Origin of the sequence: Halocola ammonii (assembly GCF_049334165.1) — a bacterium.
Lineage (GTDB): Bacteria > Bacteroidota > Bacteroidia > Flavobacteriales_D > Sanyastnellaceae > JBEGHD01.
Genome location: NZ_JBEGHD010000002.1, coordinates 287,923 through 344,595 on the forward strand (window position 1 = coordinate 287,923; position 56,673 = coordinate 344,595).

Annotated in this window: 57 protein-coding genes (1 of these 57 only partly in view); 27 read left to right on the top strand and 30 right to left on the bottom strand. The window is 45.5% G+C overall.

From position 1 onward, the window contains the following. Positions 1–45: 45 nt before the first annotated feature. The 4 genes from porK to topA form a co-directional block, all read right to left on the bottom strand. Positions 46–1,422 carry a T9SS ring complex lipoprotein PorK/GldK gene (gene porK / locus ABHV44_RS03485; protein WP_459073260.1) on the bottom strand — a complete coding sequence of 459 codons (1,377 nt, stop codon included), beginning with the start codon at positions 1,420–1,422 and terminating at the stop codon, positions 46–48. Positions 1,423–1,522: 100 nt separating this feature from the next. Further along, on the bottom strand, positions 1,523–2,494 hold the full coding sequence (locus ABHV44_RS03490) for a PorP/SprF family type IX secretion system membrane protein (RefSeq protein ID WP_459073261.1): 972 nt from the start codon (positions 2,492–2,494) through the stop codon (positions 1,523–1,525). Positions 2,495–2,689: 195 nt separating this feature from the next. After that, complete coding sequence (locus tag ABHV44_RS03495) at positions 2,690–3,862, bottom strand: formimidoylglutamase (protein WP_459073262.1); 1,173 nt, start codon at positions 3,860–3,862, stop codon at positions 2,690–2,692. A gap of 10 nt (positions 3,863–3,872) precedes the next feature. Beyond that, the gene (gene topA / locus ABHV44_RS03500) at positions 3,873–6,248 is read right to left on the bottom strand and encodes a type I DNA topoisomerase (protein WP_459073263.1); all 2,376 of its coding nucleotides are present in this window, start codon (positions 6,246–6,248) and stop codon (positions 3,873–3,875) included. 313 nt (positions 6,249–6,561) lie between these two features. Here topA and miaB point away from each other — a divergent pair, with 313 nt between their 5' ends. The 9 genes from miaB to ABHV44_RS03545 all read left to right on the top strand — a co-directional run bounded on the left by miaB (position 6,562) and on the right by ABHV44_RS03545 (position 14,217). Continuing rightward, complete coding sequence (gene miaB, locus ABHV44_RS03505) at positions 6,562–7,989, top strand: tRNA (N6-isopentenyl adenosine(37)-C2)-methylthiotransferase MiaB (RefSeq protein ID WP_459073264.1); 1,428 nt, start codon at positions 6,562–6,564, stop codon at positions 7,987–7,989. A 25-nt stretch (positions 7,990–8,014) separates the two neighbouring features. Then, the gene (locus tag ABHV44_RS03510) at positions 8,015–9,256 is read left to right on the top strand and encodes a sigma-54 interaction domain-containing protein (RefSeq protein ID WP_459073265.1); all 1,242 of its coding nucleotides are present in this window, start codon (positions 8,015–8,017) and stop codon (positions 9,254–9,256) included. An 11-nt stretch (positions 9,257–9,267) separates the two neighbouring features. Further along, the gene (locus ABHV44_RS03515; protein ID WP_459073266.1) at positions 9,268–9,765 is read left to right on the top strand and encodes an LptE family protein; all 498 of its coding nucleotides are present in this window, start codon (positions 9,268–9,270) and stop codon (positions 9,763–9,765) included. Between the two features lies 1 nt (position 9,766). Then, complete coding sequence (locus ABHV44_RS03520) at positions 9,767–10,906, top strand: hypothetical protein (protein ID WP_459073267.1); 1,140 nt, start codon at positions 9,767–9,769, stop codon at positions 10,904–10,906. A 17-nt stretch (positions 10,907–10,923) separates the two neighbouring features. After that, on the top strand, positions 10,924–11,307 hold the full coding sequence (secG, locus tag ABHV44_RS03525) for a preprotein translocase subunit SecG (protein ID WP_459073268.1): 384 nt from the start codon (positions 10,924–10,926) through the stop codon (positions 11,305–11,307). A 184-nt stretch (positions 11,308–11,491) separates the two neighbouring features. After that, positions 11,492–11,767 (top strand): co-chaperone GroES, encoded by a 276-nt coding sequence (locus ABHV44_RS03530; protein WP_459073269.1) that lies wholly within the window; start codon positions 11,492–11,494, stop codon positions 11,765–11,767. Between the two features lie 43 nt (positions 11,768–11,810). Then, positions 11,811–13,454: a chaperonin GroEL gene (gene groL / locus ABHV44_RS03535; RefSeq protein WP_459073270.1), complete on the top strand. Its 1,644-nt coding sequence runs from the start codon at positions 11,811–11,813 to the stop codon at positions 13,452–13,454. Positions 13,455–13,561: 107 nt separating this feature from the next. Then, a complete protein-coding gene (locus ABHV44_RS03540; protein WP_459073271.1) occupies positions 13,562–13,759 on the top strand; it encodes a hypothetical protein in 198 nt (65 codons plus the stop codon). A gap of 5 nt (positions 13,760–13,764) precedes the next feature. Further along, on the top strand, positions 13,765–14,217 hold the full coding sequence (locus tag ABHV44_RS03545) for a PIN domain-containing protein (protein ID WP_459073272.1): 453 nt from the start codon (positions 13,765–13,767) through the stop codon (positions 14,215–14,217). A gap of 11 nt (positions 14,218–14,228) precedes the next feature. Here ABHV44_RS03545 and gldA read toward each other — a convergent pair whose 3' ends face one another. Beyond that, positions 14,229–15,137 carry a gliding motility-associated ABC transporter ATP-binding subunit GldA gene (gene gldA, locus ABHV44_RS03550; RefSeq protein WP_459073273.1) on the bottom strand — a complete coding sequence of 303 codons (909 nt, stop codon included), beginning with the start codon at positions 15,135–15,137 and terminating at the stop codon, positions 14,229–14,231. A gap of 78 nt (positions 15,138–15,215) precedes the next feature. After that, entirely contained in the window at positions 15,216–15,815 is a 600-nt protein-coding gene (gene ribA, locus ABHV44_RS03555) for a GTP cyclohydrolase II (protein WP_459073274.1), read from the bottom strand. A gap of 96 nt (positions 15,816–15,911) precedes the next feature. Here ribA and rsgA point away from each other — a divergent pair, with 96 nt between their 5' ends. After that, positions 15,912–16,838 (top strand): ribosome small subunit-dependent GTPase A, encoded by a 927-nt coding sequence (gene rsgA / locus ABHV44_RS03560; protein WP_459073275.1) that lies wholly within the window; start codon positions 15,912–15,914, stop codon positions 16,836–16,838. Here rsgA and cysQ read toward each other — a convergent pair whose 3' ends face one another. After that, the gene (gene cysQ, locus ABHV44_RS03565; protein ID WP_459073276.1) at positions 16,839–17,600 is read right to left on the bottom strand and encodes a 3'(2'),5'-bisphosphate nucleotidase CysQ; all 762 of its coding nucleotides are present in this window, start codon (positions 17,598–17,600) and stop codon (positions 16,839–16,841) included. A 227-nt stretch (positions 17,601–17,827) separates the two neighbouring features. Here cysQ and ABHV44_RS03570 point away from each other — a divergent pair, with 227 nt between their 5' ends. Then, positions 17,828–20,434 carry a TonB-dependent receptor gene (locus ABHV44_RS03570; protein ID WP_459073277.1) on the top strand — a complete coding sequence of 869 codons (2,607 nt, stop codon included), beginning with the start codon at positions 17,828–17,830 and terminating at the stop codon, positions 20,432–20,434. Between the two features lie 61 nt (positions 20,435–20,495). On the opposite strand, the gene ABHV44_RS03575 is transcribed toward ABHV44_RS03570, so the two are convergent. From ABHV44_RS03575 to ABHV44_RS03600, 6 genes are read right to left on the bottom strand one after another with little or no spacing between them, the layout of a single operon-like run. Next, on the bottom strand, positions 20,496–21,077 hold the full coding sequence (locus ABHV44_RS03575; protein ID WP_459073278.1) for a hypothetical protein: 582 nt from the start codon (positions 21,075–21,077) through the stop codon (positions 20,496–20,498). 16 nt (positions 21,078–21,093) lie between these two features. Then, positions 21,094–21,612, bottom strand: a complete 519-nt coding sequence (locus ABHV44_RS03580) for a hypothetical protein (RefSeq protein WP_459073279.1) — start codon at positions 21,610–21,612, stop codon at positions 21,094–21,096. A gap of 54 nt (positions 21,613–21,666) precedes the next feature. Beyond that, positions 21,667–22,401 (bottom strand): phosphoglycerol geranylgeranyltransferase, encoded by a 735-nt coding sequence (locus tag ABHV44_RS03585; RefSeq protein WP_459073280.1) that lies wholly within the window; start codon positions 22,399–22,401, stop codon positions 21,667–21,669. A 43-nt stretch (positions 22,402–22,444) separates the two neighbouring features. After that, entirely contained in the window at positions 22,445–23,278 is an 834-nt protein-coding gene (locus ABHV44_RS03590; protein ID WP_459073281.1) for an alpha/beta fold hydrolase, read from the bottom strand. A 10-nt stretch (positions 23,279–23,288) separates the two neighbouring features. Further along, positions 23,289–23,999: a TetR/AcrR family transcriptional regulator gene (locus ABHV44_RS03595; RefSeq protein ID WP_459073282.1), complete on the bottom strand. Its 711-nt coding sequence runs from the start codon at positions 23,997–23,999 to the stop codon at positions 23,289–23,291. Beyond that, entirely contained in the window at positions 23,992–25,608 is a 1,617-nt protein-coding gene (locus ABHV44_RS03600; RefSeq protein WP_459073283.1) for a SulP family inorganic anion transporter, read from the bottom strand. Before ABHV44_RS03600 ends, ABHV44_RS03595 begins: the two co-directional genes overlap by 8 nt. A gap of 272 nt (positions 25,609–25,880) precedes the next feature. On the opposite strand from ABHV44_RS03600, the gene carB reads away from it, so the two are divergent. Beyond that, positions 25,881–28,697, top strand: a complete 2,817-nt coding sequence (gene carB / locus ABHV44_RS03605; RefSeq protein ID WP_459073284.1) for a carbamoyl-phosphate synthase large subunit — start codon at positions 25,881–25,883, stop codon at positions 28,695–28,697. Between the two features lie 119 nt (positions 28,698–28,816). Here the strand turns inward: carB and ABHV44_RS03610 are convergent, their stop codons facing one another. Together ABHV44_RS03610 and ABHV44_RS03615 are read right to left on the bottom strand one after the other, a co-directional pair. Further along, positions 28,817–29,518, bottom strand: a complete 702-nt coding sequence (locus tag ABHV44_RS03610; protein WP_459073285.1) for a T9SS type A sorting domain-containing protein — start codon at positions 29,516–29,518, stop codon at positions 28,817–28,819. A gap of 110 nt (positions 29,519–29,628) precedes the next feature. Next, positions 29,629–30,012: a nuclear transport factor 2 family protein gene (locus ABHV44_RS03615; protein ID WP_459073286.1), complete on the bottom strand. Its 384-nt coding sequence runs from the start codon at positions 30,010–30,012 to the stop codon at positions 29,629–29,631. A gap of 168 nt (positions 30,013–30,180) precedes the next feature. On the opposite strand from ABHV44_RS03615, the gene ABHV44_RS03620 reads away from it, so the two are divergent. Then, positions 30,181–30,660 (top strand): four helix bundle protein, encoded by a 480-nt coding sequence (locus ABHV44_RS03620; protein WP_459073287.1) that lies wholly within the window; start codon positions 30,181–30,183, stop codon positions 30,658–30,660. Between the two features lie 5 nt (positions 30,661–30,665). On the opposite strand, the gene ABHV44_RS03625 is transcribed toward ABHV44_RS03620, so the two are convergent. The 4 genes from ABHV44_RS03625 to ABHV44_RS03640 form a co-directional block, all read right to left on the bottom strand. Next, positions 30,666–32,612 carry an aconitate hydratase gene (locus ABHV44_RS03625; RefSeq protein ID WP_459073288.1) on the bottom strand — a complete coding sequence of 649 codons (1,947 nt, stop codon included), beginning with the start codon at positions 32,610–32,612 and terminating at the stop codon, positions 30,666–30,668. Between the two features lie 149 nt (positions 32,613–32,761). After that, positions 32,762–33,166, bottom strand: a complete 405-nt coding sequence (locus ABHV44_RS03630) for a DUF5684 domain-containing protein (protein WP_459073289.1) — start codon at positions 33,164–33,166, stop codon at positions 32,762–32,764. Between the two features lie 192 nt (positions 33,167–33,358). Beyond that, the gene (locus ABHV44_RS03635; protein ID WP_459073290.1) at positions 33,359–34,006 is read right to left on the bottom strand and encodes an HD domain-containing protein; all 648 of its coding nucleotides are present in this window, start codon (positions 34,004–34,006) and stop codon (positions 33,359–33,361) included. An 86-nt stretch (positions 34,007–34,092) separates the two neighbouring features. After that, positions 34,093–34,326, bottom strand: coding sequence for a Kazal-type serine protease inhibitor domain-containing protein (locus tag ABHV44_RS03640; RefSeq protein ID WP_459073291.1), 234 nt, complete (start codon positions 34,324–34,326; stop codon positions 34,093–34,095). A 206-nt stretch (positions 34,327–34,532) separates the two neighbouring features. Between ABHV44_RS03640 and ABHV44_RS03645 the strand changes: the two genes are divergently transcribed. The 4 genes from ABHV44_RS03645 to ABHV44_RS03660 all read left to right on the top strand — a co-directional run bounded on the left by ABHV44_RS03645 (position 34,533) and on the right by ABHV44_RS03660 (position 39,294). Beyond that, the gene (locus ABHV44_RS03645; protein WP_459073292.1) at positions 34,533–35,690 is read left to right on the top strand and encodes an MDR family MFS transporter; all 1,158 of its coding nucleotides are present in this window, start codon (positions 34,533–34,535) and stop codon (positions 35,688–35,690) included. A gap of 92 nt (positions 35,691–35,782) precedes the next feature. After that, on the top strand, positions 35,783–36,064 hold the full coding sequence (locus tag ABHV44_RS03650) for a DUF4834 family protein (protein WP_459073293.1): 282 nt from the start codon (positions 35,783–35,785) through the stop codon (positions 36,062–36,064). A 110-nt stretch (positions 36,065–36,174) separates the two neighbouring features. Further along, positions 36,175–38,853 carry a YfhO family protein gene (locus tag ABHV44_RS03655; RefSeq protein WP_459073294.1) on the top strand — a complete coding sequence of 893 codons (2,679 nt, stop codon included), beginning with the start codon at positions 36,175–36,177 and terminating at the stop codon, positions 38,851–38,853. 18 nt (positions 38,854–38,871) lie between these two features. Further along, positions 38,872–39,294, top strand: coding sequence for a hypothetical protein (locus ABHV44_RS03660; RefSeq protein WP_459073295.1), 423 nt, complete (start codon positions 38,872–38,874; stop codon positions 39,292–39,294). Between the two features lie 7 nt (positions 39,295–39,301). On the opposite strand, the gene ABHV44_RS03665 is transcribed toward ABHV44_RS03660, so the two are convergent. Genes ABHV44_RS03665 through ABHV44_RS03675 form a run of 3 tightly spaced genes read right to left on the bottom strand, consistent with a single transcriptional unit; the run spans position 39,302 to position 40,431 of the window. Further along, entirely contained in the window at positions 39,302–39,712 is a 411-nt protein-coding gene (locus tag ABHV44_RS03665) for a thiol-disulfide oxidoreductase DCC family protein (RefSeq protein ID WP_459073296.1), read from the bottom strand. Between the two features lie 47 nt (positions 39,713–39,759). Further along, entirely contained in the window at positions 39,760–40,086 is a 327-nt protein-coding gene (locus ABHV44_RS03670; protein WP_459073297.1) for a helix-turn-helix domain-containing protein, read from the bottom strand. Between the two features lie 18 nt (positions 40,087–40,104). Further along, a complete protein-coding gene (locus tag ABHV44_RS03675; RefSeq protein ID WP_459073298.1) occupies positions 40,105–40,431 on the bottom strand; it encodes a type II toxin-antitoxin system RelE/ParE family toxin in 327 nt (108 codons plus the stop codon). Positions 40,432–40,591: 160 nt separating this feature from the next. Between ABHV44_RS03675 and ABHV44_RS03680 the strand changes: the two genes are divergently transcribed. The 5 genes from ABHV44_RS03680 to ABHV44_RS03700 all read left to right on the top strand — a co-directional run bounded on the left by ABHV44_RS03680 (position 40,592) and on the right by ABHV44_RS03700 (position 44,503). Then, positions 40,592–41,851 carry a GNAT family N-acetyltransferase gene (locus ABHV44_RS03680; protein ID WP_459073299.1) on the top strand — a complete coding sequence of 420 codons (1,260 nt, stop codon included), beginning with the start codon at positions 40,592–40,594 and terminating at the stop codon, positions 41,849–41,851. Next, entirely contained in the window at positions 41,848–42,285 is a 438-nt protein-coding gene (locus tag ABHV44_RS03685; protein WP_459073300.1) for a (4Fe-4S)-binding protein, read from the top strand. Before ABHV44_RS03680 ends, ABHV44_RS03685 begins: the two co-directional genes overlap by 4 nt. Before the next feature lie 118 nt (positions 42,286–42,403). Further along, positions 42,404–42,700, top strand: coding sequence for a 2TM domain-containing protein (locus tag ABHV44_RS03690; protein WP_459073301.1), 297 nt, complete (start codon positions 42,404–42,406; stop codon positions 42,698–42,700). Further along, positions 42,693–43,742: a sensor histidine kinase gene (locus tag ABHV44_RS03695; protein ID WP_459073302.1), complete on the top strand. Its 1,050-nt coding sequence runs from the start codon at positions 42,693–42,695 to the stop codon at positions 43,740–43,742. The genes ABHV44_RS03690 and ABHV44_RS03695 overlap by 8 nt, the downstream gene beginning before the upstream one ends. Continuing rightward, positions 43,742–44,503, top strand: coding sequence for a LytR/AlgR family response regulator transcription factor (locus tag ABHV44_RS03700; RefSeq protein ID WP_459073303.1), 762 nt, complete (start codon positions 43,742–43,744; stop codon positions 44,501–44,503). Before ABHV44_RS03695 ends, ABHV44_RS03700 begins: the two co-directional genes overlap by 1 nt. Positions 44,504–44,750: 247 nt before the next feature. Here the strand turns inward: ABHV44_RS03700 and ABHV44_RS03705 are convergent, their stop codons facing one another. From ABHV44_RS03705 to ABHV44_RS03725, 5 genes are all read right to left on the bottom strand, one after another. Next, complete coding sequence (locus tag ABHV44_RS03705; RefSeq protein WP_459073304.1) at positions 44,751–45,755, bottom strand: DUF368 domain-containing protein; 1,005 nt, start codon at positions 45,753–45,755, stop codon at positions 44,751–44,753. A gap of 74 nt (positions 45,756–45,829) precedes the next feature. Continuing rightward, positions 45,830–46,339, bottom strand: a complete 510-nt coding sequence (locus ABHV44_RS03710; RefSeq protein ID WP_459073305.1) for a hypothetical protein — start codon at positions 46,337–46,339, stop codon at positions 45,830–45,832. Between the two features lie 2 nt (positions 46,340–46,341). Then, complete coding sequence (locus tag ABHV44_RS03715) at positions 46,342–46,659, bottom strand: rhodanese-like domain-containing protein (protein ID WP_459073306.1); 318 nt, start codon at positions 46,657–46,659, stop codon at positions 46,342–46,344. Between the two features lie 20 nt (positions 46,660–46,679). Beyond that, on the bottom strand, positions 46,680–47,477 hold the full coding sequence (locus ABHV44_RS03720) for a phosphosulfolactate synthase (RefSeq protein WP_459073307.1): 798 nt from the start codon (positions 47,475–47,477) through the stop codon (positions 46,680–46,682). After that, positions 47,474–48,895 carry a tetratricopeptide repeat protein gene (locus ABHV44_RS03725; protein ID WP_459073308.1) on the bottom strand — a complete coding sequence of 474 codons (1,422 nt, stop codon included), beginning with the start codon at positions 48,893–48,895 and terminating at the stop codon, positions 47,474–47,476. Before ABHV44_RS03725 ends, ABHV44_RS03720 begins: the two co-directional genes overlap by 4 nt. Positions 48,896–49,192: 297 nt before the next feature. Between ABHV44_RS03725 and glmM the strand changes: the two genes are divergently transcribed. Next, positions 49,193–50,584: a phosphoglucosamine mutase gene (gene glmM / locus ABHV44_RS03730; protein WP_459073309.1), complete on the top strand. Its 1,392-nt coding sequence runs from the start codon at positions 49,193–49,195 to the stop codon at positions 50,582–50,584. An 11-nt stretch (positions 50,585–50,595) separates the two neighbouring features. Then, entirely contained in the window at positions 50,596–51,744 is a 1,149-nt protein-coding gene (locus ABHV44_RS03735; RefSeq protein ID WP_459073310.1) for a cysteine desulfurase family protein, read from the top strand. Between the two features lie 215 nt (positions 51,745–51,959). On the opposite strand, the gene ABHV44_RS03740 is transcribed toward ABHV44_RS03735, so the two are convergent. Then, positions 51,960–53,594, bottom strand: a complete 1,635-nt coding sequence (locus tag ABHV44_RS03740; RefSeq protein WP_459073311.1) for a tetratricopeptide repeat protein — start codon at positions 53,592–53,594, stop codon at positions 51,960–51,962. A 167-nt stretch (positions 53,595–53,761) separates the two neighbouring features. On the opposite strand from ABHV44_RS03740, the gene murQ reads away from it, so the two are divergent. Beyond that, entirely contained in the window at positions 53,762–54,589 is an 828-nt protein-coding gene (murQ, locus tag ABHV44_RS03745; RefSeq protein ID WP_459073312.1) for an N-acetylmuramic acid 6-phosphate etherase, read from the top strand. Positions 54,590–54,591: 2 nt separating this feature from the next. Beyond that, positions 54,592–55,173, top strand: a complete 582-nt coding sequence (locus ABHV44_RS03750) for a hypothetical protein (protein ID WP_459073313.1) — start codon at positions 54,592–54,594, stop codon at positions 55,171–55,173. On the opposite strand, the gene ABHV44_RS03755 is transcribed toward ABHV44_RS03750, so the two are convergent. Together ABHV44_RS03755 and mnmD are read right to left on the bottom strand one after the other, a co-directional pair. Further along, a complete protein-coding gene (locus tag ABHV44_RS03755) occupies positions 55,170–55,643 on the bottom strand; it encodes an NUDIX domain-containing protein (protein ID WP_459073314.1) in 474 nt (157 codons plus the stop codon). The two genes, ABHV44_RS03750 and ABHV44_RS03755, sit on opposite strands and share 4 nt — an antisense overlap. Beyond that, positions 55,631–56,311, bottom strand: coding sequence for a tRNA (5-methylaminomethyl-2-thiouridine)(34)-methyltransferase MnmD (gene mnmD / locus ABHV44_RS03760; RefSeq protein ID WP_459073315.1), 681 nt, complete (start codon positions 56,309–56,311; stop codon positions 55,631–55,633). Before mnmD ends, ABHV44_RS03755 begins: the two co-directional genes overlap by 13 nt. A gap of 187 nt (positions 56,312–56,498) precedes the next feature. Here mnmD and ABHV44_RS03765 point away from each other — a divergent pair, with 187 nt between their 5' ends. Then, positions 56,499–56,673, top strand: the start of a protein-coding gene (locus tag ABHV44_RS03765; RefSeq protein ID WP_459073316.1) for a VPS10 domain-containing protein. It continues 3,149 nt past the right edge of the window; 175 of the gene's 3,324 nt are visible here — the first part of the coding sequence; the start codon lies at positions 56,499–56,501; the stop codon falls past the right edge of the window.

Below are 56,673 nucleotides of genomic sequence, written 5' to 3' on the forward strand. Positions count from 1 at the left end.
TTGCTTTAATGGTTTAAAAAATAATTGATTAGACTAAAAAACAGGTTAGTTATTTACGTTGAATTCCGCAGGGTCTCCGGATTTACCGCGACCGAGGTATGACATTACACAACGGAATCCGATGTAAGATTTTGCAGTGTCTTGATATTCGTAAGAACGCGTACCGGTTTGAATGTAATAACCGATATCTTTCCACGATCCACCGCGAATGACTTTACGCTTCATGCTTGGTGGTTCGTTTTCTTTCGCGTGATATTCGTACTCCGGACTCATGTCGTGAGAGAACTGATACACTGATTCGTCATACGCTGTGTTGGTCCATTCAGCCACGTTTCCAGACATGTTGTAAAGACCGTAGTCGTTTGGTGAGTAAGATTCAATCGGAACTGTGTAGCAACCGTTGTCTTCCACGTAGTCACCGCGCATCGGTTTAAAGTTAGCCAGTGGGCAACCCTGAATATTTCTTACGTAAGGTCCGCCCCATGGGTATGGAGCCAGGTCGAGTCCACCTCGAGCAGCGTATTCCCACTCAGCCTCACTTGGCAGACGGAATCGCTGAACGAATGTTTCTCCGTTTTGCTGTTTCCACTCATTGAGAATTTGAGTTCTCCAGTAGGTGAAGGCTTTCGCCTGTCCCCAGGTGACACCAACTACAGGATAGTCATCGTAAGCCGGGTGCCAGAAATAATTTTCTGTAAGCGGCTCGTTGAAACCATAGGTGAAGTCGTGCACCCAAACTAGTGTGTCCGGGTAAACAGGAATGTTTTCTTCGATTACGAATTGAGCGCGATCGCTGTGTCCTCTGACAGAGTGAAGCTGATCGATGGAGTTCGGCATACCGTACTCTTCATCTTTACCAGACTTGTCTGCAGCACTTTTTAAGTCAATCCACCAGTAGCGGTATCTCAGCTTACGAGTGTCGAGTTGTTTACGATCGTAGAATTTGTCTGCTCCCTGCAGATAGAATTCGTTGTAGAGGATGTCGAAAATCTCTTCATCTTCCCAGTTAATCTCCTCTTCCCAGTTGAGGACATAACCTTTGTTGATAAAACGAGATAATTCACGACCCATCTCATCTTCCATGAAGTAGTAAAACTCAAAATCGTTTTGAGCAAGTACATCTCTCATGAGTGAGTCACGAACGTAATATACGAACTGACGATACTCATTGTTTGAGATCTCGTGCTGATCCATGTAAAATGCAGGGACCGTTACTGTTTTGGAGGTAGCGCTGTGGGCACCTGGAACATCTTCATCGCTAGGTCCCATTGTGTAGGATCCGAAGTGGATGTAGTTCATTCCATATGGATTGTAATCTACCCAGTCTTCACGGGGATAAACTCCAACCAGTTCTCCACGATTACCGCCATAGCAACTGGCTAAGAGAACTGCCGCCAGCAGATAAAAAAATGACTTTTTCATGATTTCCTTTCCTTTAGTAAACTCTTACTATTCCCAAGTAGAGAAGCAGGTATAATAATGCTCAATAACGTGTTTTAAACTCGATTAGTTACAATTTATTTTACAAGAACCTCGGGTTACCGTATGGCTGTCTGATTGGAACTAAGTCAATATTAAAGCAGTAGGAGAGCATAATCTCGTGCGAGCCAGTACTGTAATTTTTCAATTCAGATGTGGTAGCATCGTACGAGTATCCAATTCTTAACGATTGTGAAAGAACGTTATTGCTGCCAGGAACTCTTCTGGTAGGCAATTGGTGGTTGTAACCTGCCATGGGCGCGATTGCATCTTGCAAACGATAGCTAAGCCCAGCATACAAAGTATTGTTCCAGTCAATAATTGCATTAAGATCGAATGTCATTGTAGAGAAGTCGCCTCTGAAGAGGGCGTTTGGTTTCAAAGTGAGATTACCACTCAATGGAAGCTGTCCACCTGCCATGAAGTAGTAGTGTTGTGCAAGCTCCATGTTGAGGTCTTCAAGATCCTGACCGGTAAGGTGAGTGAGCGAGGCACCTACGTAAAATTTTTGAGGCTTTTCGTAGTAAAGACCAAAGTTTAGGTCGAAGCTACCAGCAGTTTGACGGCTTGCGTTAATAGCCGGATCATCCTCTGGCAATGTTTGGGGTGGTCTCCAGTCATCACCGAGTTGGCGTCCGTAGTAGCCGAGAGCCAGACCTGCAGAAAGGACATCACCTGAGATGAACTTGTACTTATATGCGTAAGAAAGTCTGAAGATGTTGTTGATTTCCTGTCCAAGACGGTCGTTGTAGAAAGTAACACCAATACCACCTTTGATAGGTTCAACGTATTGGTGGTAGTTCAACATGACAGTCTTTGGATCTCTGTCGAGTTGATCCCACTGATCGCGGTAAAAGAAGTTAAAGCAGTTATTATCACCTGACCCGGCAAAAGCTGGGTTGAACGACAGCTTGTCAAACATCCATTGTGTGAACTGCGGATCTTGTTGGCCGTAGACCTGAAATGATGTAACAAAACAAACTACTAGAATTGAATAGGTAAAGATTTGCTTCATACTTTGACGAACTTGGTTAATAGCTCCGATTTTGGTTATCTAAATCACTACTGAAAGGGGCTAAAATAACCAAAATTCATTTCTGTCAAAAATTTTTTCAACATCGGAATTGGAAAGCTTCTTCACATTTTTCTTAAGGACCTTTGAATTGTCCGTTAAATTTTCCATAACAAATTGCTCTACTGTGAGTGTCCTCTAGGTGAGCTTTTGGTACGCTTTCCACCAACGGTCTGGTACCTCCTCATTGGTGGCTTGCTGATAGTCGGCATAGGTGCACGGCACCAGGTGATGTCTCTGGTAACGGTTTTTCTTTCCCGCAGGATACGGCACTTCCATCCACCAACGATTGCTAAGGTGGCTTTTGAAGAATGTGATTTGGTGGTTCTTATCGCTCAGGTTAACTATGAATTTTTGATACTCGCGATAGTCGCCAATAGGATAGTCTCTCTTGCGATTTATCACTCCATCTATCAAATACCAAATCATTTCTGCCAGAAGTGAAGCAGTGTTATTGTGAATGTCGGTTTCCGGGTTGAATTCGTAGAAGCCAACCGAACTAAGCTTGTCACTCATGCCAGCGTATCTACAGAGCTGGCAGGCTTGCTGCGCTGTGAAGCCATTTGGGCCGCTCTGTTTGCTGCCGGGTGCGTCACTTCTTTTGATAGCAGAAATATCGAAGCTAAGGAGGTCGGCATTTCTAACGACCGGCTCCACCGACTTAATGTCTTCGGCTACTTCGCCAAGACGGTAAGTGTCGAAAAACATCTTATCCATCAACTCATAGAGCTCTTTGTCAACGTAAGGGCGTTGATTGCCGATGTTGCTGTAATTAAAGAGGTAATTGGGTTGGTGCAGAATGATGTTGTTCAAAAATGTGTTTGAATCGATTGGCTTGTTGAAACTGCTAAAGCTCAAAAGTGGATCAACTGTGACCAGGTTTACCGTCTGCTCAAGTTTTTCGTAAGCAATGTAGTTAGCAAAGGTCAAATCCTGACTGCCACCAATGATCACCGGAATGATTTGGTCCTTGATTAGCTCCTGGCAAATGGTTTTGAGAGCCACGTAAGTGTCTTCCACCTTTTCGCCAGCTGCGATGTTCCCCAAATCAGCGATAGAAATATTTTGATCAAAGCCGAAGTGTTGAGCAAGTTGTTTGCGAACAAAGTTTGGCGCCTGAGCACAGCCCTTGTTGTTTTCTGAGTAGCGGTCTTCCTCCACACCAATTATTGCAATCTTAACATCCTCTCCTTCGGGGAAATGTCCTTCTGTGTGGTAGTCAATTTGTTTTCCGAGTTGGGATTTGCTCACAGGAATATCGGCAAACAAATCGGCCGGTATGGGTGTGAGAAAAACGGAAAGATCTTTCATTCTCTACTTTTTACTTGCTCTTTTTCGTGCTCTTTTTGCTTTTGGGTTTTGCTTTAGACTTGGCCTTCGGCTTTGCTTTGGCTTTTCGCCTTCCCTTTGGAGGATTCTTCTCGTGCTCCTCAATCAGTTCCTTCACCTCTTCGAAAGTAAGCTTCTCCGGCTCCTTGTCTTTCGGAATCTTCACGTTTTGTTTTCCCGCTTTAATATACGGGCCGTATCGTCCATTCAGCACCTGGATGGAATCGTCTTCTTCAAAAGTTTTGATTCTGTTTTTCTCATCTTGCTCGCGTTTGGCCTTGATGAGTTCAATTGCACGGTCGAGTTCGATGGTGTAGGGGTCGTCACCTTCTTTAGGTTTTAGGCTCACGAATTTTCCATCGTGACGAATGTAAGGACCAAATCTTCCTATGGCTGCAACAACTTTTTTGTCCTCAAACTGTCCGAGGTCGCGAGGAAGTTTGAATAGGTCCAGTGCCTCCTCAAGCGTGATGCTGTTGATGCTCTGGTCTGCACGAAGAGAGGCGAATTGCTTTTCTTCATCGTCTGGTGCGCCAATCTGAGCAAGAGGTCCGAAGCGACCAATTCTCACCAGCACAGTTTTGCCCGACTTGGGATCTTCTCCCAGGATTCTTTCGCCCGAGGCTTTTTCAGAATTCTCCAGCGTGTCTTCCACATTTTCGTGAAATGGAGAGTAGAAAGACTTTATCATCTTATTCCACTGAAGCATGCCCTGGGCGATGTCGTCAAATTCTTTCTCAACCTTTGCGGTGAAGTTGTAGTCGAGAATGCTTTCGAAATTTTCAACCAGGAAGTCGTTCACCACAATCCCGATGTCTGTTGGGAAGAGCTTGCCTTTTTCGGCTCCGGTAATCTCCGTTTTCTCCTCTTTCTTAATTGTATCTCCTGAAAGACTGAGCATCTGATATTTTCGCTCTTTTCCTTCGAGCTCTTTTTTCTCAACGTAGCCACGTTTCTGGATTGTAGAGATCGTTGGTGCGTAAGTAGACGGACGACCGATTCCGAGCTCCTCGAGCTTCTTCACGAGGCTTGCCTCGGTGTAGCGTGGTGGGTGGTGTGTGAAGCGTTCAGTAGCTGTGATAGATTCAGCGTTTACCGCCTCACCTTTAGTAAGGGGAGGTAGAATTCCTTTTGGACTGTCGTCTTCCTCATCGTCTGTTCCTTCCAGATAAACTTTAAGAAAGCCTTCGAACTTGATGATTTCTCCACGAGCGGTGAAAACTTCATCTACGTTCGGTGCAGAAATTTTTGCTGTGGTTTTCTCGAGCTGAGCCTCGGCCATTTGCGATGCAATGGTTCTTTTCCAGATCAGGTCGTAGAGACGTTCTTCGTTTCGATCTCCTGTTACGCTGTGTGCAGACATTTCTGTTGGGCGAATGGCTTCGTGAGCTTCTTGTGCGCCCTTAGATTTCGAAGAGTACTTTCTTCTCTTGGCGTATTCTTTACCGTAAGATTTTTCGATCTCTTTTTCAGCACCTTTTAGCGCAGTGTCCGATAGGTTCACAGAGTCGGTACGCATGTAAGTGATTTTACCGGACTCGTAAAGTTTCTGAGCTACCATCATTGTTTGCGCTACAGAGAAACTCAATTTTCTACTCGCCTCTTGCTGAAGGGTAGAAGTGGTGAATGGAGCGGCTGGGCTTTTCTTAGCTGGTTTTTTCTCCAACGACTCCACGCTGAAATCGGCCGCTTTGCATTTTTTCAAAAAGTCTTCAGCTTCTTTCTCAGTCTTAAATCGTTTACCGAGCTCTCCTTTGAATGTTTTTCCTTCGGCTTCGAATTCTGCCACCACACGGAAAGACGATTCCGGAGTAAACGCATCAATTTCTCTTTCGCGCTCTACAATTATTCGAACGGTAACAGATTGAACACGTCCGGCAGAAAGTGATGGTTTCACCTTTTTCCATAAAACAGGGGAAAGTTCAAACCCAACCAGCCTGTCGAGAATTCTGCGAGCCTGTTGCGCATCCACCAGGTTTTTGTCTACCTGACGTGGTGACTCTATTGCTTTTAAAATTGCGCTTTTGGTGATTTCGCTAAAAACAATGCGTTTTGTATTCTCGTCTTTAAGTCCGAGCGCCTCAGCAAGGTGCCACGAAATAGCTTCTCCTTCCCGGTCCTCATCAGTTGCGAGCCATACCGTTTCAGCAGCTTTGGCGAGTTTTTTCAACTCTTTTACCACGTCTTTTTTGTCGGCAGTGATTTCGTAAACGGGTTTGAAATCATTTTCAATGTCGATGGCAACATCCTTTTTTGGGAGGTCGCGAACGTGGCCGTAGCTGGATTTTACCGTGAAGTCTTTTCCGAGGTAACCTTCGATGGTTTTCGCTTTGGCTGGGGACTCAACGATGACGAGATTTTTGGACATATACGCTGGATTTAAACGAGTGTTAAAGGCACATTTTGTAACCTTACAAAGCAATTCTTACGGTTCGAAGTTCAAGTGACTATCACGGTTCTTTTAACCCAATTGCTCAAGATTTCGCTTTGCAAAGAAAGAACAAAGCAAATCTGAAATGCAAATTTAAAGCGATCAATCGTTCGCAGTCTGGCAGATAAACTGGTGCAAATTGTCACTTGCGAAAAGATGTGAATGCACGGGGAATCAAGCTGTCAAACTGCCAGTTTCCTAATTTTAATTAATAAATTTGCGCCTATTTTTCATTCTCAAAAGTCATCTTATGCACGAAGGAAGTAAAGTGATTGACGAAGCCAGACAAGGTGAGGCTACGATGTTGGAGACGACTCAAAAAAGTGACTCAAAAAAACTAATGCTCGAGAGCTACGGCTGCCAGATGAATTTTTCTGACAGCGAGATTGTAGCTTCAATTATGGCAGAAGAAGGCTACGGTACAACTCGCGATGCTGAAGCCGCAGACGTTGTTTTGATCAACACCTGCTCTATCCGGGACAATGCGGAACAGCGTGTGCGCAACAGGCTCAACTTTTTCAGAGGAATGAAAAAAAGAAAGCCAGAACTCGTTGTGGGTATTTTGGGCTGTATGGCCGAGCGACTGAAAAAACAACTACTCGAAGAAGAGAAACTCGTTGATCTGGTCGTTGGTCCCGATGCCTATCGCGAACTTCCGGGCCTGATCCAGGAAGTGGAAACCGGACAAAAAGCCGTGAATGTTCTGCTCTCAAGAGAAGAAACCTATGCTGACATCAGCCCCGTGAGGCTCGACAGTAATGGCGTTACAGCATTTATCTCCATCATGCGAGGGTGCGACAACATGTGCTCTTTCTGTGTAGTGCCTTTCACCAGAGGAAGGGAGCGAAGCCGCGATCCTGAGTCGATTGTTCGCGAAGCTCAGGAGCTTTTCGATCAGGGTTATCGCGAAGTGACTTTGCTCGGTCAAAATGTTGACTCCTACAAGTGGAACATGACGAGCAAAGGACAAATTAAAGATCCGGAAAAGCCGACAAAGAATTTTGCTCAATTGCTCGAAATGGTTGCCGAAGTGAATCCCGATCTGCGAGTGCGCTTTTCTACTTCGCACCCAAAGGACATGACGGATGACGTGCTGTACAGCATGAAGAAATACGAAAATATTTGCAATTACATTCACCTGCCTGTGCAGTCGGGTAACAGCGAAATGCTGAAACGAATGAACCGCGGTTACACCAGAGAGTGGTACAAAGATCGTATTGCAGCCATTCGCAGAATTATTCCCGAATGCGCAATTTCTACAGATATTATTACTGGGTTTTGCGGTGAGACGGAGGAAGAACATCAAGACACCTTGAGCCTGATGGAAGAGGTTCAGTACAACATGGCTTACATGTTTAAATACTCTGAGCGCCCGAGGACTCTGGCAGAACGAAAGTTTGAAGATGATGTGCCCGAAGAGGTGAAAGGTCGCAGACTCAAGGAAGTAATCGATTTGCAGATGAAAGCAAACGCCAGAAGAACTCGCGAGATGGTGGGCCAAACTCACCGGGTGCTGATTGAAGGTGTTTCTAAAAAGTCGGACGAAGAGCTCTGCGGAAGAAACTCACAAAACACGATGGTGGTTTTTCCAAAGGGAAATCACAAGATCGGTACCTATGTAAATGTGTATGCTGAGGAGTGCACTTCAGTGACTCTTCGAGGGAAAGTGGTAAACTAAAAGCCGATCAAAGAGAAAGTAACAAATGGAACTCCAGGCAATAAAACAGCGATTTGGAATTATAGGTAACTCGGCAGGGCTCAATAGAGCTCTGGATGTGGCCAGACAAGTTGCGCCAACAGATATTTCTGTTTTGATAAATGGTGAGAGCGGTGTTGGAAAGGAAGTGATGCCGCAGGTAATTCACCAACTGAGCTCTCGCAAACACGGGCCTTACATTGCCGTGAACTGTGGAGCCATTCCGGAAGGGACTATCGACTCAGAGCTTTTTGGTCACGAGAAAGGTGCTTTTACCGGTGCCACTGGTTCTCGAAAAGGCTACTTTGAAGAGGCCGATGGAGGAACCATCTTTTTGGATGAGGTTGCCGAGCTGCCTCTGCAAACACAGGTGCGTCTATTGCGTGTTCTCGAAACTGGAGAATTCATTCGTGTTGGTTCTTCGAAAGTGATAAAGTCTGACGTCCGTTTGGTTGCGGCTTCCAATGTCGATTTCAACGAAGCCATCAAGAAGGGAACTTTCCGGGAGGATCTTTACTACCGACTCAACACGGTGCCGATTTACGTGCCTCCTTTGAGAGAGAGAAAGGAAGATATTTATTTGCTATTCAGAAAGTTCACAACCGATTTTTCCGAAAAGTACAGAATGCCTGCATTGCAGTTGACCGATGACGCTGTGAAGGTGCTGGAAAATTACCGCTGGCCTGGGAATATTCGTCAGCTCAAAAATATCACCGAGCAGATTTCAGTGATCGAACAGGAGCGGGAAATTGATGCTGAGAAACTGATGGGTTACTTACCTTCGGATAGCCGCTCGAGCAGTTTGCCGATGGTGGTGAAAAAAGAGGAAAGTGCCAACGACTTTTCAGAAAGAGAAATTCTTTACAAGGTGCTTTTTGATATGAAAAGCGACCTTACCGACCTGAAAAAACTCGTGCTTCAGATGATCCGAAGCGATGGCCAGCTCGATGCCACTTCCACAAACTCCGAGCTGATGCGCAAAGTCTTTGACGATGACGACATGCACGTAGCCGAGAACGGTGATACAGCCTCTGGAATTTTTCACCTTCCAGGTCGATCTGATGAACAGGAAAAAGAACCAGAGACGTTAGAGGTAGAAGAAACTCTTTCCCTTCAGGATACAGAAAAAGAGTTGATAAAGAAAGCGCTCAAAAAGCACAACAATAAAAGAAAGTACGCTGCCAGCGAGTTAGGTATTTCGGAGCGAACGCTCTACAGAAAAATTAAGGAGTACGACCTTAATAATTAGTCTTTACGAAAATGAAGAAATTAGCTTGCTTACTTTTAATTCCTCTACTTCTCGTTGGTTGCTCCGTTGGAGTTACCATGAGCGGAACGGACACTTCGGGAGCAAGCACTTTTAGTGTCGATTATTTTAAACCGAATACTCCGCTGGCTACTCCGCTATTGGCCCAGCGTTTTACAGAATCTCTCAAGGATTTGATTCTTCAGCAATCGCCCTTGAACATCACAAAGCGAGATGGAGATCTTACCTACGAAGGTGCAATTATTGGCTACGACATTTCTCCATCGGCAGTGCAGGCCAACGAAACAGCCAGTCAAAACCGACTCACAATCACTGTGAAGGTGAAGTACACCAATACCATCGAAAAGGAGAAAAGTTTTGAGCGTACTTTTTCTAAATTCGCAGATTACCCGAGCAGTCAGGACCTTTTTGCAATAGAAGATCAGCTGATCGAGGACATAAACGATCAGCTAACTCAAGACATTTTCAACGCCAGCCTCGGTAATTGGTAACATGAACAAGGATCAGTTTTACAAACAGCTCGAGCAGCCTCAGTTGCTTTCCCGCGATGACATCGATTCGTTGCAGGAGCTTGTAGAACAATACCCTTATTTTGCATCAGCCAGAGTCCTACTGGCCAAAGCGCTCCACAGCGCCAACGACCATCGTTTTGACGAAGCACTGCAGCAAGCAGCCGTTTTTGCCGGAGACCGCAAGGTGCTTTACAATTTGGTGATGAAGGAAAACCTGAAGCAAAAAATCAGGGATGTAAACGAAGCGGTTTCGAAAGAAACTGAAGAGGTTGAAGAAGAAGTAGAAAAACAAACTGAACCAGAGAATTCCGAGGTCTCTGACCAGGAGGAGATTGAGGCACAGGGTGAAACTGTTGTCGAAGAACCTTCAGAAAAAGAAGAAGGCACGGAGGTCGAGGTCAAAGAATTTGAGTCGTCTACTGAACTCGAAGAAGAGAAAGACGAAGATGTAGAAAAAGTTGAAAAACCCGATTCTGAAATAGAGGAGGATGAAGAGGAAGGTGAAAGCGAGCAGACGTACGATGAGTACGAGCAGGAAATTCTCTACGAGGCCATCAACAGCACTATTTCCAGAGAAGTAAGTGAAGATGAGGAGGAAGAGGATAAAGACGAAGCTCAAACCGCATCAAAGCCTGAAGGTTCTGTATCGGAGGTAGCCCCGGATAAAGAGACAGACGAGGTAAAAGAATCTGCCTCACCAACAAGTTATTCTGAATGGCTTAAGAAAAGAGCCAGAGAAATTCACTACCACGAAGATTCCGTGGAAGAGAAGGCATCTCAACAGAGCAAGAGCACCGTAGACCAGGCAGTAAACGCTGAACAAAAAGTTGCTGAAGAGGAGGGAAGTAATTCTCCAAGCCAAGACGAATTAATAGAGCGTTTTATTGAAAAAGAGCCGAAGATTACTCCCAAAAAGGCCGACATGTTTTCTTCGGAAAACCTTGCGAAGATGAGTGTCGTAGAGGACGAAAGTTTTGTAACAGAGACAATGGCGAAGATCTTTGCGAAGCAGGGCAATCTTCGCAAAGCTAAAAGGGCATATAAACTCTTGAGTTTGAAATATCCCGAAAAAAGCATTTATTTTGCAAACCAAATTAAAAAGCTGCAAGGCAAGAAATAAAATTAACTAAAGATATAATGGGCACATTTATAATTGTTTTGATCGTGATTGTGGGTATTTTGCTCGGGTTGGTAATCCTTGTTCAAAACCCAAAAGGTGGAGGGTTGGCAACCGGATTTCAAGGTGCTACACAAATTGGCGGTGTCCAAAAAACAACCGATTTTCTTGAAAAAGCCACATGGATTTTGGGGATCGCACTTTTCGTTTTGTGCTTAGTTTCTGCTAAGTTCTACAGCGGCACTGGAGTGGCTGTTACTGAAGAGTCGGAATACGGAGATGACAACGTGCCTCAGCAGACAGAGCAAACTCAAGGAGTTCCACAACAAAATGGAGCCGAAAATGCAGCTAACCCACTCCAAAATCAAGGAGGAGCTGATCAATCTACAGAAGAAGGTCAGTAGGCACTTTTTGTCAGTAAAGAAATTTGAAAAAATGTCAGTATGTCAATCATGCTGACATTTTTTTTTGCCCTTTGTGACCAATTGTCCTGATAAGTTTCTATTCGTCTGGTGGCACAATTTCTGACAAGCGACAACCGCGCAGATGCGCTTTGAAAATGTTTAACCTTTAATAATTAAATAAAACATGTCAGTAAACGTAAAACCATTGGCAGATAGAGTGTTGGTGGAGCCAGCACCGGCCGAAGAGAAAACAGCCAGCGGAATCATTATTCCAGACTCGGCAAAAGAAAAGCCTCAGCGCGGAACTGTAGTTGCCGTTGGACCCGGTAAAAAAGATGAACCTACATCTGTGTCTGTTGGAGATAACGTTCTCTACGGGAAATTCTCTGGCACTGAGCTGAGCGTTGAAGGTAAAGATTACCTCATTATGCGCGAAGCTGACATTTTCGCAATTGTGTAATTCAACACGAATTTAATTAACGAACCAAAAAACTTAAGATAAAATGGCAAAGGATATCAAATTTGACACAGCCGCCAGAAATAAACTCAAAGAAGGAGTTGACGCGCTGGCGAATGCGGTGAAAGTTACACTCGGACCTAAAGGTCGCAATGTCGTTATCGGCAAAAAATTCGGAGCACCATCTATCACAAAAGATGGTGTGTCTGTGGCTAAAGAAATTGAGCTCAAAGACCCTATCAAAAACATGGGAGCTCAAATGGTTAAAGAAGTAGCTTCTAAAACAGCGGACCTCGCTGGTGACGGAACTACAACAGCCACTGTTCTTGCTCAGGCAATCGTAGCTGCAGGATTGAAAAACGTAGCTTCAGGAGCCAACCCAATGGATCTCAAGCGCGGAATCGACAAGGCTGTTCAAAAGGTAATTGAAGACCTCCGTGCGATCTCTACAGAGGTTGGAGACGACTTCGATAAAATCGAGCAGGTTGCAACTATCTCTGCCAACAACGACAAGAAAATTGGTGAGCTCATCGCTCGCGCAATGAAGAAAGCTGGTAAAGAGGGTGTGATCACTGTGGAAGAAGCAAAAGGAACTGAAGACGAACTGAAGACTGTTGAAGGAATGCAGTTCGATCGCGGTTACCTTTCTCCATATTTCGTGACCAACACAGAGAAGATGGAAGCTGACCTCGACAAGCCATACATTTTGATCTACGACAAGAAGATCTCTCAAATGAAAGACCTTCTTCCAGTATTGGAAAAATCAGCTCAAACTGGCCGTCCGCTTTTGATTATTGCTGAGGATATTGATGGAGAAGCTCTTGCTACACTAGTAGTAAACAAAATCCGCGGTTCACTGAAAGTTGCTGCTGTTAAAGCTCCGGGCTTTGGAGACAGAAGAAAAGCAATGTTGCAGGATATCGCGGTTCTCACAGGTGGAACTGTTATCTCTGAAGAAACTGGTCTTAAGCTTGAAAACACTGAGCTTGCTGATCTTGGTCAGGCTGAGAAAATCAGCATCGACAAAGACAACACTACCATCGTTAATGGTGAAGGTGACAAGAAGCAAATCCAGGAGCGCGTTGGACAAATCAAAGCGCAGATGGAAAACACAACTTCTGACTACGACAAAGAGAAGCTTCAGGAGCGTCTTGCCAAGCTAGTTGGTGGTGTTGCTGTGATCTACGTTGGAGCAGCTTCAGAAATGGAGATGAAAGAGAAGAAAGACCGTGTGGATGATGCTCTTCACGCAACTCGCGCAGCTGTAGAAGAAGGAATCGTTCCTGGTGGTGGAGTTGCATACGTGCGCTCAGCCAAAGCTCTCGACAAACTGAAAGGTGAGAACCAGGACGAGACTACCGGAATCATGATCATCAGAAGAGCAATTGAAGAGCCAGTTCGCCAAATCGTATTTAACGCAGGTGGCGAAGGTGCAGTGATTGTTCAGAAAATCATTGACGGTAAAGGAGACTTCGGATACAACGCCCGCACAGAGCAGTTCGAAAACTTGTTCGAAGCTGGTGTAATTGACCCAACAAAAGTTTCTCGTGTGGCTCTTGAAAACGCTGCTTCAGTTGCCGGAATGCTACTCACTACGGAGTGTGTGATTTCTGACATCGAAGAAGAAGATGACAACGCAGGTGGCGGAATGCCAGGTGGAATGCCAGGAGGCATGCCAGGCATGATGTAATCATCTGGATTAAAAAGATAAAAACGAAAGGCCGTCCGAAAGGATGGCCTTTTTTGTTTAATCAGCCCTGCTTACATTTTTTGTATTTTAGAAATAAATATTTGGTTATGCGACTAGAGCGAAAAGATGACGAAATCCTTATCCGACTTTCATCGGACATCGACCTGAAGGAACTTCAAAATCTTCTTGATTATTTAGAGTATCAGGAAAGTTCATATAAATCTAAAGCTAAACAGTCAGATGCTGATAGTCTGGCAGAAGAGGTCAATAAAAGCATTTGGTACAACTTTCAGTCGAAAAGATAGCAATCGTGAAGGTTGTTGTCGATTCGAATATCGTTTTCAGTGCTATTCTGAATACCAATAGCAAGGTCGGGCATCTGTTAATTAACGGAGCATCTTACTTCGATTTCTTCACAATTAAACTTCTTGAAGATGAGGTTTATAAGCACAAGGCGAAAATTCAAGAAATATCTGGATTTTCTGAACGTCAATTTGAGAGAACCTACAAATTGATTACTTCAAAAATCACATTCCTTGATGAAGGGATTCTCTCTGAAAAAGAAATTTCTGAAACAATTGAAATAGTTTCAGAAATAGATGAAAATGATACTCTCTTTGTAGCTCTTGCCAATCATCTCGCTTGTCCACTTTGGACAGGTGATCTCAAACTAATCAAGGGTTTGAAGAGAAAATCCTACTCGAAACCTATTAAGACATCTGAATTCAACGAAATCTTTCTCAATAAAGTGACGAGGTATTAAAAACCGTTGGATTATTTCGTCAATTCTTTGAAAACATCCTCAAGTCGTTGCTCTTTGCGGTTCATGGTGAGGACCGAATTTTCCTGGGACACTGCAAAATCGAAAATTCGTTGTCGTATGTCTTCTTCCGTGTTTGTCTGGATCGTCCAGTTGTTGTCTTTGACATTCACCGCGCTGGCAACTCCGTCAATTTGCAGGAGCTGGTTTTCTTCTACCGGTTTGCTGAATTCCACAAGAACTGTGTAGCCATTTCCCGAGAAGCGATGCGTCAGTCCTTCCGCGTCCTGGTCGGCTACGATTTTTCCTTTGTTGATGATGATCACGCGGTTGCAAATAGCCTCTACCTCCTGCATGATGTGAGTTGAGAGCATTACTGTTTTTTGCTTTCCAATTTCCGTGATCAGCTTTCTGATTTCTACCAGCTGATTGGGATCGAGTCCACTGGTAGGCTCATCGAGAATTAAAACTTCAGGATCGTGAATCATGGCTTGTGCAAGGCCCACACGCTGGCGATATCCCTTACTCAACTCGCCAATTCGTTTGTTCTGTTCCACCTGAAGCCCCACGGTCTCAATCATTTCGGCAACGCGCTTCTTTAAGTTTGGAACGCGGTAAATACCACCCACAAAGTGCAAGTATTCTTTAACGTACATATCGAGGTAAAGTGGATTGTTCTCTGGCAGATACCCAACTCTTTTTCTCACTTCAATAGAGTTGGAAGTGACATCGTGACCGCAAACTTTTACATCGCCTTCGCTTTGCGGAATAAAGCATGTAATGATCTTCATCATCGTAGACTTTCCGGCACCGTTGGGTCCCAAAAAGCCAATCACTTCGCCCGAAGAAACTTCGAATGAAACGTTGTCAAGTGCTTTTTGCTTGCCGTAAAATTTGGTGACGTTCTTAGCGGATATCGACATTTTGCAGGATTGAATTTTGACCAAAGGTAAGTGATGCAAAAGAAATTGCAGAAAACCAGAACTGTCTTTGTCCCGGGTTTATTTCATGTCTAAAAAGTGACCGAGAATTTTCTTCTTGGTTTCTAGGTACTTCGTGTTTTCTTTTCTGGCCTTAATTTCCAGTGGCAAGCGTTCCACAAGTTCTATCGAAGTGCTTTCAATCGCCTCAACTTTCTCTGGATTGTTGGTGAGCAATTTCATTTTTTGCACACCCAACTTCTCTAGAATAGCCACTGCGATATCGAAGTTGCGCATATCTTTCTGATGGCCTAAAGCGAGGTTTGCTTCAACGGTGTCCATTCCTTTGTCTTGAAGGTTGTAGGCCTTCATCTTTTCTACGAGGCCAATTCCGCGACCTTCCTGACGGAGATACACTAACACGCCACCTTTTTCACCAACGATCTCCATGGACTTTTCGAGCTGTTCTCCACACTCGCAGCGGGCAGAAGAAAAAACGTCTCCCGTCATGCACTCCGAGTGGATTCTCACAATTTGCGTTTCCCCGGGATTGATCTCACCGTTGAACAAGACAATGTGTGGAAACTGCTCAAATTCACTCTTATAGGCAATCATGGTGAAGTTGCCGTGCTCAGTAGGCAAGTTGGTTCTTGCCAGCTCTTCCGCTTTTGTATGCGCCACTCCTGAAATAACTTTAATTTTGGAAGTTGAGAATTACCACAAATGTAGGGCGAAAAAGTTCTGCGGAGTAGTTTTGTAGCCATCAATCCCAATTTTTTGAAAAGAGGAACTGTCATAAAATCTACCGGAAAATGGTATGTCGTTAAAACTCCAGATGGAGAATATTTCGACTGCCGCATTCGCGGTAAATTTCGCACGGCCGGAATTAAAACCACTAATCCGCTAGCGGTGGGCGATGAGGTGAGTTTTGAACCTGAAGATGATGAACGCGGAGTGATACAGGAAATTCACGACCGCAAGAATTATATCATTCGAAAATCGGTAAATCTCTCGAAGCGAGCGCACATCGTTGCAGCCAACGTAGACGTGGCATTTCTGGTTGTCACCATCAAAGAGCCTGACACTTCATTTGGTTTCATCGACAGGTTTTTAGTCACAGCCGAAGCATATCACATACCCACAGTGATCGTCCTCAACAAGGTCGATCGATTCAATGAGGAAGACCGAGAACGTGCTGATAAGCTGATCGAGATCTACTCGGAGATCGGTTATGAATGTCTGGAGACTTCTGTACCAGAAAAGCACAACATCGATAAGTTGAAAGAGCTGCTCAAAGATAAAACCAGCGTGGTTTCAGGTCACTCTGGTGTTGGGAAATCTTCGCTTCTTAATGCCGTTCAGCCGGGGTTAAAACTCAAAACGGCCGATGTTTCGGACTCGCATCACAAAGGACAACACACCACCACTTTCGCAGAAATGCACGAGCTAAAATTTGGAGGATACATCATCGACACTCCGGGAATAAAAGGGCTGGGAATTGTGGATGTACCCAAAGAGGAGCTGAGTCATTATTTTGTTGAGATGAGAAATCTGCTCCCACACTGTAAATTTCATAACTGTGTGCACATCAACGAACCTGGCTGTGCAGTGAAAGATGCTTTGGCAGCCGAACTGATTGCAGAGTCGCGCTACAAGAGCTACTGGAACATGTATCACAATGACGATGAAAACCCTTACCGATAGTTAGCGGGCGAGAAAAGGTCCGTTTTTCAAATTTTTCCTGTTGTAAACCATCGGCTTCCCTGTAGCCAGGTCGATTAGTTCTTTTCCCGTTTCGGTCAGAAGAACCTGTCCTGCTGCCGTGTCCCACTCCATGCATGGGCTAAATCTCGGATAGCAGTCGGCAAGTCCATCGGCCAGGATGCAAAATTTAAGAGCGCTCGCGGATTTCACGAGTTTCAAATCCGGGTAATCATTTCTCAATTCGTCCACATAGGCCTGAGTGCGCTTGTCGAGGTGAGAACGGCTCACTGTTACCCGGTAGGGGTGATCTCCGGTTTCATCTGGGAGTTTAATCGGATTTTCAGTATTTGAAAAGTCTGCTCGAAAAGCACCGTTTCCTCGAGATGCCCAATAAACTTTTTGATCTACGGGTAGAGCAATGACACCCAAAATCGGTACACCATTTTCTACCAATGCGATGTTCACCGTAAACTCATTTCTACCGTGAATGAAAGCTCTCGTGCCGTCTAGTGGGTCCACTATCCAGAGCTTTTCCCAGTCCTTTCTCGTTTCAAAAGGAGCCTTTCTACCTTCTTCACTCAGCACCGGAAATTGGGTTTCCTCAAGATGCTGTTTGATCACACTGTGAGCTGCTTCATCAGCATCTGTCACCGGGCTCTCATCAGCTTTCAGCTCGATGGAGTAGTCCCCTTTTCTAACAGACATGATTTTTTTGGAAGCCTCAATGGCAGCTAGCAGAGCGAGTTGAGTGTGCGATTCCATTTTCATCCGGTGCGAAGATAACACTTGAGAGCTCTTATGGTTTTGGGCTGGCTTTTTAATTAATACCTTTGCGCCATCTCAACAGGGGTGCCCTATACAACGGGCTGAGATCATACCCTTTGAACCTGGCCGGGTAATTCCGGTAAGGGAGCAAGGTTAAATAATTAATTAAAGCGGGAGTTCCCTGTGCTCGCGTGGTTATTTAACATCAAAATTCATTTTAAATCATGCGCAAGATTTTCTTGAGCTTTATCCTGCTGCTGCCGGCCGTGTGGCTGAGCGCGCAATCCACAATTACCGGGACGGTAAAAGACGAAGCCAGTCAGCCCGTTCCCGGAGCTACTGTTCAAATTGTCCGGCTTTCTAAGCTGGTCACAACAAACTCGGATGGCGAGTTTCTGCTGGAGGTGCAGACTTCCGGCAAGTACAAGGTTAAAGTTTCCGCCATTGGCTATCCATCGCAAGAAAAAGCGGTGGAAGTTGAAGGAGGAAACAACGAAGTGAATTTTCAACTCGATCCGAACATCGGCTCGCTTGAAATTACTGAGTCGGCTGTTATTGAAGCTACACAGGCCGATGAGCGAACTCCGATGGCCTACACCAACGTTTCCGAAGAGGAAATTGAAAAGTTAAACGTGGGGCAAGACATGCCTTACCTCGTTCGCTACACACCTTCAATGGTGACAACTTCTGATGCCGGTGCCGGAATCGGTTACACCGGAATGAGAATTCGTGGTTCCGACCAAACTCGAATTAATGTTACAGTGAACGGAATTCCAATCAACGACTCTGAGTCGCAAGGGGTTTTTTGGGTGAATATGCCTGACCTGGCAAGCTCGGTGGACAACCTGCAAATTCAGCGAGGTGTCGGGACCTCTACTAACGGTGCTGGTGCTTTCGGTGCGACAATTAAAATGAATACCACTGAGTTTGGTCCAGCTCATGCCGAGATTCGTTCAGGTGCTGGTTCGTTCAACACGTTCAGAAATACCGCTTCTTTTGGAACTGGGCTGCTCAACGATCACTGGGTGATGGAAGGTCGCATTTCGCGAATCACATCAGACGGTTACATCGACAGAGCTACTTCTGACCTTCAGTCGTACTACCTTTCTGGTGGTTACATCGGAGAAAACACTTCTTTGAAAGCGGTGATTTTTGGCGGAGACGAAAGAACGTATCAGTCGTGGTACGGCACTCCAGAATCGCGAGTAGATGGTGATGTGGCCGCAATGCAAGCTTATGCCGATCGAAACTTTCTCTCCGATGCAGAGAGAGAAAATCTGCTCAACTCTGGCAGAACTTACAACTACTACACTTATGAGAACGAGGTCGACAACTACTCGCAAGATCACTACCAGCTGCACTTCGAGCATCGTTTTTCAGACAATCTAAAATTGAACGTTTCGGGACACTACACTCGAGGTGAAGGTTACTTCGAGCAGTACCGAAACAAAGACGATTTTGAGGAATATGGCTTGAGCAACATTCAAATCGCTAGCGATCAGGTTTTCAGTAATGATACAGCTGAAGGTGGTGCATTTATCAATACGAATTTCCAAAATCAGATCGATCAGGAAGATGCGGATGTCTCATTTGATGTTGTTACAGACCAGGCAGGAGATACGATCACCGATGGAAACGGAAATGTTTTGCTCGATGCCAACGCAGCCATTACTTCAACGGACCTCGTGCGCAGGCGCTGGCTCGACAACCACTTTTATGGTGGAGTCTTTTCACTTACCTATACTCAAAGCAATCTCGAAGTGATTCTTGGCGGTGGCGCTAACCAATACGTTGGTGACCACTTTGGAGAATTCATTTGGGTAGAGCATTCAGATAATATCGACATTGGCGATTACTACTACTTCAACGATGCTACCAAGAACGATGCGAACCTCTATCTGAAGGCGACTTACAATGTGACCGACAAGATTATTGTGTTTGGTGATGTTCAGGGAAGGTTTGTCGACTACCGCACCCAGGGCATCGACAGCGATCAGCGTCCGATTGCTGTGAGAGACGATAATTTCTTCTTCAATCCAAAAGCCGGTTTGACTTACCGAGTAAACAACACCGACCGCGTTTACGGATCTTTCAGTGTGGCGAATCGCGAGCCCGTACGAAACGATTACATCGATGCGCCTCAGGGAGAGTTTCCCGAACACGAAACGCTCTACGACCTTGAGCTCGGATACGAGCGAGTGGGTGAATGGTACAACACTACCATCAACTTCTACAACATGCAGTACAACAATCAGCTGGTGCTAACCGGAGCTGTAAACGATGTTGGAAGCGGTATTCGCGAAAACGTGAAAAGCAGTTACCGAAGAGGTGTTGAATTGGTTGTAGGTGTGAAAGCGTTGGAGAATCTACATATTCAAGGGAATGTGACTTACAGCCAAAACAAAATTGAGCAGTACAATGAAGTGATTCCCGACTACGAAGTGATTGATCATGGAGAAACCGACATCGCCTTTTCACCAGAGATTATTGCTGGAGGTCAGGCGACTTACACGGCTTTTGACAATGACCTTCACTCACTGGATCTAACCTGGTTGGCAAAGTATGTCGGTGAACAATATCTCGACAACACATCCAATCCAGATCGCGCCATCGATCCATACCTTGTGAACAACGCACAGCTCGTCTACACTGTAAAAAACAAGTTGTTTAAAGAACTGATTTTCACAGCCAGAGTCAACAATGTGCTAAATGAGAAGTACGTGTCAAACGGCTACACTTTTAGCTACTACTACCAGGAGGTGATTACCGAAAACTTTTACTATCCACAGGCAACTCGAAACTTCATGTTTGGGTTGACGGCAAAGTTTTAACTGCTACCAATTGCAATTTTACTAAACCCTCTTCTGGCTCAGGCTGGAAGGGGGTTTTTTATCACCAGTGATTGTAATCAACCTTAAATCCAAACTTGACATCAGTAATATGAAATGTTTGGTCATTTTCAGAATCGTAAAAAGTACCCTCAAATTTTCCCTCAACATAAGACCATTCGAGGTTGACAGGTGAAAAGACTTCGGTGATTTCCAGATATATATTCTGGCATTCATCTGCTTCCGTTTTTTGGTCACGATACAGGCCGACAACACTTTCATTAGTGCCCGGACTTGTGTCCTCAGTTGGTCCTTCATCCGAACCAGATCCGTGAAAGTGTTTTCCGCATTCAGTAAAAACGCCCACTCTGAGTCCCTTTTTCTTCTTGATGTAAATTCTTAGGTGGTTATCGCAATTCCCTGCACTGAAAATAAAACCATCAATTGTAATGCTGTTTGAGTCTACGAAAAGCGGGATAACTCGAAATGCGGAACACCAGAGAGGATCGCTATCTAGTTCGAAGGGTTCACCATTCAATTTTCCCTCGAAGTAATTACTTCTGTCCACAGGTTCGTCTTTGCTACAGCTCTGTAAAAACAGGCAGAAGGATAGTGTGATACCAAGTATTAAGTGTGCTTTTTTCATGACGAAATTTTTTTAATCACCTCTCTTCGGAATAAACTCCAAAGTGGACATTTGAAAGAATCATTTCTCCAAATCCAGGGTGTTGGAGCTTTGCGTCCAAAAAACCTTCGATGTAGATGAAGCCATTCTTAATTTCAATTGTGGTGATCTCCAAATTAGCATCCTCACAATGGTCATTTTCTTCATCCATGAAAGAGATGGAAAAATCAAGGTCCGTGTCAGGGTTGTCTCTACAGCCTAGAAAAGTTCCGAGGCTCAGGTTGTCAGGCACTGTGATTTCGATCTCCTGGTCACGAGCACAGTTTCGAGCTTCAAAGTGGAAGCCGTTTACTTCATTAGTAATGTTATCTGTGTAAATGACCTCGCTGAATCTGGAGCAAAAAAGCAAGCTTCCATTGGTTTCGAAAGACTCTCCGTTAATTCTTCCTTTGAAGAAAGATGTTCTATTGGGTTCAAAGGCTGAATCGGAGCATCCCCAGGAAAGGAGGCTTATCAAAATTAAGCTGACAGAAAGTCTTTGAATTTGGCTTTTCATAGCTCTACAGTCATTAGTTGAGTCAGATAAAGCTAAGAAAATCTGATGAATGGGCTAGTGAGTGCGGCTCACCTCAAAAAGCAACTCCGGGTTTTCCTCTAACGCTGTTCCGACCACTAGCAGATCTGCTCCAGCCTGGTATGCCTGGTCCATTTGATCTGCTGAGCGAAGTCCGCCACCAACGATCAGTGGAAGTTTGGTTTGGCTTCTTACAGCTTTTATCATTTCCGGTGAAACGGGTTTGTCCGCCCCGCTGCCGCCATCGAGGTAAAGGCATTGAAGTCCGAGCATTTCTCCAGCCATGGCTGTTGTAGCCGCAATTCCGGGTTTGTTGTGTGGAATTGGAGGAGTAGCGCTCATGTAGCTGGCCGTGGTGGGTTTGCCGCAATCCACGAGCATGTAGCCTGTGGCGACAGTTTCCAGCCCCAGCTCCTTAATTTTTGGCGCAGCCACTACGTGATGACCAATTAGAAACTCGGGATTTCGACCGGAAATCAAGCTGAGGAAAAGAACTGCATCCACATGGGGTGTAAGCTGCATAGGGCTCCCGGGAAAGAGGATCACCGGAATTTTCGATTTTTCGTGAACGTATTTTATTCGCTCTTCGCACTTTGCTTCGGTGATGAGGCTGCCACCGATCAGGAAAAAATCGACACCACAAGCGTGAGCCATTTCGATCAACTTGTCCGTTTTGCTTTGGTCGACCAGCTTGTCGGGGTCGAGCAGCACTGCAAGCGCTTTTTTGCCTTTGGCTTTAAGAGAACTGATTTTTTCGAGGACGGTATTCACGCAAATCGATTTGGTCAAAAATAGAAATTAAAGACTTGGTGGCTTAGCTCGGCCAGAGGTTGTGCTCTCCTAGATATTTTTTGGTGGGCTCTTCGAGCAGCAGGTGGCCACTTTCGAGCACGTGTAGCGATTTTGGGTTTTTCAAGATCTCAGCCATTTTTTCGCCATGGGCTGGAGGGATGATTTTGTCGTATTTCCCGAAAAGCATGTGGACGGTCATCTCATATTTTTCGACTGTAAGTGCCACCTCCCGGAGGTTGGGTTCGAAATTTCTAAAGATCAACCAGGTGTCGTAAACCAACCTGCGCTTTTGGTGCGTGTCCATGTGGAAATTGACAAACCGATGAATTTTGTCGGAAATGATTCGCAAAAACTTGAGCAAGTCGGCCAGCTTGAAAAACGGCTTTGGCCGTTTCAGGACCTGTTTGTAAATCGCCCGACCGGCAGTGGTTTTGCTTGTGAAAGAGTAAAGCTTGTTGATTTTAATGCCATCGGGCGCAAAAAGCAAAATTCCTTTGGGTTTAAATGCCATGGTTAGCGATGTTTGCAAGGCGAGTTTTCCTCCCAGGCTGTATCCCATCACCCAGTAGCTCTCGGCCTTTTCGCGCTCGAGGATCTTAGATATCAAATCACTCCACTCCTTATCGTTTACCGGATCTCTCTCAATTCGATGTTCAGGGAAACGGCTTTCACCGTGCTGAAAAATATTAACGCTCACCAACTTTTGATCTGGCCTCAAGAGTGGTTCAAAAAGCAAAAAATCTTCTGCTTTTCTCCCAAAACCGTGGAAGGCCAGAATGATCTGTGATCCCTCGCCCCGGGTGATGTACTCGAGTTTGAGGTCCTTGTGGCTGACTGTTTGATGATTTGATTTCACTACCGCGAAATTACGCAGTTGTAGTTTCAACTCCCAGCGAACCGAAGACGAGCTGATGCAAAAAGTTGTAAAGATCTTTTGACGAACCTGATTTTAGGTTCGACAGGTGGGGTAGATGCTCAGCAAAAAATGCCTGATTGTGTGATGACTCAATGAGTGTAGAGGCCAGAGCATTGGGGAATTCGTAGTTAACGCAATTCGATGAAATCAGGTCGGCCAGTCTGTCGATGAGCCTTTTGTAGCTATCGAGCAATCCTTCTTTGTTTGCCCGATCAACGTCTTTGTTGAAATAAGCTTTTGCCGACTCCCGAACCACTATTCCCTGAAGTGATACTTCATCAATGTGAGCAAACGAATTATCCATTTGTATCGGCTCAGAAAGCAAACTGATAACCCGGTCGAGCCGCTCTTCCGGGCTTTCGATGTTTGACGTGCGCAATATGATTTGGTATTCGAGCCAATTCCAGTACCACGCTGTGAGGTAAAGCAGGAGTTTGTGTTTGTTTTCAAAATAGCGATAAACCGAAGCTTCCGTGGAATGGATGGCTTTGGCCAGCTTTCCGAAAGTAAATTGTTCAAACCCCAATTCGTCAATCATTCGAATGCTCTCGGAAATGATTTTCTGCCCGAGCTCTGTTGTGTCCGGGTCTTTCACAAAAACTTTTTCGCAAATTGTTATTCGCACTCCCGGCAAGTCCGGGTTGTGAGTTGAATTAATCATCCGCTAAAACCTTTTTGTCTTTATCCAATTGTCCTCTTCGGGCATCGATGTTTATTAAATCGCACTTCATTCCTCTGTCCTCACAAGATGTTTGAAATTCATAGATCATTTCCCTTGCATCGTGGTCTATAAACCTACTGCGACTGCCATCTACAACCAGGTGAGTTCCTTTAGGTACTTCGTAGAGCCTTTTTTGCAGTCCCGCTTTGTTCAGGAAAGACACATGCTCACTGAGCTTGATTGTTACTTTTTTGTGGTCTTCTTCAGGGACTTCCTCTTCGCGGTAAAAATGCGAGAATTTGTAGTTTGCTTTCAGAATGTAGAAAATCCCAACTGCCAGTCCAATCACAATTCCATAGAGCAGATCAGTTAGCAAAATGGCAATAATCGTTACCATGAAAGGAATAAATTGATCCATTCCGTCTTTGTACATTTTTATGTAAAGCTGTGGCTTGGAAAGTTTGTATCCAACAACGAGAAGCACTGCTGCCAGAGAAGCATAAGGGATCATGTTCAGAGCAAAAGGAATGGCAGCCACACAAACCAGCAGAAATATTCCATGGTAAAAAGCCGACATTTTTGATTTAGCGCCAGACTCGATATTGGTCGAAGACCTCACGATTACAGCAGTCATCGGAAGTCCTCCAAAGAAACCGGCAATGATGTTACCAACACCCTGAGCGCGCATCTCGCGGTTTTTGTTGGTCGACCTTTTTTGCTTGTCGAGTTTATCGGCAGCTTCCACACTCAAGAGTGTTTCGAGGCTGGCGATGAGTGCAATCACGAATGCCGTTTGCCAAATCAGAGGGTCGTTCAAAATGCTGAAAAACTCCCAGTCACCACCAAGCATTTTCCCGATCACAGTTTGGTTTTTAATTTCTGCGAATTGAGCGGGGTCCTGCACGTTAGGCACATTCACCAGGTGTTCTGAATTGACGATGAGGTTGGATGAGAAAAGTTTGTAGAGCTCATTCATTCCAAGCCCAAGCAAAACGGCTACCAGTGCTCCGGGTACAAAATTTACTCCTTTGATTTTTTGAATAAAGGGCTTGTCCCAGAGGATGAGAGTCAAAAGACCGACAGCGCCAATGATGAGCGCTCCCGGGCTAATGTGAGTGAGGGAATACGCCACTTCTTCAAAAGTGTTTCGTCCATCAGTTCCCCAAAAGCTCATCTCACCAAACGCATCCTGGTCGAATCCAAGAAAGTGAGGGATTTGCTTGAGGATAAGGATCAAACCGATGGCCGCTAGCATTCCGCGAATAACGCTCGATGGAAAGTAAAGGCCGATGATTCCAGCTTTAAGGGTTCCCAGAATAAGCTGAATGATTCCCGCTAAGACGACAGTAACCAGAAATGCCTCAAAAGAATTGAGGTCTGTGATGGCGTTGAGCACGATCACAGTAAGGCCGGCTGCCGGTCCACTCACGCTGGTTTGCGATCCACTTAGGAGTCCGACCACAATACCAGCCACAATCCCACTGACCAGGCCCGAAAAAAGAGGAGCGCCAGAGGCAAGAGCAATTCCAAGACAAAGCGGAAGAGCTACCAGAAAAACAACCAGTCCCGAAAGGAGGTCATTGGGAGTGTATTTTAAATATTTTTTCATCTACGTGATTTTTGTCTGTTCAATTAGTCGGTAAAAATAACCTTTTCACGAAACATGATAGTATTACTATTGGGAATAAAAGTGATCATTTTTTTATGTGTATTAATTTTATCGATAGGCTTTAATTTAAATCTTGTTGATAGCTGTTTAAAAGTTGATTTTTTCTACTGGCAGTTATGCCCTAATTTCGCATCCGAAAAATTTGGTGCTCAATTTTGCTGCCCGGGCCATGAGGTGAAAAAAATCTCGGTTACTGGGCGGCTAAAAAAAAAATGCCCAGAGACAAAAGCATTCGTTCCGTTCTAATTATTGGTAGTGGACCCATCGTTATCGGACAAGCCTGTGAGTTCGATTATTCCGGTTCACAAGCCGCCCGCTCACTTCACGAAGAGGGGATAGAAGTTACCCTCATCAACTCCAACCCGGCAACGATCATGACCGACCCGGTGATGGCCGACAATATTTACCTCAAGCCACTGGAGCCGGAGTCGATCGAAGAAATTTTGCAAGCTCACAACATCGATGCTGTGCTACCTACCATGGGTGGACAGACAGCGCTGAACCTGGCCATCAAATGTCAGGAAATGGGACTCTGGGAAGAGTACGGTGTGCGTATGATTGGTGTGAATATCGATGCCATCGAAATCACCGAAAACCGTGAGGCCTTTCGCAAACTGATGGGCAAAATCGGAGTGGGCATGGCACCTCAGGCCACAGCCAAATCTTTTCTCGAAGGAAAAGAAGTAGCTCAAAAATTTGGCTATCCGCTTTGTATTCGTGCATCCTACACGCTCGGTGGAGCGGGAGCTGCGGTAGTTCACACGCAAGAAGACTTTGATAAAATGCTGACACGCGGTCTTCACCTTTCGCCAATTCACGAGGTGATGATCGACAAAGCGCTGATGGGATGGAAAGAGTTTGAGCTGGAGCTTCTACGCGATGCCAACGGCAACGTAACGATCATTTGCTCCATCGAAAACTTCGATCCGATGGGAATCCACACCGGAGATTCAATCACAGTGGCTCCGGCCATGACTTTGAGTGATAGCACTTACCAGAGAATGCGTGACATGGCCATCAAAATGATGCGCTCCATCGGAGACTTCTCCGGAGGGTGCAACGTGCAGTTCGCTGTGAGTCCCGATGAGAAAGAAGACATCATTGCCGTGGAGATCAATCCGCGTGTGAGTCGATCTTCTGCGCTTGCATCAAAAGCAACGGGTTACCCAATTGCCAAAATTGCGGCAAAACTGGCTATCGGCTACCACCTCGATGAGCTAGACAACCAGATCACCAAAACCACCAGCGCTTTCTTCGAGCCGACACTCGACTACGTAATCGTGAAAATCCCGCGCTGGAACTTCGACAAATTCGCTGGATCGAACCGCGAGCTTGGTCTGCAGATGAAATCAGTGGGGGAGGTAATGGGCATTGGACGCTCTTTTCAGGAAGCACTTCAAAAAGCCTGTCAGTCGCTGGAGATTAACAGAAACGGAATTGGAGCTGACGGACGCGAATTGCGCGATCAGCAACAAATTTTGAACTCGCTGGAACATCCGAGCTACAACAGGCTGTTTCACATTTACGATGCCATCAAACTGGGCATACCTTTCAAAACGATTCAGGAGAAAACGAAGATCGATTTCTGGTTCCTCAAGCAAATTGAAGAACTGCTTCACCTGGAGCAAAGAATTGAAAAGTTTAACCTCGACACCATTCCACGTGACCTGATGTTTGAGGCGAAACAAAAAGGCTATGCCGACAGGCAAATTGCTCACTTGCTGCGCTGTCTCGAAAGTGAAGTTCACGCCAAGCGCACTGAGATGAATATCAAACGGGTTTACAAACTCGTGGATACCTGTGCTGCGGAGTTCGAAGCGAAAACGCCTTACTACTACTCAACTTTCGAAGACGAAAACGAATCGGAAGTGAGTGACAAGAAGAAAATTGTGGTGCTCGGTTCTGGACCAAACAGAATTGGCCAGGGAATCGAATTTGACTATTGCTGTGTGCACGGAGTCCTGGCGGCAAAAGAGTGCGGCTACGAAACGATCATGATCAACTGCAACCCGGAGACGGTTTCTACCGATTTTGACGTGGCCGACAAGCTCTACTTCGAGCCGGTTTTCTGGGAGCATATTTACGACATTATTCAGCACGAAAAGCCCGAAGGTGTAATTGTGCAGCTCGGTGGACAAACAGCCCTGAAGCTGGCAGAGAAATTAGAGCGCTACGGAGTGAAAATAATGGGTACGAGCTACAAGGCACTCGATCTTGCTGAAGACAGAGGTAGCTTCTCCAAACTTCTTGCAGACAACAACATTCCTTATCCAAAATTCGGAGTTGTGGAAAGTGCGGAGCAAGCGCTTGAGCTGGCCGATGAACTCGGTTTCCCGCTGTTGGTGCGCCCATCGTACGTCCTTGGTGGACAAAAGATGAAAATCGTGATCAACAAAGAAGATCTCGAAAAGCACGTGGTTGATATCCTCCGTGACCTGCCCGACAACAAAATCCTTCTCGATCATTTCCTCGATGGAGCGATCGAAGCTGAGGCTGATGCTATTTGCGATGGAAAGGATGTGCACATCCTCGGAATCATGCAGCACATCGAGCCAGCGGGAATTCACAGTGGCGACAGTTACGGAGTTTTGCCTCCCTACAACCTCGGTGATTTGGTGATGGCGCAAATCGAAGAGCACACCAGAAAGATTGCTGTGGAACTCGAAACGGTCGGACTGATCAACATCCAGTTTGCAGTGAAAGGCGATGAGGTTTACATCATCGAAGCAAACCCGCGAGCTTCGCGAACTGTACCGTTCATTGCGAAAGCCTACGGGGAGCCTTACGTGAATTACGCCACCAAACTGATGCTGGGTGAAGCTAAGATCAAGGACTTCGAATTTAACCCAAATAAAGAAGGATACGCGATTAAAATTCCGGTTTTCAGTTACGAGAAATTCCCAGATGTCAACAAGGAGCTCGGGCCTGAAATGAAATCTACCGGAGAGGCAATTCGCTTCATCAAAGATTTGAAAGATCCATTCTTTAGAAAAATCTACTCAGAGAGAAACCTCTACTTGAGTAAGTAGAACCGAATGAATTCGTGAGGAGTGTGAGCTGAAAAAACTCACGCCTTAAAAGCAGAAAAGCAGTTTAACACAAGTGAATCCTTGAGTTAAACTGCTTTTTTTTTGAGTGAGTTTGAGTGCTACTTCTTCATGAAGCGAACGGCAGTTCCGTTCTCAAAACGAACGAAGTAAACTCCTTTTTGCAAAGTGTGGATATCTACTTCACCATTGTTGGCTGCAGTACCTTTTTGGATGATGCTTCCAGTAATATCGTAAATCACGAAGTTTTCTGCATTATCCAATCCATTAAAATGAACTGAAGTTGCTGATGGATTCGGGTATACAGTTACGTCTTCGTTTTGCTGATTTTCGTTTACGCCTATTGTCTGATCAGTAGAACGCTCGTAGCTAAATGAACCCTGAGCGCCATCCTGTCCCGATCCCCAGGCAGTAAAAGTGATGTCGATGTAGATGTCATCGGTAATCAAGTGAAGAACCATTTCCTCTCCAACGATCGAAGGAGGATTGCTTCCGTGCGTGTCTTCCCAGTTGTCGAAGGTGAGCGACCCGATGTCGGCCGTTGTTCCAAATGCCCATTCGGTGTCTGCAGGACTTGAAAAATCAGTGTAAGACTCTTCAGTTACAATGTTGAAGATACCCTGAGTGTTGGCTCTGGTGATCCAAACGTTAGAGGTAATTCGGTCCTGGTTTTCTTCTAGAGTCCAGTCCGCACCACCGGTTTTTGAGAAGGTCATTGTCGGACCAGTCCAGATGGTTTGTGCCTGAAGCACTGAGCTGATTAGAATACTTGCGACAGCAAGGAAAGTGTAGAGTTTTTTCATGTTTTTAATTTTTGATTTGCGTATACAAAGAAAGACCAGACATCATTGCTTGACCTCCTTCTACGAAGTAAAAATATTCCAAAAATCGAATTGCAGTTTGAAAGTTTTATTTAAAACATTGAATTGCCGTGTGCCATCTCTTCAGGGATAGTCTGCAATACATCCCAGTGTTCCACGATTTTGCCATTTTCGTCAAATCCAAATATATCGATGGTGGCGTAGTCTGGATCGTGCGGCCACTCCTGATGAGTGTGCAGAACGACCATGTTGTCCTCGGCTATGGCGCGTTTCACGTGTACTTTCTTACCGGGGTGCTCAGCAGCCATTTTCTCGAAATACTCGATGAAGCCTTCTTTGCCATCTGGCACATGAGGGTTGTGCTGGCGGTACATCTCGCCCGTGTATTTTTCAATCGCTTTCCGCGGCTCGCATTTGTTAAACATCAAGTCGTAGAATGACTTTGCAGTTTCTTTGTTTTGGTCTTGTTGATTCATATTGTCTGTTTGAGTAAAGGTAATTTAGGTGACTGAGGTAATTTGGTAATTAAGTTAAGCGGCTAGTCCGAAAGCTTGTCTGATCAGTTAATTGCCGGAGCTAGGTTCGTGGATTTATGCTAAATTCATAGCTTTCAAAGCTTAAGATGTTTAATTAAAAACTCTACTATGACAACCAACAAATTTGAAGGTGGGTTCAGGGAGTTGGAAGCCTGGAAAAAAGCCAGGTTGCTCAGGCGAGAAATTTCTGAGCTGTCAAGAACATTCCCAGATTCTGAGAAGTTTAGATTGAGTAGCCAGCTACTGCGAGCGTCAAGAGGAATTACAGCCTGTATAGCCGAAGGCTACGGTCGGTTTCACTTCCAAGAAAATATTCAGTTTTGTCGCACAGCGCGTGGATCACTAATGGAGTGCCTTGATCATCTAACTTGCGCACTTGACGAGGGTTACATTGACGATGAAAAATTCAGACAATTTGAAGGTCTTCACAATGAGGTGCTAAAGATCCTGAATGGCTATATCTCTTACCTTAAACGAAGGAAGAGAGTGCTTCTAAATAGTTACTGGTATTTCTTTTTCAAGACGGAACTTCTTAATCACCTCATTTACCCTAATTACCCCAGTTACCTCAACCCCTTAGAAGCTTAATCACCTCAACTCACTTGCTTCTTCACGTAGTTGATCAGACCGCCTTCTAACAGTACTTCAATTTGGCGGTCACTCAGATCGCACTTCACTTCAAATTTCGAGTCTTTGCCAAGGATCTCTGCTTCGAGTGTTTTTCCGGTTTTAATTCCTTCCCGCACATTCCTAATCCGAATTTCGTCTCCTTGCTCTAACTTGTCGTAGTCTGAAGGGTTGACGAAAACAAAAGGTGCAATTCCGAAATTCACCAGATTCTGCCAGCCGATTCTCGCGTAGCTTTTGGCTATCACTGCGCGTTGGCCGAGGTGTCGCGGACAAAGTGCTGCGTGCTCGCGACTACTTCCCTGAGCGTAGTTTTCTCCGGCAATCACCGCGTGGCCGCCTTTGTGGGCCGTGGCTCTGTCGTAGAAATTTCTATCAATTACCCAAAATGCGTACTTGCTTAGCTCTTCAATATTGCTGCGAAAGGGTAGTACATCACTGCCAGCTTTAAGGATTTCATCAGTGGAAATGTTGTCGTCCATTTTTAAAATCACCGGCACGTTGATCTCGTCCTGCAAGTCGTCAAACTCCGGAAGCGTTTTGATATTTGGACCTTTTTCGATCTTGATTTTTGCTGCATCTTCCTCGTCTTTCGGTGGAGTCAGCATTTGTGTGTTGATCCGAATGTCTTCGGGTTCTTCCCATTGCGGATAGCTCATGTTGAAGAGCTCTTCGAGTTTTCTGGGATCAGTGATTTTTCCTGTAAGTGCTGCTGCAGTAGCGGTTTCCGGACTGCACAGGTAAACTTTGTCATCGATTGTTCCAGATCGTCCGGGGAAATTTCTCGGCATCGTTCTCAGGCTAATGCTTCCGCTTGGTGGGGCTTGTCCCATTCCAATACAACCCATACATCCGGCCTGCTGTATTCTTGCTCCCGAGTTGATGATTTTGGCGAGTCTGCCAGTTCGGATGAGGTTGTGGTAAGTTTGTCGGGAAGAAGGGTTGATGTCCAGCGCAGTGCGATCATCGATCGTTTTGTCTTCCAAAATATCTGCTGGAATGGAAAAATCTCTAAGTCCAGGATTAGCAGAGGATCCAATGAGTACCTGAGCCACTTCTTTTCCCTCGACTTTCGTAACTGGCACCACATCGCCCGGACTACTTGGTCTGGCAATCAGTGGAACGAGTTTGGACATGTCAATTTCCTCGTGTGCATCGTAGCTTGCACCTTCATCTGCTTTGATCTCGACCCAGTCTTTTTCTCTGTTTTGTTGGCGCAAAAAGTCTTTTGTGATTTCATCTGATGGAAAAACGGTTGAAGTAGCGCCCATTTCAGTTCCCATGTTAGCGATCACATGTCTGTCCCAGGTGGAGAGGTTTTTTACTCCAGGTCCGTAATATTCAATGACGTGATTCACGCACCCTTTCACATCGTAGCGTCTCAACATCTCGAGCACCAGATCTTTGGCGCTCACCCAGTCGGGCAATTCGCCAGTGAGCTTCACGCCCAATACTTTGGGCATTTTCACAAAGTAAGGTTTTCCTGCAGAGGCCATGGCCACATCCAGTCCTCCTGTGCCTATCGCCAGCATTCCCAATCCTCCTCCTGCCGGAGTGTGACTGTCTGAACCGAGAAGTGTTTTGCCCGGAATTCCGAAACGCTCCATGTGAACTACGTGACTGATTCCATTGCCGGCACGGCTAAACCAATAACCTAGCTTCGCAGAACTGGCTTGTAGATAGTTGTGGTCATCCGCATTTTTAAAATCTGTTTGAAGCAAGTTGTGGTCAACGTACTGCACGGCTACTTCTGCTTGCGTTCTGTCGAGACCAACTGCTTCTAGCTCGAGCATTATCAAAGTTCCGGTGGCATCCTGCTGCAACACCTGATCTATTTTAAGTCCAATTTCTTTTCCAGGAGTCATCTCGCCTTCCACGAGATGGTCTTTGATGAGTTTTTGAGTAACGTTCATGATGTGTGACGATGTTGGTTACTTAATTTAAATTGACATCTCCTCAAATTGTTTTTTGAAACAGACCTTAAAAAAAAGCGACAACCAAAAATTGGCTGCCGCTTTTTAAAAAATATAAGTTGCTGTATCTAAATAATGCGTTGAGTTACTTAAGCATCGAGTGAATCGTTGTGATTTTGCGCCTCAGCGGCCGAAGGGCCTTGATACTCTGCAGATCCAAAGCCGAGTATCGGGTAAAATATAAAAGGAAGAAAAATCATTCCTACAGTAAAACCTTCTGACTTACCAAAGCTCTTGGCTAGCAGGTTTGTAGCCCAAATTGAAAAAATTACGTTTACAATTGGAATAAGAAATAAAACAATCCACCAAAGTGGCTTTCCAATTATCTGGAGTATTACGATAGCGTTGTAGATTGGGATAATTGCTGCCCATCCGGGTTTACCTGCTTTAGTGAATATCTTCCACAATGAGATGATAGTGAGGAGTAGAATAGCGAGATAAATGATCATGACGCCAGCTCCAAGTCCGGCAATGATTCCTTCTTCTGCGTTCATAGCGATTTAAGATTTAAATTAAGGTGCCTACTCTAATTGTCAGTTTTCGGCTTCCCTGAAGTTTGGCTTTTGCGTAAATCACGCAAAAAAGTTTCACCAAAAATAGAACAGCCTGAAAATTAGTGGAAATTAAAAGAGTAGTGAAAGGGTTGTCAATAGATTAATTAACAACCGATGTGGAAAACAAAGAAATTATAGCACTTCGAGCTCTTTGCTGATATTTTTACGAGCCTGATCCTCAAGTTTTTCTCTGAAATGCTCTGTCTGATAGATGTTTTCTCTTTCTAAAAAATGGTTGAGTACATTTTTTCTACCCGGATTAAAGAGAAAGTCAGGATAAACTGAAAATTCCTTTCGGATCTTAGCTGTGTAATCTTTATAACGCTCTGGCGACTCACCGAGAATTCCCAGGTCAATATCATTTAAATAGTCGGAATCGGGTACTTCCTGAGGATCGTTTGTTTCGGTAGATTCTATGAGTTTTTTGCAGTGCTCGGCTCTTTCTTCATCCACACCAAGCTTCAAAAGCCGCTCTTTTGCCAGCTTAGCACTTTGTTCCTCGTTGTCTTTTCTCTGGATTTTGTAAATAAGATCGTGATAGAAAATGGCAAACTCAAACATCTCGGGATCCTTCAACTTATCCCTGACTTCCTCCATGCGCGAAAACATGTATTCAAGATGAGTTAAGGTGTGATAGTGGCGCTTTTTGCCGAGATACTGCTTTTCGATTTCTTTTAAGAAAGTACTTCGCAACTCCTCATTGTCGCAAAACTTTGAAGAAAGTTCCTCCCATTTTTGGCGCACATCAATTTCGACTTTGTTTGGTTGGTTAGCTGCCATTTTGATCGTTTTCATTAAAACCAATCCCATAGAATTATTGTTTCGATCTCTGCGGAATTGAATGACTTAGGTGCTCAATTTTCTGGTCATTCACACTCACCAGGCTCCCATCTCAAAACTCCTGCAGCTTCGGCCACGCATTCGTTGCTGTAGGTTTCTCCATCACAACCGCAAACGGGTGAGTAAATCATCAGACAGGTCGCTTCAGGGTTTATTTTCTCAGGGTCGATGCACTGCTCCTCGGTGGTTGATTTAGAGTTTGAACACGAGAGGAGAAAAGCCATTGCCAAAAAAGTGAGCAAGAGGGTTCGTGAATACATAGCACTACGATTTTAACTTCTCTCAAAGTTAGTTTTTGATCGATTCAATTAAGCAAGTTTTAACATTGAGTTTTCTGAAACATTGATTCTTTAGTGATAAATCGCAGTACTTTTACAGGCTCTTTTTCACTTTAATCCAGATGCTCAAAAAGTCAATCAGAATATATCGCAATTCGTTTTCAGGTTTGTCAAAGCCTGTCTGGATTTTGGCTTTAGTACTTCTGATCAATCGAAGCGGGACCATGGTTTTGCCTTTTATGTCGCTTTACCTTACGAGCGAATTGGGGTTTACCTATGAGTCGGCTGGTTGGGTTTTGAGCAGTTTTGGAGTTGGAAGCCTGGTCGGTACGTGGATCGGTGGACGCCTTGCTGACAAGGTAGGCTACCTCCGGGTTCAGTTTCTCTCACTGTTAATCAGCGGTGGATTTTTCATTCTCCTCATGTTTGGCGAAACGCTGCCCATGCTTTGCCTGCTCACGTTTTTGACTTCTGCCACCGGTGATGCTTTTCGACCGGCAAACATGGCTGCCGTTGGAGACTTGGCCAACGAAGGAACTCGCACTCGCTCGATCGCTCTCATCCGACTGGCAATCAACTTAGGTTTTGCTATCGGGCCGGCTATTGGCGGAGTGGTAGCGCACAATATTGGTTTTAGTTGGCTTTTCCTGATCGATGGTTTGACGTGCATTGCAGCGGCATTCTTCCTGCGCTGGGCTTTGAAAGATTACCGCGACAGACAAGCTAAGAATGCAGCTCCAAAAACCGAAGCTGCAGAACTGCTTAAAGTGAAATATTCACCGGCTTTTCTTTGGATGACCGCTGGAGTTTTGCTCTGGTCGCTGGCATTTTTCCAGTTGTTTTTTTCCGTGCCACTCTTTCTTGAAAAAGACTTTTCGCTTACCAAAGAGGAGATTGGGATTCTCATGGCAGCCAATGGTTTACTTTTGGTTTTAATAGAGATGCCACTGGTGCAACGCTACGAAAAGAGCATCTTGTCCTACGTGATTATTGTGGGTAGTTTGCTGAGCGCTTTAGCTTTTGCCGTTTTTCTTCTCCCGGAGTTCAGTGTGTGGACGCTGAGTATCGGATTCATTTTGTTCATCACCATCGGTGAGCTTTTCTACCTGCCTTTTACCTCTTCGCTTGCGTTGGATTTGGCGCCAGATCATCTTCGCGGACGATACATGGGGCTTTACGGAATGAGTTTCTCGCTCTCCCACATTGCCGCTCCTACACTGGGGATGAAGTTGGCCGAAGATTTCGGTTTCAAAACACTTTGGGCGATTTGTGTTGGCTTGCTGATTGTCGTGGCGCTACTCACCTGGCGAACCAGAAAACTCCGTGTTGAGGCCGGAAAAGGTTAACAGATTTTTGCCTCTGAGCGATTGGCTGTGGTTCATTTCTCCGCGAAAACAATGTACCTTTGTGGAGCGTTATTTTTTAAAGAACTCGTTAAATGCATTTTGAAGCCGGTTTTGTAAATTTCTTGAGAACACTTGTCATCATTGTCGGAGTGTTTTACCTGTTTCGCTGGATTATGAAACTGGTGGCTCCCTGGCTGATGCGCAAAACGGCAGATCGCATGCGTAAAAATATGCACAAGCAATCGCGCCAAAACCAGTCTAACGACAGACGAAAAGAAGGAGACGTCACCATCGAATACAACAGCAACAAACACCGCTCTCAAAAAGACGATCACCGTGTTGGCGAATACGTAGATTTCGAAGAAGTCGACTAGTGATTTCCGAGGTTGCTTCGTGCGACTTTTCCCCAATCTTTCAACTTTCTATTTCACCTTCCCATCGATTTTCTATCTTTCCGGCTCTCTTACCAAATTGCTGTTAGGATATGAAATTATTAATGAAGACACTGCCGTACGTCTCCGCAGTGATCATTTTTTTGATACTCTCCATTTTCTTTTTCCAACCCACACTCGATGGATACGACCTTCGTCAGGGTGATATTGAAAACTGGCGCGGGATGTCTCACGAAATTAACGACTTTAGAGAGCAAGTAGGAGAGGAACCGCTGTGGACTAACAGCATGTTTGGCGGAATGCCGGCTTACCAAATAAGCGTGAGCTATGGGACAAATTTGGTGAAAGAACTCACTAGAGTCGTTCGTCTCGGACTTTCGAGCGGACCGGGAACTGTTTTTGTCGGAATGCTTTCCTTTTTCATTCTGGGGCTTTGCCTTAGGATAAAGCCCTGGCTTGCCATTGTTGGCGGTATCGCTTTTGGCTTTGCCTCGATCAACATTCTCTACCTCGGAGCAGGGCACACTGGGAAAATACATGCGCTGGCCTACATGCCTGCAGTGATTGGAGGGATACTTTACACAACCCGAAGAGGTCTCTTTTTTGGAGGTGCGCTAACCGCACTTTTTCTCGGTTTTCACCTGGCGGCTAATCACCTTCAAATGACTTACTACCTGCTGTTTTTGGTGGTTCTTGTGGGGATTGTGGAAGCCGTGAGATTGATCGTTGCTAAAAAAATACCTCACTTGCTGAAAGCAGCCGGAGTGTTGTTGGTGGCTGCGTTTTTGGCTTTTTTACCCAACTACGGAAACATAGTAGGAACCTACGAATACAGCAAGTATACCACCCGGGGCGAAAGCGAGCTGACGATGGAAGAAGAAAGTCAGTCGGATCGTATTGCTGAAGAAGGTCTCGACAAAGATTACATCCTGCAATACAGCATGGCTAAAGGAGAAGTCTTTTCGCTTTTGATTCCTAACGTAAAAGGCGGGAAGTCCGGCCGACTAGGTAATCACCCGGAAGCCATGCAAACCATCGACAGGAATTACCGCGAAAATCTCGCTCAGCAATCGAGCTATTGGGGTGATCAGCTTTTTACCGGAGGTGCTTTTTATTTTGGAGCGATCATCGTTTTTCTTTTCATTTTAGGAATTGTCCTCAGCAGGGACTGCATCAAGTGGGCTCTGCTGGCCATGACCCTTTTGGCCATTGCGCTGGCATGGAAACAAACCGATGGACTGCAGGGATGGTTCCTCGAAAACTTCCCGTACTACACGAAGTTCCGAGATACTAAAATGATGCTCGTTACGGTGCAGGTGGCCATGCCGATGATGGCAATGATTTTCCTCAATGAGTTTCTCTTCGACAAAGCTTTCCGCGAAAGCATTAGAAAAAAGTTGTTGATCACCGGAGGAGCATTTATCGGGGTTTTTATCATCATTGTAGCGACTCCAACTTCGTTCTTCGATTTTATGGCAGAGCGCGAAGTTCAGCAGCTTGACGATGCGGCCATTCAGGCTCAGGAAGAGGGCAACATGCAGATGGTAAACTACATCGACAACATGCAGGAGCAGCTGATTGATGCCCGTGTTGAAATTTTTAAATCCGATGCGCTGCGATCACTGTTTTTTGTGATTGGTGCAGCAGTTTTCCTTTTGCTTGTTTTGCTAAAAGTACTTGACCGGAGGATTGCGCTCGGTGTCATCGGGATTTTGGTTTTGGCCGACTTGTGGGGCGTTGATCGCAGATATCTCAACAGCGACAGACAGGGTGGAGATTTCGTGCATTACGTGAAGCCAGATGAGAAAGCTTTCCCTTTCGAAGCCAATCCGGTTGACATGCAAATTCTGGAGCAGGAAAAATCTCGCGTTAATGATTTCCAAAAGAAAACCAGCCAGCGAGTGGAATCGGCTGAGAAAAAATACGACATCAGCAGGCCCATACAGTCCCGCGTAGAAACAGCCGCGAAGTTTGCAGCACTCAACGCCAATACGAACTATCGCGTGCTGAACATGCGAAACCCATTTGCCGATGGGCGAACAAGTTATTTCCATAAGTCGATTGGTGGCTACCACGGAGCTAAGCTAAAGCGCTTTCAGGAGTTGATCGACTTTCAGCTTCAGGGAGAAATTCAGTCGATTTCTCAAAATGCCAATCAGTTTGGAATCATGGGAGCATTAGAGCGAGTGCCGGTGATCAACATGCTCAATACAAAGTATATTATTGCAGGGCCAGAGTCTGCACCAATCGAAAATCCATTTGCCATGGGTAATGCGTGGTTTGTGCAGGATATCAATTGGGTGCCAAATGCCGATGCCGAGATGAACGCACTTTCCGATTTCGATCCGGAAACGACTGCAATAGTTGACGAGCGTTTTAAGGATAAAGTATCTACAGCAGGAGTCGACTCGACAGCGAGCATCAGATTGGAGAGTTATGAGCCAAATCACCTTGTTTACCGATCGTCAGCTTCACAAAAGCAAGTGGCTGTTTTCTCAGAAATTTACTATCCTAAAGGATGGAATGCTTACGTGGATGGAGAAAAAGTGGATTATTTCAGAGCCAATTACCTCCTGCGCGCAATGGAAGTGCCTGCCGGTGATCACAAGATTGAGTTTAAGTTTGAGCCACAATCCTATCAGGCTGGCCTAACGATTTCACTCATCGGATCTATTTTAGTGTTGCTCTATTTCCTTGCTGCGGTTTTCTACAAGATCAGAAACGCGAACAAGAATCCAGAGGAAATGGAAGAATATGCCGACAGTGAGTAGTTGCTGAGTTTTGAGTACATGGAAAAAATAATGCTTGCAATAATGCTTTGGCTAGTAGGTATCATCTCCTGCGGTGTCAACCCAATAGATGATATGAACTCCGTTCAGGTATGGAGAACTGAGCTCATCAAAATGAATGCGGATACTATTTACTTGACAGATAGCCTAGTAGATCGTTCACAATATTTGTATTTGTACAATCAGGGAAAAGCGAAATTAGTGGATAGTTTTCCGGATGGGAAAGTTCTCGAGTCGGAAACTACATGGGAGATTCGAAATGTTAAAGGAAAGGACGTGTTCTTGTTCGGATATGGCAAAGAATCACATGGTATATTAGGAGTTGCTTATCCAATAACCACGAAGAACGAAACCGATTTTAAAATGGCTTTTGATTCCCTAGGAGAGCACAATGTTTGGAACTTAACAAGAATTAAAGATTAACGTTGCCTTAAGGCAGAAACAGCACTCTTTGATCGGGCTCGGGAAGTCTGCAGCTTTGGATTCTCCCAAAAATGCGATAGCGGTACTTGGCGATCAGGCTATAAACACCATTCCTTATAAACCCTGGGATGAATCGAAAAATGCGCAACCACCGATGTCTTTTAGGGAGATATCGAATCACCTCCAGGGCAGCATCAGATTTGGTGTGAGAAGTTTCACCGTCCCAAAGCACAAAAGTGTCCAGGTCTTCGCGCAAGTCTTTTGGTAGCAATTCTTCAGCTGTTTTCCCCTGAAGAGCTGCGTAGCGCAGATTGCCCTCGCGGTCGGCTTCGAGAAGCAAGTTCACCGTGCGGTTACAAAAGCCGCAAGTGCCATCGTAAAAAACAATCGGTTTGGTATGATCTGCTTTAGTAGTCATTTCTTGTGCAAAAATACAACTCGTGGCTTCAAACTGTGGAAATAGAACTAGCTAAGTTTCAAAAAGCTATCTTCGAGCTTTACACTGAAGTTTATTTCGGCCTTGAGTGCCTTAAACACCTTTAAAATTGTTTCGATAGTGGCGCTGTTGGCACTGCTCTCTAGTTTCGAAATTTGTGCTTTTTTCACTCCTACCAGACTTCCAAGTTGCTCTTGAGTGAGCTTACGTTCTTTTCTAGCCGCTCTAATCATTTTTCCCAAAATTTCCATGCGGAGCTCGTACTCATATTCATCTCTTTCGATGTCTCCAACTTTACCAATGAATTCATCTTTCATCTCGGAAAGTGTGTAGGTTTTTGTTTTCTTGGGTGTCATGTTGTTGCTGATTTTGTATTATTTAAAGAATTCTTCTTTCAATCTAACCGCTCGTTTGATTTCATTAGCTGGTACCTTATCAACTTTTTTTATGAAACCATGTGTGGCCACTACCAGTGTCTCTTTATCTCCGGTTTTGTCCCAGAACGCTAGAAGTCTCACCTGGAGACCCCCGTGTCGCGTACGGAATTCCCAAATGTCATCCTGAAGTTTTTTGAAAAGTCTGGGGTCATTAGTTTGTTCGGCTAAATCTATGTTGTAGAAAACCTTTTTAGCAGTTTTGGATTGAAGTGTCTTTAAAAAACTCCTGGCCTCTTCTAGAAACTCCGTCTGAAAGTATCTCATGAAGGTAAGTGTTAAGTGCGGTAAAGATAGTAAAAGTTTCTAAATATAGAAACTATTTGAATGAGTCTCTTTTTTAAAACGGTATCAATTTTCACTTTTATTGCCGTAGAATTAAATCGCAGTTTCAAACAAATAAGATTTGTTTAAGTTAACCCCATCAATGAAAAACTTTCTCCCCAACTCTAAGATTGCTTCTGGCATTCCTGTAAAGGCTGCCCACTCCGATCAGTTACAGTTTTCTGTATACGACTCCACGGCTGTATTGGAGACCGAAAGTTGGAGGCAGTTTGAAAAGGATGTCCCGGTTTTTCTCAGTTCGGACTACCTCAAGGTTGAGAACGAGGCTTTAAGCGATCGGCTCGAACATCGGTTTGTTGTTTTTGAAAGAGGAGAAAAAGTCATTGGTATTGCAGCTTTTCACTTGATCACTGTTCAAACCAAAGAAGCTGTGGAGCGCCTTCGACAACGGTTTGGAGTGCTCGAGAAGGCTGTGACTGCTCTGAGCGGAGGAGGAAAAAGTTTTGACTTCAGGTTATTGATCTGCGGAAGTCCCTTTACCACAGGGGAGCTTGGGTTTTACTTTTCCATGAATATCGAAAGAGAACTACAAAGCAAGGCACTTTTGGCTGCTACGGATTTTTTGCGACAGCTGGAGAAAAAGAATATTTCTGCCGTGCTTCTTAAAGATTTCTACTCTCCTAAAAGCCCGGAAAAGTTCGATCTTGAAAAGGATGGTTTCACTCCATTTTGCGTGGAGCCCAACATGATGATGCCCGTTTTTCCGGAGTGGAAATCGCTGAAAGATTATCTCAATGCCCTTCGATCCAAATACCGAACGAAAGCCAACGCAGCTTTTAAAAAGTCTGAAACGCTTGAGGTGAAAAAGATGAATACTTCGGACATAAAGAATTATCACGATAGAATTGAAGAGCTATACCAGCAGGTGATTTCCCGGGCAAGTTTCGGGATTGGCTACTACAACTTCGAGATGTTTCAGTCACTGCTTGAGAATCTTCCTGACCGCTATCGAATTTACGGCTACTTCTTCGAGGATAAGCTGATCGCCTTTCAGTCGCTTTGGCTCCATCGCGATGAGCTGGAAGCACACTTTGTTGGCATCGATTACGAATACAACTTCGAGCTTGCCGTTTATCAGCGCATGCTTTACGAATACATCCGCGAGGCTATAAACGAGCGAAAGTCGAAAGTGATTTTTGGCCGCTCCGCAATGGAAATAAAAAACACAGTGGGCGCAGTGCCGGTAAATGCAAGCTGCTACATCCGCCACAAAGGCGCAGCGCTCAATCCTTTTTTAAGTTTTATCTTTAAGCACGTGAGTCCTTCGGATTTTCACGAGCATCGAGCATTTTTAAAAAGTGAAGCCGACCGAATTGAGCCGGCATTAAAACCATACTTATGAAAGCCATAGAAAAAGAATACTCAAACGGAGAGGTGACCGTAATCTGGAAGCCTCACAAATGCATCCACAGTGAGCGCTGTTACAAAGGGCTGCCTCACGTTTTTAAACCAAAAGAAAAACCGTGGATCCAACCGGAAAACGAAGAGTCGGAGACGATTGCCAAACAAGTGAAGCAATGCCCGTCTGGCGCTCTGCAGTATTATTTTAATGAAGAAGGAAAACCAGAAAACACTAAAGAAGACATGGAGAATCAGGGAATCACGAAAGTAGAAACAATGGAAAACGGGCCGCTCATGGTCTACGGAAAAGTGAAACTCAGCCACAAAGGAGATGAAAAGGAGCTCGAAAAAGTGACGGCATTCTGTCGTTGTGGAGCATCGGGCAACAAGCCATTTTGCGATGGTTCTCACGAAAAATCCGATTTCAAAGGCTAATTTGAAAACAGCTCAGCGCCTCTCTTTACGGCTCGTCCACTAAATTCTTCAACCCGTCCATTTTGGTTTTCAAAGAGCGGTAGTAAAGTCCACTTTTGAAGAAACAAACTTTACTAAAATGGACAATCACGAAAAACTTTACAACGATCGCTATCAGAGAGCGAAGCAACGAGTGGAAGAGGAAAAGGGATTCTACGGTCACTTGCTCGCATACATCGCGGTCAACATCGGTTTATTTTTGCTTAACCTTGTGACTGCGCCCGGCCACTGGTGGTTTTACTGGCCGCTACTCGGTTGGGGAATCGGTCTCCTCATTCACGGAGTTGGAGTGTTTGGTCGCAACTGGTTTTTCTCCGAGCAGTGGGAACAGCGCAAGATCAAAAAGTACATGAACGAAGAAGAAGACAATGGCTGAGGAAAAAGGCATAGGAGAGGATCTCACGCTCCAGGGATTTAGCTGGAAGATGCTGATCCTCGTTTTCGTGATCAGCGTTGCGGCAGCCTATTTTTTTATGGGCGGCTTCGACAATGTCAGAGAAGCACTGGTCGGAACGCTTTGGTCGGCCACCATCTGGTACACACAGTGGTATGGCAACGGGTGGATCATCGACAAGCTCGATGACAAGATCAGTTGGGTAGAAAAGCCGCTCAAGCGATTTTTCCTTGGTCTGTTTTTTTTGATCTCTTATTCTTTCATTGCCATTCTCGTGGTCAATTTTTTGTTCAACCTTGCTGTGAACGGAGGCATGCCCTCAAACCTCGGCAGGTGGGCCTTTTACAATGGAATGATCGCAGTCAGCATTTCTTTTATCATTTCTCTGATTCTCACTTCGATAGGGTTTCTGCACTCCTGGCGAACTTCAGCGCTCGAAGCCGAAAAGTACAAGGCTGAGATGAACCTCTACAAGTACGAGTCGCTGCGCAATCAGATCAACCCACACTTTTTGTTCAACAGCCTGAACGTGCTGAGCTCACTGGTTTACGAAGACCAAAAACTGGCGGTTCGATTTATCCGACAGCTCAGTGAGGTTTATCGCTACGTGCTCGACAGCAAAGACAAAGAACTGGTTACACTCAGTCACGAACTGGAATTTTTGGAAGCTTACCTTTTCCTTTTGCAAATCAGATTTGAGGAAAATCTAAAGCTCGAACTTGACCTCGAGCCACAGGAAGACCTGATGGTGGTGCCGATGGTTTTTCAAATGCTCTTAGAAAATGCAGTGAAGCACAACGAGGTTTCTTCTACTCATCCACTGAGTGTGAAAATCTATCGCGAAGGTGACTTTGCGGTAGTCGAGAACAAAATTCAACGAAAGTCTGCAGGTGAAAACAGCAAGCGCGTGGGACTTCAGAACATTCGTGCGCGATACCAGTCGCTGACAGACAAGGATGTGAAAGTCGAAGAAAATCAGGATACTTTTCGCGTGGTTTTTCCACTTTTAAAAATTGAAGATTGATGGCCACAGCACTGATTATTGAGGATGAAAAACGAGCTGCACGCAGGCTGAGATCGCTGATTGAAATCTGCGATCCTTCAATAGAAGTGGTTGGCGAACTCGAGTCGGTGAAAGACTCTTTAAATTGGCTCGGAGAAAATGCACATCCCGACCTGATTTTTTCAGACATCCAGCTGGCCGATGGACTCAGCTTCGAGATTTACGAGTCGGTAACGATAGATTCGGCAATCATTTTCACTACAGCTTACGACCAGTACGCCATTCGAGCTTTCAAGGCAAACGGAATCGATTACCTGCTGAAGCCGATGGATGAAGACGAGCTTTGCGCTGCCCTCGAAAAGTTCAAAAAGTGGAATGGCAAAGAACAGACTTACGATTCTCAGGCTTTGGCAAAAGCGCTCAGCGAAATCAAGTCGCAGCATAAAAACCGATTTGTGGTGAAAGTGGGCGACAAGCTGAAGCGGGTGGAGGCGGACGAAGTTTCTGCCTTCTACAGCATGCAAAAAGCTACGTTTCTCTGTGCCGGAAAAGGCCGCAACTACGCCATCGATTTTTCATTGGATCATCTCGAAGACGTGCTCGATCCCGCCAAATTTTTCAGAGTCAACCGAAAGTACATCGCTGCGATGGACGCCATCGAAGAAATTGTGGTATGGTCCGGAAGCCGCCTAAAGCTCAAGCTCAAAGGCATTGATGACGATGACCTCTTAGTGAGCCGTGAACGAACGCAGGAATTCAAAAGCTGGCTTGAGGGGGAGTAGATTTTGTTGTCGAGAATCTAAAATAGTTCGAGGTGTTTTTTGTGAATTCCGGCCGGTTAATGATTTTGGAATTGAGGTAAAGTTGTCGGGCTCGACTTTCCTGCCAGTTGCCATTTTGGATTTTGGGTTTTGGTGCTTGGAATTTTCGGAGTTTCTTTGGAGACAAGGTGGAAACAAAGTTGTGGGGGATAGCTGAGGTTTTTCTTTGCCAACTGCCAACTGCCAACTGCCAACTGCCAACTGTTTCCTAAGAAACTTTCTCCTTCTGATTCTCCGGTGAAAAATACCCCAAAACAGCGATTAAAATCATTCCCACAAGACACAAGCCGATGGCCCAGGTGAGGTGACTGTCAACTTCGTTGATGTGTGCAAACTCTCCGGGAGTCACGTTGTTTTGCACCAATGGAATCACTTCCTCATCGGGCTCTCCGGGATGTTTCACGTAAACTTCCACGTCTTCTTTCCAGGGCCACACTTTGTTGAGTGATCCGATTAAAAAACCGGTGAGCACGGCAATGGTGAGGTCGTGCGCTTTGCTGAACATCCACTTGAGTACTTTCGAGAAAGCCACCAGTCCGATTAGGCAGCCCGCTCCAAAAACTCCAATGCGAATTCCATTTTCTCCAGCTATGTCCCAGGCTCCGTCTTTTATGGCCGAAACTAAATCGCTCACGCTATTCAGAATCGTTTGGTAAGCACCGAGCAAAAGCAAGATGAAACTACCGGAAATTCCCGGCAAAATCATGGCGGTGATGGCGATCATCCCGCACATAAAAATGTAGGCTGTGCTCTGACTTCCGGCAGAAGGCGAGGCGATAGTGATGAGGTAAGCAATGGCAGTTCCGGCAATCAGGCCGATGATCGGACCGACAGACCACTTATTTACTTTTCTGCCAACGAGAAAAATGGAGGCGAAGATCAACCCGAAGAAAAACGACCAAAGGTGAATAGGATACTCTTCAAGCAAAAAGGTGAGCAGCTTAGCCAGGCTTGCGATACTGATCAAAATCCCGAGAAACAGCGCTATGAGAAAATTGCCGTTGAGGTGTTTCCAGGTTCCGCTAATACCTTCAGTTTTTACTTTTTTGAACAGGCTCGCGTCAATGCGGCTTATACTGGTGAGCAGCTCTTCGTAAATGCCTGTGATGAAGGCAATGGTTCCTCCTGAAACTCCGGGTACCACATCTGCCGCGCCCATCGCCATTCCTTTCAATGTAATCAGTAAGTAACCAGCAGTTCCGCGTTTCGCCATGAATCTAAAATTTTGCGGTAAAAGTAAGGGAAATGAAAGTGAATGAATAAAGCGATTATCAGAGGCCCAAAAAATTACTTCTCCACCTTCTCCAACTCCTTTTTGGAATTGAAAATGGCTACTCCAACGAACGCTGCAAACCAAAGGAAGTCGAGCCAGGGACCCGGAAAGAGGTCGTAGTTGATGTCGGTAACTGAGAGGCAAAAGCCAACGACCCACATGTACTTGAGCAAATCAATGGGGTGTTTTTCTTTTTTCAAAACAATCCAGAGTGTGTAGCTCAGCGCAACCAAGCCTTGCCCGATAGTGAATAGCACAGGACCTCTCGGATGAAACTCCGACATGTAGTAGCCGCCTACGCCAGCCAGAATAAATCCCGCCACTGCAATCAGCACGAAGGCGATGCGCTTGAGGTAAGTGCTTTGTCGCACCAGCAAGCCAAACTGGATGAGGTAAAAGCCAACGAACAATCCGTTTACGGCAGCGCCAACAACTTCTTCAGTGGCCACAAACTGATTTACAATCCAGCCGATGAGTCCCAGAATGAGAAAAATGAAAGACGTGTAAATGGCTGCGCGTGTCATGCTTAATATTTCTCGAGCGATGGATCTACTTCATCGGCCCAGGCGAGAATTCCACCAGTGAGGTTGTATAGATTGTCCATCCCGTACTTTTGCTCCAGCGCTGTGATGACAGCGGCTGATCTCGCGCCTGCTCTGCAATGAACCACCACGGGAATGTCCTTGCGGATTTCATCCACGTGGCTCATCACCTCGCTCATGGGAATTTGCTTCCCTCCAATGTTGCAGATGTCCACTTCGTGATCGTCACGAACATCGATCACCTGAATTTCCTCTTTGTTATCCAGCTTCTCTTTGAGCTCTTTTGGAGTGATTTCCTTCATCTTCGGTTGAGAATAAAAGTTTAAGAATCGGTTCCTGCGTGCGAGTTTTGCGCTACCTCTTCAGGTAAAAACTCGAAGAAAGTGTCACCCCTGAGTCCTAGGCGGAGTGTTTCCAATGGGATCACATCAGAACCGGCTATGTTTCCGAGGTTTACATTAGCTCCGAGGAGTTTGATAAACCAAACCTGCTGCGCTTTTTGCGGAGCTTCCCACAGAATATCATCGCGGTCTACCTTCGAGAGAATTTTGTTGATCAGGATTGTATGTGCCGTTCCATTTGGACGGTAAATCCCAACCGTTCCGCTTTCGCGGGCTTCAGCAATCACTTTCCAGCTTCCGGCTTTCAGCTCGGTGTTCATCATGCGAATCCACTTGGCAGGGCTGATGAGGATTCCCTCTTCTTTAGAACCAACTTCAGAAAGTACTGTGAAATTTTTTGACAAGTCGTGAATCACTTCACACTTCTTGTTGTGCGGAATTTCCATCGACCCATCCGATACCTCCACGGTGTCGATACCGTAATCTTCGAGCACCTTTTTGTAATCGTCCAGCTGGCCGCGGATGTAAAAAGCTTCGAAGAGCGTTCCTCCGAGGTAAACTTTGATACCTGCATCGCGGTAGAGCTTAACTTTTTCCTTGAGGTTTTTGGAGATGTAGGACGTTCCGAAACCGAGTTTCACGATGTCGGTCAACTCTCCATTTCGCTCGATCATGTTTTCTGCTTCGCGCAAACTATAACCTTTATCCATTACCATGGTTAGGCCCTTGGAGCGGGGCTTTTCCGTTCTTTCAGGGATATGGTTGAGATGGTAATTCATTTATTCTTTTTGTATAGGTTCATCAGGTTACCGAAGGATTTCTCCTTTTCGATTTCTGGGTAGAAGCTGGTGAGCTCGGCAATCTTCTCTGATTCCTTTTCCAGCAGCGCCTCCAGCAATTCGAAAGCCTCCTTCTGGTGTAAATTCTGGTGCAAGTAAGCAACTTTTCTAAACTTGAGCACAAGGCTTTGGTCAGACATTTCTTTTATTCCGTTTTCCAAAACCTCCAGAGCCGACTCCAGCCGGTCCTCATTTGCCAGTAGTTCAGAGTAATCGAGCCAGGCGTCCTCGCACTGCTTGTCAATTTTTAAAATTTCGAGATACAGATTCTCTGCGGCATCAATACGGTTGCACTTTTTAAGTGCCGTGGCCGTAATGAGCATGAAATCGACATTGGTCGGATCGGCCTTCAGAGCCTGTTCAAAGTATGGCAATGCCTGCTGAGTATTTCCTTTCAAATCGCGAATAACTCCAAGACCGATAAAGGCATCGGGAAAAGAGCTGTCCTTCTCGAGTGCTCTTTTGTAGAAGTGTTCGGCCCACTCATACTGTAGCATGTTTTCGTGGCATTCGCCAATCATGCAAAAAGTCGTGGGCGATTCGCCTTCAACGGCAATCACTTCTTCAAAACATTCGATGGCCTCGCGATACTTATCGAGTTTGATCAGCGCATTGGCCTTGTTGAAATTTGCAGGGCTAAAACTATCGTCAATGGCCAGGCTAAAATCATAAGCATCGATTGACTTTTCGTAAAGTTCCAGCTTTTGGAATGCATTCCCAAGGTTGTACCAGGCGGTGAAAGAGTAGGGATGATCGTCCAAAAAACGCTGGTAATATTGGATTCCTTCCGCGCTCTGATCGGTGCGTTCGTAGCAATAAGCCAACTCGTAAGTGGCTGTTTCGTTCTCAGGATTCTTTTCCAGTGCTTCTTTGAGCACAGCGATGGCCGAGTTAAAGTCGTTGTTGTTTTCGTGCTCCATCGCCAGATCAATGTAGATGTCGTTGGCCATTTCGCTGTCGCCAAACTGAAGCACTCTCTCGTAGTGTTCAATTGCGCGTTTGTGATCGCGAAGCTGACTGTAAATAGTAGCCATGGTGACGTGCAAGTCCTCGTTGAATGGCTCGAATGCCAGCAGCTTGCGAAGCTTGTTTAACGCTCTGGTAAGCTTGCCCTCAGCAGAAAGCAATTGTGCCTCTCGCAGCAGCAAAGCCGTAGAGTCCGGGAACAGGTCGTGCGCGTAGAGCAGCACCTTGCCGGCCTCTTTCAGATTGTTTCTGTCAAAATAATAATCGATTAGATTTTCGAACTGGTCCACATCGAAGTAGTAGGACTCGTTGTTGGCGATCATCTCTTCGTATCGCTTTACCAGGAAAAAGATTTCTGACTCTTCCTGGCGGTTTCTCTCCTCTTCACTCATTCAGTCGTTTTTTTATGGGTTAGGCCCGGGTTCTTTATTCTTCCGCACCGCTCCAATTCAGAGGGCTTCTAAACAAATTTAAAAAAGACCCCTCCCGAAATTTCTCCGCCTGTTGATTGTTATCCACAGGAAACTAACAAAAACATTAGCTTCTGTACTAACGAAACAGCCTGCCGATAAATTTCTTTGCAAAGTTTGATTCACAACCACTTGACTACTTTTGGTTTTGCCATTTTCACAGCCCAAATGTTTTGAGTGATTCTTTTACCTTTGCGTCTGCAAAAATACAGGTAATAAGTGACATTAATAAAATCCATATCCGGTATTCGGGGAACGATAGGAGGGAAGTCTGGTGATGGACTCACACCTCAGGACATTGTAAAATTTACTTCAGCGTTTTGCACCTTCGTGAAGCGCAAAATGGGAAGAGATCGAATCACCGTTGTGATCGGTCGTGATGCCAGAACTTCAGGTGAAATGGTGCGAAATATTTGTGTCGGAACACTGCAGGCGCTCGGTGCCGAGGTGATCGACCTGGGGCTGAGCACTACGCCCACAGTAGAAATGGCCGTGACAGCCGAAAATGCCGATGCGGGCATTATTCTCACAGCCAGTCACAATCCCAAAGAGTGGAATGCCCTCAAACTGCTCAACCACAAAGGTGAGTTTATCTCCGCGGCCGAAGGAGCCGAGGTTTTGATGATTTCCGAAAATGTGGAAATCAATTACTGCGGAGTGCAAAACATTGGCGGCTATTCGCAAAATGACGAATACGGAGCTTACCACATTCAAAAAATTCTCGATCTGAAATGGGTCGATGTTGAAGCGATCAAAAAGGCGAACTTCAAAATCGCCATCGATTGCGTTAACTCTTCTGGCGGACTTTACATTCCACGACTTTTGGAAGCTCTGGGAGTGAATCAGGTTGTAGAGCTCTACACCGAGCCTTCGGGAGAATTCCCTCACAATCCCGAGCCGTTGGCAGAAAACCTCGAGAATCTTTCGCGCACAGTGAAAGATGAAGAATGTGACCTCGGCCTGGCCGTTGACCCCGATGTAGACCGGTTGGCTCTCGTGAGTGAAGACGGAAGTATGTTTGGCGAAGAGTACACACTCGTGGCTGTTGCCGATTACATTTTGGGCGAAGCCGGTGGTGGAAACACGGTGAGCAATCTCTCGAGCTCGAGAGCGCTGCGCGATGTCACTCAAAAACACGGAGGCGAGTACAGTGCCAGTGCCGTGGGTGAAGTAAACGTGGTAGAATTGATGAAAGAGACTGATGCCATCATCGGTGGCGAAGGAAATGGGGGAATCATTTTCCCTGAACTGCACTACGGACGCGATGCATTGGTGGGAATCGCGCTCTTTTTGACGCATCTCGCCAAAAGCGGAAAGTCCTGCAAAGAGCTTCGCGAAACCTATCCACATTATGAAATGCTGAAGCAAAAAGTGCAGCTGACGCCCGAAACGGATGTGGACAAAATCCTAAACCAGGTAGAAGAGAAATTCGTAAACGAAGAGTTGAACACCACTGACGGTGTGAAGATAGATTTTGAAGACGGTTGGGTCCACCTCAGAAAGTCGAACACAGAACCGATAATTCGGGTCTACTCGGAGGCCAATACTTCGGATCGTGCCAGCGAACTGGCAGAAATGTTAATGAATGAAATTCGGCAAATTGCCGACTAATCAGACAGTCGATGAAAGTTTATTTGGACAATGCAGCAACCACTCCTCTCGATCAGGAGGTTTTGGAAGCGATGATGCCTTACATGACCAACAATTTTGGAAACCCTTCTTCAACCCACGGGTTTGGAAGAAAAACCAAAACGGCTCTTGAAAATGCAAGGAGAAACATCGCCAAAAAGCTGAACGTTACTCCTGGAGAAATCTGCTTTACTTCCGGAGGCACGGAAGCTGACAACCTGGCTATGCGGGCTGCAGTCCACGATTTGGGTGTCACACACATTGTCACTTCAGCCATCGAACACAATGCGGTAATCCGCACAGCAGAAGTTCTCGAAGAGCAGGGCCACGTGAAAGTGAGCCATGTGAATCTACTTCCCGATGGACACATCGACCTCGAGCATCTCGAACAGATGATCAGTGGAGATGAAAAAACCCTGGTGAGCCTGATGCACGGCAACAACGAAATTGCCAATCTTTTGCCGCTCGACAAAGTGGGATCAATGTGCCGTGAGCACGGTGCATACTTCCATTCTGACACGGTGCAGACGATGGGTCACTACACCATCGACCTGGAGAAAACGCCTGTAGACTTTATCACCTGTGCCGGACACAAATTTCACGGGCCAAAGGGAATAGGCTTTTTGTACGTCAACAAGAAGTTGAAAATTTCGGCTCTCATCACCGGAGGCGGACAGGAACGCAAACTCCGCGGTGGAACCGAAAACGTTTACGGAATCGTGGGCTTGAGCAAAGCTTTTGACGTTGCATACCGCGATCTCGAAGAACACCAAAAACACGTTTCAGGAATCAAGCAATACATGGTAAAGCGACTGGAAGAGGAGCTTCCCGGAGTGAAATTCAACGGTGACTCAAAAAGCCCCGACAGTCTTTACACGGTTTTGAACGTGACCCTTCCGAAAAACCCAAATTCGGCCATGTTGCTGTTTTTGCTGGACATCGAAGGAATTGCATGTTCTGGCGGAAGCGCCTGCTCATCGGGAGCTGCCAAAGGATCGCATGTTTTGGAAGGCATCAATGCGTTGGATCCTGAACGCGCCAGCGTTCGTTTCTCTTTCAGCAAGTTCACAACCAAGGAAGAAATCGATTTCTGCGTAGAAAAGCTCGTGGAACTGTGCAAAGTAGCGGAAGTGGAAGCATAGGCGATTCAAAGGGCAATGAGCAACTAGCAATTGGCAAAGGGCAAACAGGAAAATTTCAAATTCCAAAAAACAAATCCCAATAGGCAATTGGCTAGCAGTGGTTATAGCCTTAATTCCACCTTACAACAACCGTCAATCCGAAGACGGCCGTCCTGAACTTGTTTCAGGACCTGTGCAAGTAACTTCAAACGTCATTAATTACCTCAATCCCTACCCTACGTCTGAATCTTCACCTCCAAATCCATCTCAGCCGGTCCGCCATCGTTCAGCGGGAGTTCAAATTCTTTGATTGTCGGCTCGTTTCTTCTGAAAATCGCTTCGACCTTGTAGCGTTGGTTGCCGAGCAGGTTGATTTGAAGAGAGCCATCAGTGTCCGTTGTTTCTGTGGTGATGAGCCTTCCGGAAATGGCGTTGTAAATCTTCACATCCGCTTTTCGCAGACCTTCGCCTTCTTCATCATTCACCTGTAGGTTCAAGGTTGAGAAATTGCTTTGGTCGTAGCCTCCCGAAATGAAGTTGTAGTCGGAAACATCAATTTTGTAAATGTCCCGCTCGCCATAGCTGTCATCGTACTCCGCTGCGATCAAAAGCGTCTGGTTGTCCTTCGTGAGCGAAAAAGTAGATTCTTCATTCACTGTGTTTATCGGATAGCCGAGGTTCACCGGAACCGACCACTGGCCGTTGATGAAATCCGATTTGAAAATGTCGTAACTGCCCATGGTTTGGTGGCCATTGCTGGCAAAGTAGAGCGTGCGTCCGTTGGGGTGGATGTAGACAAATTTTTCATCGTCTTCGGTATTGATGATGTCTCCGAGGTTTTCTGGCTTGCTCCATTCGCCTTCCTTTTCCTTTTTAGAAACGTAGATGTCACCTCGGCCCATTCCGCCTTGCCTTTCGGAAATAAAGTATAGCGTTTCGCCATCTTCGGTGATGCTCACAGAGCCTTCGAAGTAAGACGTGTTGATCGGCTTCGGCATTTTTTGCGGCTCGCGCCACGATTCTGTCGGTTCGCTGTACTTAGAGACAAAAATGTCGCCTGCACTGCTTTCGTTGTTGCGGTAGATGAAAAGCTCTTTTCCGCTTGGGGCAATGCTCAGCACCGCATCGTACTTATCTGTGTTTACGTTTCCTTTTAGGTTTTCAGAAAGTGTCCACTCATCGTATTCCTCATCCCATTTGGAGTAGTAAACGTCTTCGTAAAATTTGTAATCACCTTCCTTGTCGATTTCTCCGCCTTTGGTGTCGCTTCTGCGAGAAGTGAAAACGAGGTATTTCCCATTGGCGGTGATCGAAGGCGTGTAATCGTCAAATCGCGAGTTGATCGATCGGCCCATGTTTTCGATCTCCACATCCACCGGGCGGGCCATCATCTCTTTGGCGTACTGGCATTGCTCAATGTAGCGGTTGGTCAAAAAATACTCGTAGCTTCTTTCCGAAGGATCCGTTGCCAGATAATCGTTGAAGTGGCCGATGGCTTCATCGAGCTTTGCCAGTCGGTGAGCGATTTTCCCGTAGAAAAAATCCACTTCGTCAAAAACTTCAGGATCGATTTTTACAGATTTGTCCAGGTATTCTTCGGCAAGCTCGTAGCGCTTCAATTCGTAGTAGCACTGAGCCGTTCTGTAGAGTGCCTTGCTGTTGTTTGGTTCCGACTTCAGGATTTCACGATAAGTTGTTAGCGCACCGCGGTAGTTGCGGTTGAGGTAATCGTGGCGGGCAGATCCCATTTTGGTAGCCACTGCTGCAGCGCTAAGCGAGCCTACATCGCTCGTGTCGTTTTGGAGAACGATTGCCTGAGAGGCAGAGCTGGCGAGCAACAGCAATGAGAATCCGAGAATAAATCTGAGCATGTTTAACTTCTGTTTAAGTGATTATCGATAGCCAAAGATAAAGTTTTGGATAATCTCAGATTGTAGGATTTTCCGCAAGTTTTCAATCATGTGAATTCCAATCTTTGGAATAAGTTAAACTTATTGTCAATCACTCCTTCTTACCTTTGCATTAATCAACAGATCTCATGGCAAAAGACAATCGACAGACAGAACAGGATTCGCACTACGACAAGCTGGAAGAAATGCAAGTGCGTGAGCTTCTGGAGAACATCAACCGCGAAGACCAAACGGTGCCGCAAGTGGTGTCGAAATCCATCCCGGCTATCGAAAAGTTGGTGGAGGCTGTAGTCGAAAAAATGAAATCCGGTGGTCGGCTGTTTTACATCGGTGCCGGCACGAGTGGAAGACTTGGAATTGTTGACGCTTCGGAGTGCCCGCCTACTTTTGGCGTTCCACACGACTGGGTAGTGGGGCTCATGGCCGGTGGCGACAAGGCCATGCGAAAGGCAGTGGAATTTGCCGAAGACGACAAGCTGCTCGGCTGGAAAGATCTACAGGAATTAAACGTCTCTGAAAAAGATTTTGTGGTTGGCATTGCCGCATCGGGCACCACGCCCTACGTGATCGGAGCGCTGGAAAAATGTCGTGAACACGGGGTGCTCACGGGGTGTATAACTTGTAACTCCGAAACTCCACTGGCAGCTGCTGCAGACTTTCCGATTGAGGTCGTGACCGGTCCCGAGTTTGTCACCGGAAGCACGCGAATGAAAGCGGGAACAGCGCAGAAATTGGTGCTCAACATGATCTCTACTTCGGCCATGATTCAGCTCGGAAGAGTGCGCGGCAATAAAATGGTGGATATGCAGTTGAGCAATGAAAAACTTGTGGGGCGCGGTGGCAAAATGATAGCCGAGGAACTCAATATTTCTGCTTCTGAAGCTGCGGAACTACTCAAAAAACACGGCAGCGTGAGACGCGCCATTGACAATTTCGAACGCAAAGAAAAAGGATAGACTTGCATACGATTGAGCCATATTACAATTGGAGGAATCACTACATCTCGAGTGAAGATCCATACTCGCCTTTCTTCGAGCGCGAGTACAGCGAGTTCGAATTTAGCGATCGCATCTACGATCACTTTATCCATCCGCAGTGGGACAATATTGGATCTACCACGCTTTTCATAAAACTGCTCTATGCTGATTACGATGAAGGTGTTGCCATCATCGAAATGATCGGGGAGTGGAACGATTGCATCTACAACGACATCATGACCCTGAAGCGCGACATCATGGAGCATTTGATGAATCAGGGCATTTCCAAGTTTATTTTGATTGGCGAGAACGTGCTCAATTTTCATGCTTCTGACGACTGCTATTACGAGGAGTGGTTTGATGAAGTGAACGACATGGACGGCTGGATTGCGCTTTTGAATTTCCGCGAGCACGTGCTAAGCGAGTTCATCACTGCCGACATCGACAGCTACTTTGTGATGGGAGGGAAGTTGAATGACCTCTCATGGCGAACTCACTCACCGGAACAGCTCTACCACAAAATTCAGGATCTGGTGATGAAGCGACTGGGGGAGATTTTCTAGACAAAACGATTCGAAGTTTCGATCAACTTTTCAGCAACCACTTTATCCACCGGCCATCTTAATGTTTCCTTTAGATTTTCATCGATAGAATGCCAGCGGAAAGATTGCGCTCGTTCTACGCTGGAGTCGAAGTCGAATGATCTTTTTGAAAGAGCAAAGCGAGGCTCTTCTTTGAGTTGTGCCAGAAAATAAATGCTGATAAGCTGATCGCGTTCGCGAAAAGCGGATCGTTGAAAAAACTCGGTAGTGTAAAAATGATCCTGCACTTCGATGTCCTGCCCGAGTTCTTCGAGAGCCTCACGGTGAAGACAATCTTCAATTCCCTCGCCAAATTCGAGCCCACCTCCGGGAAACTTCGAAAATTCCAATCCCGCAAAACGCTCGTCAGAAAGCAAAATTCGATTCCGTTCTTCGTTCAAAATCAGAGCGTAGACACGGATGTTGAATCGGTCGGGCGTCACTTCTTCCATGCTCTTGTCATTTCTCGTTTTCCGGGTGGTCCGGGTACTTTTTCGACTTCCATTCCCAGCGATTTTAGGTTTCTCCGAAATTGTCCCTGGACGCAGTAGCTCACCAAAAGTCCGTCTGGTGCTATCGATTTCACCACTGGCTCCAGCACTTTCATTTCCCACATTTCGCTTTGTGCTCGTGGGCCAAAGGCATCGAAATAAACAAGGTCGAAATGCGAGCTTTCAAGTTCGATCTCTTCGATTTTTCCTTCTCTTTTTTCAAGAGTAAAAAAACCTGAGATCGTTTTCTCAGTTTCCCAGCTTGCGTCAAAAATGGTTTGCATCAACTCGGGAGCTGGTACATTTTCCAGTTTAGTACAAAGCTCAAGAACTTCACTAAGAATTTTATTAGATAAAGGAAAGGCCTCAACTCCCGTGTAGTTGATTTGCTGATTTTTTTCTTCGGCAAAGCCGGCCGAGAGCCAGGCATTCAATCCAGTGCCTAGACCAACTTCGAGAATGTTGATGGTCGATTTTTTACCGGCCAGTACTTTCAGTCCCATTTCGATAAAAACGTGCTGCGATTCCTGCAACGCTCCGTGGCGCGAGTGGTAGGTTTCATCGAGCTCTTCGAGATAGAGCGAAGGAGAGCCGTCAGCAGTTTTTATGATTTGTGGTTCGTTGGTCATTTTGCAGTCCAGGAGAACAAAAGTTCGAGAATTCGGGTAAAAATAATTCTAACAGTATCAAAGTGTGAATGGTAGGTTGCTGAAGAACTTTGCTTTACCAGAATCAACCAATTTTAATACTGTTTGTTGCCGTATCTTTAAGCCAAATGTAGCTTTTTTGTACCTCAAGCATAAACCGAAAATTTTGATGAAACTAATTCAACTCACTCTCGCACTTTTAGTGTGTTCTTTTGCTTCTGCTCAAAACTGGGTAGAGCTCAAACAAGCAGGAGCGCCTTTTAGCGAAGTCCGCGAAGCATTCTACGAAACTTATCAGGGAAATGAGGAACTCCGCGGTCGCGGTCACAAACCCTTTCACCGCT

Excerpts from the sequence above, each read along its gene's own strand:
- porK (WP_459073260.1), bottom strand. The coding sequence starts at position 1,422 with ATGAAAAAGTCATTTTTTTATCTGCTGGCGGCAGTTCTCTTAGCCAGT.
- ABHV44_RS03490 (WP_459073261.1), bottom strand. The coding sequence starts at position 2,494 with ATGAAGCAAATCTTTACCTATTCAATTCTAGTAGTTTGTTTTGTTACA.
- ABHV44_RS03495 (WP_459073262.1), bottom strand. The coding sequence starts at position 3,862 with ATGAAAGATCTTTCCGTTTTTCTCACACCCATACCGGCCGATTTGTTT.
- topA (WP_459073263.1), bottom strand. The coding sequence starts at position 6,248 with ATGTCCAAAAATCTCGTCATCGTTGAGTCCCCAGCCAAAGCGAAAACC.
- miaB (WP_459073264.1), top strand. The coding sequence starts at position 6,562 with ATGCACGAAGGAAGTAAAGTGATTGACGAAGCCAGACAAGGTGAGGCT.
- ABHV44_RS03510 (WP_459073265.1), top strand. The coding sequence starts at position 8,015 with ATGGAACTCCAGGCAATAAAACAGCGATTTGGAATTATAGGTAACTCG.
- ABHV44_RS03515 (WP_459073266.1), top strand. The coding sequence starts at position 9,268 with ATGAAGAAATTAGCTTGCTTACTTTTAATTCCTCTACTTCTCGTTGGT.
- ABHV44_RS03520 (WP_459073267.1), top strand. The coding sequence starts at position 9,767 with ATGAACAAGGATCAGTTTTACAAACAGCTCGAGCAGCCTCAGTTGCTT.
- secG (WP_459073268.1), top strand. The coding sequence starts at position 10,924 with ATGGGCACATTTATAATTGTTTTGATCGTGATTGTGGGTATTTTGCTC.
- ABHV44_RS03530 (WP_459073269.1), top strand. The coding sequence starts at position 11,492 with ATGTCAGTAAACGTAAAACCATTGGCAGATAGAGTGTTGGTGGAGCCA.
- groL (WP_459073270.1), top strand. The coding sequence starts at position 11,811 with ATGGCAAAGGATATCAAATTTGACACAGCCGCCAGAAATAAACTCAAA.
- ABHV44_RS03540 (WP_459073271.1), top strand. The coding sequence starts at position 13,562 with ATGCGACTAGAGCGAAAAGATGACGAAATCCTTATCCGACTTTCATCG.
- gldA (WP_459073273.1), bottom strand. The coding sequence starts at position 15,137 with ATGTCGATATCCGCTAAGAACGTCACCAAATTTTACGGCAAGCAAAAA.
- cysQ (WP_459073276.1), bottom strand. The coding sequence starts at position 17,600 with ATGGAATCGCACACTCAACTCGCTCTGCTAGCTGCCATTGAGGCTTCC.
- ABHV44_RS03570 (WP_459073277.1), top strand. The coding sequence starts at position 17,828 with ATGCGCAAGATTTTCTTGAGCTTTATCCTGCTGCTGCCGGCCGTGTGG.
- ABHV44_RS03575 (WP_459073278.1), bottom strand. The coding sequence starts at position 21,077 with ATGAAAAAAGCACACTTAATACTTGGTATCACACTATCCTTCTGCCTG.
- ABHV44_RS03580 (WP_459073279.1), bottom strand. The coding sequence starts at position 21,612 with ATGAAAAGCCAAATTCAAAGACTTTCTGTCAGCTTAATTTTGATAAGC.
- ABHV44_RS03595 (WP_459073282.1), bottom strand. The coding sequence starts at position 23,999 with ATGATTAATTCAACTCACAACCCGGACTTGCCGGGAGTGCGAATAACA.
- ABHV44_RS03600 (WP_459073283.1), bottom strand. The coding sequence starts at position 25,608 with ATGAAAAAATATTTAAAATACACTCCCAATGACCTCCTTTCGGGACTG.
- carB (WP_459073284.1), top strand. The coding sequence starts at position 25,881 with ATGCCCAGAGACAAAAGCATTCGTTCCGTTCTAATTATTGGTAGTGGA.
- ABHV44_RS03610 (WP_459073285.1), bottom strand. The coding sequence starts at position 29,518 with ATGAAAAAACTCTACACTTTCCTTGCTGTCGCAAGTATTCTAATCAGC.
- ABHV44_RS03615 (WP_459073286.1), bottom strand. The coding sequence starts at position 30,012 with ATGAATCAACAAGACCAAAACAAAGAAACTGCAAAGTCATTCTACGAC.
- ABHV44_RS03620 (WP_459073287.1), top strand. The coding sequence starts at position 30,181 with ATGACAACCAACAAATTTGAAGGTGGGTTCAGGGAGTTGGAAGCCTGG.
- ABHV44_RS03625 (WP_459073288.1), bottom strand. The coding sequence starts at position 32,612 with ATGAACGTTACTCAAAAACTCATCAAAGACCATCTCGTGGAAGGCGAG.
- ABHV44_RS03630 (WP_459073289.1), bottom strand. The coding sequence starts at position 33,166 with ATGAACGCAGAAGAAGGAATCATTGCCGGACTTGGAGCTGGCGTCATG.
- ABHV44_RS03635 (WP_459073290.1), bottom strand. The coding sequence starts at position 34,006 with ATGGCAGCTAACCAACCAAACAAAGTCGAAATTGATGTGCGCCAAAAA.
- ABHV44_RS03640 (WP_459073291.1), bottom strand. The coding sequence starts at position 34,326 with ATGTATTCACGAACCCTCTTGCTCACTTTTTTGGCAATGGCTTTTCTC.
- ABHV44_RS03650 (WP_459073293.1), top strand. The coding sequence starts at position 35,783 with ATGCATTTTGAAGCCGGTTTTGTAAATTTCTTGAGAACACTTGTCATC.
- ABHV44_RS03655 (WP_459073294.1), top strand. The coding sequence starts at position 36,175 with ATGAAATTATTAATGAAGACACTGCCGTACGTCTCCGCAGTGATCATT.
- ABHV44_RS03660 (WP_459073295.1), top strand. The coding sequence starts at position 38,872 with ATGGAAAAAATAATGCTTGCAATAATGCTTTGGCTAGTAGGTATCATC.
- ABHV44_RS03665 (WP_459073296.1), bottom strand. The coding sequence starts at position 39,712 with ATGACTACTAAAGCAGATCATACCAAACCGATTGTTTTTTACGATGGC.
- ABHV44_RS03670 (WP_459073297.1), bottom strand. The coding sequence starts at position 40,086 with ATGACACCCAAGAAAACAAAAACCTACACACTTTCCGAGATGAAAGAT.
- ABHV44_RS03675 (WP_459073298.1), bottom strand. The coding sequence starts at position 40,431 with ATGAGATACTTTCAGACGGAGTTTCTAGAAGAGGCCAGGAGTTTTTTA.
- ABHV44_RS03680 (WP_459073299.1), top strand. The coding sequence starts at position 40,592 with ATGAAAAACTTTCTCCCCAACTCTAAGATTGCTTCTGGCATTCCTGTA.
- ABHV44_RS03685 (WP_459073300.1), top strand. The coding sequence starts at position 41,848 with ATGAAAGCCATAGAAAAAGAATACTCAAACGGAGAGGTGACCGTAATC.
- ABHV44_RS03690 (WP_459073301.1), top strand. The coding sequence starts at position 42,404 with ATGGACAATCACGAAAAACTTTACAACGATCGCTATCAGAGAGCGAAG.
- ABHV44_RS03695 (WP_459073302.1), top strand. The coding sequence starts at position 42,693 with ATGGCTGAGGAAAAAGGCATAGGAGAGGATCTCACGCTCCAGGGATTT.
- ABHV44_RS03700 (WP_459073303.1), top strand. The coding sequence starts at position 43,742 with ATGGCCACAGCACTGATTATTGAGGATGAAAAACGAGCTGCACGCAGG.
- ABHV44_RS03705 (WP_459073304.1), bottom strand. The coding sequence starts at position 45,755 with ATGGCGAAACGCGGAACTGCTGGTTACTTACTGATTACATTGAAAGGA.
- ABHV44_RS03710 (WP_459073305.1), bottom strand. The coding sequence starts at position 46,339 with ATGACACGCGCAGCCATTTACACGTCTTTCATTTTTCTCATTCTGGGA.
- ABHV44_RS03715 (WP_459073306.1), bottom strand. The coding sequence starts at position 46,659 with ATGAAGGAAATCACTCCAAAAGAGCTCAAAGAGAAGCTGGATAACAAA.
- ABHV44_RS03720 (WP_459073307.1), bottom strand. The coding sequence starts at position 47,477 with ATGAATTACCATCTCAACCATATCCCTGAAAGAACGGAAAAGCCCCGC.
- ABHV44_RS03725 (WP_459073308.1), bottom strand. The coding sequence starts at position 48,895 with ATGAGTGAAGAGGAGAGAAACCGCCAGGAAGAGTCAGAAATCTTTTTC.
- ABHV44_RS03735 (WP_459073310.1), top strand. The coding sequence starts at position 50,596 with ATGAAAGTTTATTTGGACAATGCAGCAACCACTCCTCTCGATCAGGAG.
- ABHV44_RS03740 (WP_459073311.1), bottom strand. The coding sequence starts at position 53,594 with ATGCTCAGATTTATTCTCGGATTCTCATTGCTGTTGCTCGCCAGCTCT.
- murQ (WP_459073312.1), top strand. The coding sequence starts at position 53,762 with ATGGCAAAAGACAATCGACAGACAGAACAGGATTCGCACTACGACAAG.
- ABHV44_RS03755 (WP_459073314.1), bottom strand. The coding sequence starts at position 55,643 with ATGGAAGAAGTGACGCCCGACCGATTCAACATCCGTGTCTACGCTCTG.
- mnmD (WP_459073315.1), bottom strand. The coding sequence starts at position 56,311 with ATGACCAACGAACCACAAATCATAAAAACTGCTGACGGCTCTCCTTCG.